We start from the raw sequence: 57,671 nt of genomic DNA, 5'->3' as shown, positions 1-57,671 counted from the left end.
TCTCGGCGGCGTGCGCCTTGAGGATGACGAACGCGCAGATGCCCTGGCCGGTCTGGTCGTCGCTGGCGCCGACGACGGCCGCCTCGGCCACCCCGGCGTGTCCGACCAGCGCGGACTCCACCTCGGCGGTGGAGATCCGGTGTCCGGACACGTTCATCACGTCGTCGATGCGGCCCAGCACCCAGGTTTCGCCGTCGTGGCCGTAGCGTGCGCCGTCACCGGCGAAGTACCAGCCCTGGTCGGCGAACCGGGACCAATAGGTGTCCTGATACCGCTGCGGGTCGCCCCAGATGCCGCGCAGCATCGCCGGCCACGGCTGGTCCAGCACCAGATAGCCGGTGGCTTGCTCGCCGTGATCGGGTGCGGGTTTGAGTTCGACGCCGTTGTCGTCGACCACCTTTGCGGAGATGCCGGGCAGCGCACGCATGGCCGAACCCGGTTTGGCGTCGGTCACGCCGGGCAGCGGCGAGACCATGATGGCGCCGGTCTCGGTCTGCCACCAGGTGTCCACGACGGGCGTTTTGTCGCCGCCGAACACCAGCCGGTACCACCGCCAGGCCTCCGGGTTGATCGGTTCGCCGACCGAGCCGAGCAGCCGCAGGCTGGACAGATCATGTTCGAAGGCCAGCTCGCGACCCCACTTCATGAACGTCCGGATCAAGGTCGGGGCGGTGTAGTAGATGGTCACGCCGTACTTCTCGATCACCTGGAAGTGTCGATGCTCATCCGGTGAGGCCGGGGTGCCCTCGTAGACCACCTGGGTGGCGCCGTTGGCCAGCGGGCCGTAGACGATGTAGGTGTGTCCGGTGACCCAGCCGATGTCGGCGGTGCACCAGTACACGTCGGTTTCGGGTTTGAGGTCGAACACGTAGTAGTGGGTGTAGGCCGCCTGGGTCAGGAAGCCGCCCGTGCTGTGGATGATGCCCTTGGGTTTGCCGGTGGTACCCGAGGTGTAGAGCAGGAACAGCGGCGTCTCGGCGTCGAACGCCTCGGGTGTGTGTTCGGTGGACGCCTGCGCGACGGTGTCGTGCCACCACACGTCGCGACCCTCGGTCCACGGCACGTCCTGCCCGGTGCGCCGCACCACCACGACGTGCTCGACCGGGCTGTTCTCTCCCAGGCCTTCGATCGCCTCATCGACGCCGGCCTTGAGCGACACCGCCTTGCCGCGTCGGTACTGGCCGTCGGTGGTGATCACCAACTTGGCGGCGGCGTCGTCGATGCGGGCGCGCAGCGCCGACGCGGAGAACCCGGCGAACACCACCGAATGCATCACGCCCAGCCGCGCACATGCCAGCATCGCGATGATGGCCTCGGGCACCATCGGCATGTAGATCGCCGCCCGGTCGCCGGCCTTCAGACCCAACTCGGTCAGCGCATTGGCGGCCCGGCACACCTCGTCCTGCAGTTCGGCGTAGGTGATGTCGCGGGCGTCCCCGACCGGCTCGCCTTCCCAGTGGATGGCCACCCGGTCGCCGTGGCCGGCCTCCACGTGCCGGTCCACACAGTTGTAGGCCACGTTGAGCTTGCCGCCGACAAACCACTTGGCGAACGGCGCCTGCGACCAGTCCAACACCTCGGTGAACGGGGTGTCCCAACTCAACCGCTCGGCCTGCTTGGCCCAGAACCCCAATCGGTCCGCCTCGGCCTGCTCATACAGCTCGGCCGTGGCGTTCGCATTCGCGGCGAACTCGGGGGCAGGCGGATACGAGGTGGGAACGTCGGCGTGCGTCTCGGTCATAGCTGTGAGCGTAGTCACCGGGCGCGGCGATGCGAAGAGCCGCTCACAACAGCGGGCCGGTCGGCGTCCGGTGCGCTGACACGCCCGAGAAAGGACCGAAACCGGGCGCGGCGGCTTATCTTGTCCCGATGACTCGAACGCGGGTGCCGGTCCTGGCCGTCCTGCTGTTGGTGCTGGCCGTGCTGTCGGGCTGCGGTACCGGCACCGACCCGGGCCGGTTGGTCACGGTCAACGGCGGGGAACCGCAGAACCTGCTGATCACCACCAACACCAACGAAACCAACGGCGGCCGGATCCTGGACCGGCTGTTCGCCGGGTTGATGTCCTACGACGCCGACGGTGTCCCGGCGCTCGAGGTCGCACAGTCCATCGAGACCACCGACAACCTGAACTACCGGATCACCTTGGAACCGGGCTGGCAGTTCACCGACGGGTCGCCGGTGACCGCGCACTCGTTCGTCGACGCCTGGAACTACGGGGCGTTGTCGACCAACGCGCAGTTGATGCAGAGCTTCTTCGCCCCGATCGAGGGCTACGACGCCGTCGCCGCGGAAAACCCCACCGCACAGACGATGTCGGGACTGCACGTGGTCAGCGACACCGAGTTCACGGTCAAACTCAAAGCACCGACCATCGACTTCGAGCAGCGCCTGGGCTTCACCCCGTTCTACCCGCTGCCGCAGGCCGCGTTCGACGACATGGCAGCCTTCGGGCGCCGGCCGTTCGGCAACGGACCCTACCGGTTGGCCGACGGTGCGGCCTGGCAGCACAACGTGCACCTCGATCTGGTGCCCAACCCCGACTACCGCGGCAACCGGACGCCGGCCAACGAAGGTCTGCGGTTCGTGTTCTACGCCAATCTGGACACCGCCTACGCCGATCTGCAGGCCGGCAATCTCGATGTGCTGGACACCATCCCGGCCGGCGCGCTGTCCACCTTCCGATCCGAGCTCGGGGACCGGGCACTGTCCGGGCCGACCGCGCAGAACCAGACCCTGGACACCCCGTTGCGGCTGGAACACTTCGACGGGGAAGAAGGCCGTTTGCGCCGGCAGGCCTTGTCGGCGGCCATCAACCGGCCCCAGATCTGCGACCAGATATTCCACGGAAGTCGCGCGCCGGCAAGGGATTTCACGGCCAGATCGCTGCCCGGTTTCGATCCCGACCTGGCCGGCAACCAGATGCTCGACTACGACCCGGAGCGGGCCCGCCAGCTGTGGGCGCGCGCCGATGAGATCGCACCGTTCAGCGGACAGTATGCGATCGCCTACAACGCCGACGGCGGCCACCAGGAGTGGGTCGATGCGGTGGCCAACAGCATCAAGAACACGCTGGGCATCGATGCGGTGGGCGCACCGCAGCCGACTTTCGCGCAGTTGCGCACCCAAATCACCGAGCGCAGCATCGATTCGGCGTTCCGGGCGGGCTGGCAGGGTGACTACCCGTCGATGCTGGAGTTCCTGGAACCGTTGTTCGTCACCGGAGCGGGTTCCAACGACGTGGACTACTCCAACCGCGAATTCGACGGTGCACTGGTGGCTGCGCAGGCCGCACCGACCCTCGAAGAATCCCACCAACTGACCAATCGCGCTCAGCAGATCCTGCTGCACGACATGCCGGTGATCCCGCTGTGGGATTACGTCAGCGCGGCCGGGCACTCGGAGCGGGTGTCCGACGTGCAGATCGGATGGAACGGTTTGCCGAACTACGAGCGGATCGTCAAAGCCTGACATGGGGTACTGGTCGCGTTTCGTCGCGCGGCGTGCCGCTGCGATGATCCCGGTGTTCCTCGGCGCGACGCTGCTGATCTACGCCATGGTGTTCGCGCTGCCCGGCGACCCGATCGCCGCGCTCGGTGGGGACCGCCCGCTGAGCCCGGGCGTGGCAGCGCAGTTGCGCGCCCAGTATCACCTCGACGACCCGTTCTGGTTGCAGTACCTGCACTACCTGGGCGGCATCGCCCGCGGCGACTTCGGCACCTCGTTCTCCGGGCTGCCGGTCAGTGAGGTACTGGCGCAGGCGTTTCCGGTGACGTTGCGGCTGGCGTTGGTGGCGTTTTTGGTGGAGGCGGTACTGGGCGTCGGATTCGGTGTGCTCGCCGGGCTGCGCAAGGGCGGCTGGTTCGACGGCACCGTGCTGCTGGTCAGCCTGACCGTCATCGCGGTGCCGATCTTTGTGCTCGGGTTCGTCGCGCAGTTCGTGTTCGGGGTGCGGCTGGGCTGGGCCCCGGTCACCGTGGGCGCCGACGCGTCGTTTCAGCGGCTGCTGTTGCCCGGCATCGTGTTGGCGTCGGTGTCGTTTGCCTACGTGGTGCGCTTGACCCGGTCGGCGGTGGCCAGCAACGCCGAGGCCGATTACGTGCGCACCGCCACCGCCAAGGGTTTGTCCCGCGGCCGCGTGGTGCGGGTGCACATCCTGCGCAATTCGTTGATCCCGGTGGTGACCTTTCTGGGCGCCGACTTCGGTGCCCTGATGGCCGGCGCGATCGTCACCGAGGGCATCTTCAACATCCACGGCGTCGGCGGCGCCCTGTATCAGGCCGTGACTCGCCAAGAGGCGCCGACCGTGGTGTCCATCGTCACCGTGCTGGTGCTGGTCTACCTGCTGGCCAATCTGCTGGTCGATCTGCTCTATGCCGCCCTGGATCCGAGGATCCGCCATGCTTGACGCGGTGCGGCAGCTGCTGCGTCGACCGCAGTTCGTGCTGGCACTGACCCTGCTGGTGATCATCGTTGCGGTGGCGGCCTTCCCGGGTTGGTTCACCCACGCCGACCCGCACTACGCCGACCCGGACCAGAGCATGCTGGGACCCTCGGCGCAGCACTGGTTCGGCACCGATCTGCAGGGCCACGACGTCTACGCCCGCACCGTCTACGGTGCCCGGGCCTCGGTGCTGGTCGGCCTGGGCGCGACCGCTGCGGTGCTGCTGGTCGGCGGCGTGCTCGGCGCGCTGGCCGGCTACTACGGCGGCTGGCTGGATGCCGTGGTGTCCAGGTTGGCCGACGTGTTCTTCGGCATCCCGCTGCTGCTGGCTGCGATCGTCTTGATGCAGGTGATGCAACACCGCACGGTGTGGACGGTGATCGCGATCCTGGCGGCGTTCGGCTGGCCGCAGATCGCGCGGATCGCGCGCGGGTCGGTCATCGAGGTGCGCGGCCAGGACTACGTGCTGGCCGCCAAGGCGTTGGGACGCAGCAGCTTCGGCATCCTGCTCCGTCATGTGGTGCCCAACGCCGTGGGCCCGGTGATCGCGGTCGCGACGCTGGCGTTGGGCACCTTCATCGTCACCGAGGCCACCATGTCCTACCTGGGCGTCGGGTTGCCGCCGTCGGTGATCTCCTGGGGCAGCGACATCTCCGCCGCGCAGAGTCGGTTGCGCGCCGGGTCGACCGTGTTGTTCTATCCGGCGGGTGCGCTGGCGTTGACGGTGTTGACGTTCATGCTGCTCGGCGACGTGCTGCGGGACGCACTCGATCCCGGACCGCGGGGCCGGGTGGGGTGGCGCTCATGACCGAACCGTTGTTGCGGATCCGTGGCCTCGACGTCGGCTTCGGTGCTGCCGAATCGGCTTTGCGCGGCGTGGATCTCGAGGTAGCGGCCGGGCAGACCGTGGCGCTGGTCGGCGAGTCCGGCTCGGGGAAGTCCACCACCGCGTCAGCGGTGCTGGGGCTGTTGCCCAGTGATGGCCGAATCCGGGCCGGCCGCATCGAATTCGACGGTGTCGACATCAGCGGGGCCGGCGAGCGCGCGCTGCGCAAGTTGCGCGGGGACCAGATCGGCTTCGTGCCGCAGGACCCGGCCGGCAACCTCAACCCGGTGTACCGGGTTGGCTTCCAGGTCGCAGAAGCGCTGCGGGTCAACGGCTTTGGCAACCGTCGTCGGGACCGGACGAAGGTGGCCGAGTTGCTCGCCGACGTCGGCATGCCGGAGCCGGTGCTGCAGGCCCGCCGTTACCCGCACCAACTCTCCGGCGGGATGCAGCAGCGAGCGCTGATCGCGATCGGGCTGGCGCGCCGACCCCGGCTGCTGATCGCCGACGAGCCGACCTCTGCGCTGGACGTCACGGTGCAGCGTCAGGTGCTCGATCACCTGCAGCAGTTGACCGCCGAACTGAGCACCGCGGTGTTGTTGATCACGCACGACCTGGCGTTGGCGGCCGAACGCGCCGATCGGGTGGTGGTGATGCGCGACGGCGAGGTGGTCGAGGCCGGCCCGGCCCGCACGTTGCTGCGAAAACCACAACACGAGTACAGCAAATTGCTGGTCGCCTCGGCGCCGGCGTTGACCGTGCGCACGGCCGGCACCCGGGCCCGGCCCGAACCGGTCCGGGACGCCGACGACATCGTGGTGGTCACCGACGTGACCAAACGGTTCGGCGCCCACACCGCCGTCGACGCCGCGTCGTTGCGGATACCGCGCGGTACCACGATGGGTCTGGTGGGTGAATCCGGTTCGGGCAAGACCACATTGGGCCGGATGGTGTTGGGTTTGACGCAACCCACCTCGGGCCGCATCGAATTCGATGGGATCGACCTGGCCGGTCTGGACCGTGGCGCCGAGCGGGTGTTCCGGCGTCGGGCCCAGGTGGTGTTCCAAAATCCCTACCGCAGTTTGGATCCGCGCTATTCGGTGTTCGACAGTGTGGTCGAGCCACTGCGAATCCACCGGGTCGGGGACCGCGCGCAGCGCCGACGCGCGGTCGTCGAGCTGTTGGATCAGGTGGCGCTGCCCCGGTCGGTGGCCGAGCGCAAACCGCGGGAACTGTCCGGCGGACAACGCCAGCGGGTGGCGATTGCGCGGGCGTTGGCGTTGCGGCCGGAGTTGGTCACCTGCGACGAGGCGGTCTCGGCGCTCGATGTGGTGGTGCAGGCGCAGATCCTGGATCTGCTGGCCGATCTGCAGGCTCGGCTGGGGCTGACGTATCTGTTCATCAGCCACGACCTGGCGGTCGTCAACGAGATCGCCGATCAGGTGGCGGTCATGCAGGCCGGCCGGATCGTGGAGTGCGCAGCAACCGCGTCGGTGTTCGACGACCCCCAGCATCCCTACACGCGATCGCTGCTCGATGCGATTCCCGGGGCCGGGAGTAGGGTTGGCCGCCGTGAGTGTTGACCCGTTGGCCCCGCTGTTGGAGCTACCCGGTGTCGCCGATGCGGTGGACCGGGCGCGGGAGGCCCTGGGCCGAGCTCACCGGCACCGGGCCAACCTGCGTGGCTGGCCGGTGACCGCGGCCGAGGCGGCGTTGCGGGCCGGGCGGGCGTCGTCGGTCCTCGACGGCGGTGTGCTCAAGCTCGACGAAGACTCGGCCAGCAACCCGATCTTCGCCGGTTCGCTGCGGGTGGCCCAAGCGCTGGAGGGCGGCGGTGGCCCGCTGATCGGGGTGTGGCAGCGCGCGCCGCTGCAGGCACTCGCGCGGCTGCATGCCCTGGCCGCCGCCGACCTGGTCGACCCGGCCCGGGCCGAAGAGCAGCTGGGCCGGCCGCGGGTGGATCCGGAGGTCTCGGCGCGGCTGGAGTTGATGACCCGGTTGGTGACCGGCGGTAGTGCGGTGCCCGCGCCCATCCTGGCGGCGGTCGCGCACGGCGAGCTGCTGGCGCTGGCCCCGTTCGGCAGCGCCGACGGCGTGGTGGCTCGTGGGGTCGCGCGCCTGGTCACGATCGCTTCCGGGCTGGATCCGCATGGCCTCGGGGTGCCGGAGGTGTTCTGGATGCGCCGGCCCGCCGAATACCGCAAGGCCGCGCAGGGATTTGCGTCCGGCACCGAGCAGGGGTTGACCGACTGGCTGCTGCAGAGCTGCCGTGCGCTGCAGGACGGTGCCCGCGAAGCCATGACGATCGCCGATGCCAAGGCCAGCGCCGGCCAGAAGCCCGCCGAACACTAGCGTCGAATCGCGCACTCGGACAAATGAAGCGGGCGGCGATCCGAAGAGTTCGGCTCGCCGCCCGCTAGCACGGACCACGGTTACCATGCGTGCAACTGTGGGTTGCGTGGGTTGACCTCGGCGTGCTTGCGATGCCTTGACGACTGCAGCCCAACCCAAGGGTCGCGACATCGTCCGCTCTTCGCAATCACGCAGGCCCGCAACACTTCTGCCATTATCGCGGCTGTGACTCCGCGTGGGTTCCGGGATCCGTGCTGGGTTGCCCGACTTGGGAAGTCGATCCTTCTCTTCCGAATCGACCTTGGCCGTATCGGACTTCCGTGCTTCCTTTGTACTACGTGATGCTGATCACAGCAAGGGTGAAACCTGAGAAGAGCGTAAGGCGATCTCGGATCGTTACGGGAGTGACGATTGTGCCTGCCAAGGACGCCGAAATCGGCCGAAATCTCCTTGGCGCGGGCAGGTTACGGGAAGAACCGACGCAGCAGCGAGTAGGTGAGCGCACCCGCTGCGACCGCACTGATGCCGACTGCGGCGGTGGTCGCCACCGTGGCACCGGACGGGGCTGGGATCCGGTCGCGCAGCGACACCGGTTTGGAGAAGGTCAGCACCGGCCAGTCCCGCGCGGTGGCCTCCTTGCGCAGGGTGCGGTCGGGGTTGACCACCGCCGGATGCCCGACCAACTCCAGCATCGGCAGGTCGGTGATCGAGTCGGAGTAGGCATAGCAGTGCTCGAGTGCGTAGCCCTCCTGCGCGGCCAACTCGCGGATCGCCTCGGCCTTGCCCTCGCCGTAGCAGTAGAACGCGATCTCCCCGGTGTACTTGCCGTCCTCGGCCACCATCCGGGTGGCCATGGCGTGCGTGGCGCCCAGGGCGCGCGCGATCGGCGCGACGATCTCCTCGCCGGACGCCGAGACCACCACCACGTCGCGTCCGCAGAGTTTGTGATCGGAGATCAGGTCGGCGGCTTCGGCGAACACCAGCGGGGTGACCACCTCGTCGAGGGTTTCCTCCACGATCGACTTGACCTGGTCGACGTTCCAGCCGGTGCACATGCTGGTCACATAGGAGCGCAGCCGGTCCATCTGGTCGTGGTCGGCGCCGGACATCAAGAACAGGAACTGCGCGTAACTCGACTTGAGCACCGAGCGCCGAGTCATCAGCCCCTGGGCGAAGAAGGGTTTGCTGAAAGCCAGCGTGCTGGACTTCGCGATGACGGTCTTGTCGAGGTCGAAGAAGGCCGCGGTGCGTTCCGCGCGGGGCTGGGCCGGCTCGGCGGGGCTGGGTTGGACCGCGGCGGCATCCGGATCGGGGATGGTCACGCCCTCAGGATAGGCGTCGCGTGACACGTCCCGGCGGTGCGAATAAAGTGACAGTTCAGGCCAGCTGTCGCAGACTGCAATTCTGCAGCGTGCGACGCAACATTTAGTCCGTTGAGGACTTGCGCTCAGCCCCACATTCGCGTGTATAGTGAGTATTACTCGGCTTATGCCGGGTGTGAATCAGTCCGACCCCCCGGGACTGAATCACGACGACCCTCGCCTCCTCCCCCCCTGGCGGGGGTCGTCCCATTTCTACGGCAAGGTCGCCAGCCGCCCCCGACTGTGTTCGCCGGAGCCACTTTCAGTACACAGTCTGGGATCCATCCACAATTCGCTGTGAGTGTGCTGGCGGTACCCCCGCCGGCCCGCCACGGTGGGTTCATGACGACGATTCCAGCGGTCCTGGCCACTCTCAACGATGCGCTCCTGCGCGACGAAGTCGACCGGGTGGCGGCCGCCGTCGGCGTCGACGTCGTGCACCTGTCGGCCCGCACCCCGGTGGCCCGCCGGGCCTGGACCGCGGCCGTCGCGGTGCTGCTCGACGAGGTCGCCGCCGAGTGCTGTGCGGCGGCGCAGCTGCCGCGGCGCCCGGCCGTGACGCTGCTGGCGCCCAGCCGTCCGGACCGCGCCGACCTGGCGCCGCGCACCTACCGGGCGGCTCTCGGGATCGGGGCGGCGCAGGTGCTCGAACTACCCGGGCAGGCGGCCGAGCTGGTGACGGCGCTGTCGGTGGCCGGCGAGTTGGCCCGGCCGGGGGCCGAACGCCCGGGTGCGGTGATCGCCGTCATCGGCGGACGCGGTGGCGCCGGGGCATCGCTGTTCGCCTGTGCGCTGGCCCAGCGCGCGGCCGAGGCGCTGCTGATCGACGTCGACCCGTGGGGCGGTGGGCTGGACCTGCTGCTGGGCAGTGAGGCCGCACCGGGGGTTCGGTGGCCGGACCTCGCGGTGCGGGGTGGCCGGCTGGAATGGAGTGCGGTGCAGTCCGGCCTGCCTCGGCACGGGCGGGTGGCCATACTCTCCGGCGCCCGACACGGATTCGAAATAGACGGTGGGGCAGTCGAATCGGTGATCGAGGCGGGCCGCAGGGGCGGCGCCACCGTGGTGTGCGATCTGCCGCGCAGCCGCACCGACGCTGCCGAAGCCGCGCTGGCGACAGCCGAGTTGGTGGTGCTGCTGGTCGTCGGCGAGGTGCGCTGCTGCGCCGCGGCAGCTGCGATGGTCCCGCATTTGACCTCGCTGAACCCCAATGTGGGCCTGGTGGTGCGCGGACCTGCGCCCGGCGGGTTGACCGCAGCCGACGTGGCAGCGGCCGCGGGGCTGCCGGTGCTGGCCACGATGCGGCCCGAACCGCTGATCGCCGAACGTCTGGAACGTACCGGACTTCGGCTGTCCGGACGCTCTCCGCTACGTCAGGCCGCCGACGAAGTGCTGCGACTCCTCGGTGCGAGACACCCGGGGCCGGTTCGGCGCGGACGGACCGCGGCGTGAACACCCCGCTGATCGATCGGGTGCGGGAACGGCTGGCGGCGCAACCCGGTCCGTTGGTTCCGGCCGTGGTGGCTCAAGCCATCCGCGCCGAGTCCGGCGGACTGCTCGGTGATACCGAGGTGCTGACCAATCTGCGGGTGCTGCAGACCGAACTGACCGGAGCCGGGTTGCTCGATCCGCTGCTGGGCGCAGACCACACCACCGACGTGCTGGTCACCGCCCCGGACGCGGTCTGGTTCGACGATGGAAACGGTCTGCACCGCAGTGCCATTCGATTTGCTGACGAAGCGGCTGTGCGTCGGCTGGCACAGCGGCTGGCGTTGGCTGCGGGCCGCCGACTGGACGATGCGCAGCCCTGGGTCGACGGCGTGCTGCCCGGCTTGGGCCCGGCCGGCGCCTGCGTACGACTGCACGCCGTGCTGCCCCCGGTGGCAGCCGCGGGCACCGCGATCTCGTTGCGGATCTTGCGCCCGGCCAGCCAGGATCTCGCGGCGCTGGTGGCCGCCGGTGGGATCGACGCCCGTGCCGAAGGACTACTGCGCGCGGTGATCGCCGCCCGGCTGGCGTTCCTGGTGTCCGGCAGCACCGGGGCCGGTAAGACCACCCTGCTGGCGGCCCTGCTGGGAGCGGTCGCGCCGAGTGAGCGGATCGTGTGCGTGGAGGATGCGGCCGAACTGGCGCCTGGGCATCCGCATCTGGTGCGGTTGGTGGCTCGCGGCGCCAACGTGGAAGGCGCCGGCGAGATCACCTTGCGCCAACTGGTCCGGCAGGCGCTGCGGATGCGGCCGGACCGCATCGTGGTCGGCGAGGTGCGCGGCGCCGAGGTGGTGGACCTGCTGGCGGCGTTGAACACCGGCCACGACGGCGGCGCGGGAACCGTGCACGCCAACTGCGCTGCCGATGTCCCGGCGCGTCTGGAGGCGCTCGGTGCGCTCGGCGGTTTGGCCGGCCCGGCATTACAGGCTCAGTTGGCGGCCGGTGTGCAGGTCTTGTTGCACGTCGACCGGCGTCGCAGCGGGCAGCGTGCATTGACTGAAATCGCGGTGCTGAACCGGGATTCGGCCGGACGGTGTGTTGCGCTGCCGGCCTGGCGTGCTGATCGCGACAACCTGGCCGGGACCGCCGAACTGGAACGGCTGCTACGGCGTCGGGACCGAACGTGATCAGCCTGGCCGCTTTGGCGCTGGCCGGTGCGGTGCTGGTGGCGCCGGCTCGCCCGCGGCGGCGGATGACGACGCCGGCCTCGGCCACCACCCGGGTGCGCCTACCGGCGTCGGTGTCGGTCGTGGGGTTGGCGCTGGTGATGTTGGTCGCCACCGGCGCATTGCCCGCTGCAGCGGTCGGCGTCCTGGGCGGCACACTCACCCTGCGCTCCCGTCGGCAACGGGCCAGGCGGCGTAGTGAGCGCGAGATCGCCGATCTCGCAGCCGGATTGGACGTGTTGGTCGGGGAGCTGCGGGTAGGTGCCAGCCCGGTGCGTGCCTTCGAGGCCGCCGGTTCCGAGCTCACCGAGGCGACAGCAGCGGCATTCACCGAGGTGGCCGCGCGAGCCCGACTCGGGGCCGACGTGGGCGCCGGGTTGGAGTGGGCCGGCTGCGGATCGTCGTGCCGCGCGGACTGGAACCGACTCGCCGGGTACTGGCGGCTGGCCGCCGAGCAGGGTGTGGCGGTGGCGCAGCTGATGCACGCGGCGCAGCGGGACTTGACTGCCCGCCAGCAGTATTCGGCCCAACTCGGGGCCAGCCTGGCCGGCGCCCGGGCCACCGCGACCATTCTGTCCGCGCTGCCGATCGTGGGTATCGGTCTGGGCCAGGCGATCGGGGCGGAGCCACTGCGGTTCCTGCTGGGCAGCACCGCCGGCGGGTGGTGCCTGCTGGTGGGCACCACCGCGGCCTGCTGCGGTTTGGTGTGGGCAGATCGGATCACCGCGCAGGTGACGCCGTGACTGGCGCCGCGCTGGCGCTGGCCGTGGCGCTGCTGTTGTTGCCTGTTCCGGCGCGCACCCGGACCCGGGCTGCCGCCGCCCGGCCGCATCGACCGGCCGCGCACTGGTCGGCACCGGACGACCCGTTCGCCGCGCCCGCGGCTTTCGACGTCTTCGCGGTGTGTTTGGAAGCCGGTCTGGCGATTCCGACGGCGGCGCGCGCGACGGCCGCCTCGGCGCCGCCCGGACTGGCCGCGCTGCTCATCCGGGCCGCGGATTTGCTTGCGCTGGGCGCAGATCCTCGAGTCGCCTGGTCGCCGCAGCACGGTGCTGAACTCGACGTGCACAGTCAATCGCTGTTGCGGTTGGCCCGCCGCTCGGCCGCCTCGGGTACGGCTCTGGCCGCGGGCCTGGCCGGGTTGGCGCAACAGTCACGTGCACAAACCGGACAGCGTGCGGAGGCCGCCGCGCAGCGGGCCTCGGTGTTGATCGCCGGACCACTGGGGCTGTGCTTTCTGCCGGCCTTCGTGTGCCTGGGTGTGCTGCCGGTCGTCGGTGGTTTGGCCGCCCAGGTGCTCGGAACCGGATCCTGGTAATCGAATGGAAGGGAATGCGATGTGGGACAAGATATTTCAGCGGATGAACGCTCGGTTGGGGCTGCTCTACGCCGACGAGTCCGGGATGTCCACGGTGGAGTACGCCACAATTGTCTATTACACCCCTTGCGCGTAGCATTCCTGCATGTCACCGCCGCGTGCCCTTATCGTCATTCGCCTCAGCCGTGTCACTGACGCGACGACCAGCCCTGAGCGACAGCTCGCCAAGTGTCGTGAGCTGATCGCGCAGCGCGGGTATCAAGAGGTAGGCATTGCCGAGGACCTCGACGTGTCAGCTGGGAAGACGACGCCGTTCGACAGGCCGCAGCTCGGGAAGTGGTTGACCACACGACGCGGCGAGTTCGACGTGATCGTCTTCTTCCGTGTGGATCGCATCGTGCGGCGACTGTTCGACTTGGCCGACCTCATTCGCTGGAGTCGCGAGCATGGCGTGACGCTGGTGTCCGCGACCGAAGCCCATTTCGACCTTTCCTCGGATTTCGGCGACATCATCGCTTTACTCGTCGCCAAGGTGGCCGAGATGGAGCTAGAAGCCATCAGCGAGCGCAACGCGTCGGCGTTCCGACACAACTTCTCCAAGGGCAAGTACAGAGGCGGCATTCCTCCGTGGGGGTACCTCCCCGAACGTGACGACGACGGCGAGTGGCGATTGGTGCAGGACCCCGATCAAGTCGCGGTGATCCACGAAGTAGCCGAGCGCGTCCTGTCAGGTGAACCGCTACGTGCCCTTGCCCACGAACTGACTAAGCGGAAAGTGCTGACGCCGAAGGATCGCTTCGCGCAAGCACGCGGGCGTGAGGTCGTCGGGTACGAATGGCATCCCGGCCCCCTGAAGCGCGCATTAACGTCCCACACGTTGCTCGGGCGTGTTGTGACACGAGAGCAACTGTTAGACGCTCAGGGGCGACCTCAGCGTGACGCAAAGGGCCACAAGGTATTCGGCGACAACGTATTGGTCGTTGGCGACGACGGTTCGCCCATCGTGCGCGCTGAACCCATCATCTCCCGCGACGTGTTCGACCGTCTCGCCGTCGAGCTCGCAGGACGTGAGAACCGCAAGGAACCGACAGTCAGATCCTCCGGCCTCTTGCTGCGCATCATCTACTGCGCGGTGTGTGGTCGTCCTGGCTATCGCCTAAAGGGAGGCGTCGGTCGTAAACCTCGGTACCGGTGCTCGTCTGCACAGAAAGCCGATGGGCCATGCGGGAACAAAACCATCCCACTTGAATACGCCGACGCTGAGGTCGAGCGTCAGATCCTCCAGAACATGGGGCCGCTCGAACGCAAGCGCCGGGTGTGGTTCGCCGGCAATGACCACACCGACGAGCTGGCCGAGGTCAACAGCACCCTTGAGGATCTGACTGACCAGCTCGGCGTTGGCGCGTTCAAGCGCGGCACACCGCAACGTGCGAAGCTCGATCAACGCATCGACGCACTGACGACGCGACAAGCCGAGCTGTCTTCTGTGCCAAGCGTTCCCGCCGGGTGGCGCTTCGAACCCACGGGCGAGCTGTTCTCCGATTGGTGGTCAGCGCAGGACGACGAGGCGAAGAACATTTGGCTCCGTCAATCCGGCTTTCGCTACGAGTGGTCATCGCACAGCGACGAACGCGGGCGCGTCGTCGTGGACAGCTTCACGCGGGTTGGCGACCTCGAGATGGACCTCGACGCCGACCAAGTGTTCGGCCCGCTCGTGGACATCGTGACCGCGTTGGCCGACGACGCCTGACCCGAAACATGTTGCAGCACAGCGCAAAGTCTTACCGCCGGTAAGGGTTAGTTCCACACGTCAGGTCTCTTAGCATAGCTATGTACACATGCTGACCTGCTCGAAAGGAGCGCCACATGGCCACACCCATGCGTTGGGCGATGACGTGGGGACGTACCCCACACGATGCCCTCGTCAAGGATGCCGAAGTCACCTTCGACTACGAAAACTGGATCGAGGACTTCATGGACGGCAACGACGCCGACGTGATCGACGGCCCGCCCGAACAAGCCGCACACATGCAGTGGCGTTTCACCCTGCCCGGCGTTCCCGACGCCGGTGTCATCATCGCAAAGGAGATTGAGGAATGAGCACCGACAACACCCTGACGACTAAGGAAGTTGCCGCCAAGGTAGGCACCGACCCGAAGACGTTGCGCGTGTTCCTGCGCGCCACTGAGCAGGGCGTCGGGTCGGGATCGCGCTACGCGTTCACCGCCAAGGACGTTGCACCGCTCAAGGCGAAGTTCACAAAGTGGGCGGCCGAACGTGAGGCCACGAAGAAGGCGAAGGCCGATGCGAAGGCGAAGCTCACCGTCGTCGAGTAACTGACTGACCACCCGCGAACAGGCCCTCAGCTCGCCGCTGGGGGTCTGTTCTGCAGTGTCGGTGCGTGTGATCGTCGGGACCCCACCCTAAGCTGCGCGTGTGGACAAGAATCAGCTCTACTACGGCGACAACCTCGACGTGCTGCGGGGGCGCGACAGGGACGGACGTCAGTACATTGCTGATCAATCTGTGGACCTGGTTTACCTCGACCCGCCGTTTAACTCGAACCGCAACTACTCGGTGATCTTCGACCGGAATGGCGGTTCAGAAGATGCGGGAGCTGCTCAGATCGAGGCATTCGAAGACACCTGGCACTGGACGCCAGCCACCGAAGTTCAGTTCGGCCACTTTATCGACAACGCCCCGAATGCAGCCGCAGATGCACTTACGGCTTTCCACACGCTTCTCGGTGAAAACGATGCGATGGCCTACCTAACCAACATGGCACCTCGACTGCTGGAACTGCACAGAGTCCTTAAGCCCACAGGCGTTATCTATCTTCATTGCGACCCGACGATGAGCCACTATCTAAAAGTTTTAATGGACTCTATATTTGGTCCTGAGAACTTCAGGAACGAAATCATCTGGAAACGGACTTCGGCTCACAACCGCGTCACGCGCTTCGGACCGGTGCACGATGTCATCCTGAATTACACGATGGGTCCGAATTGGACATGGAATCGCGTTTACGTCCCTTACGACGCGGAGAGTATCGAGAGGGACTACCCGCATGTAGAGGAGTCCACCGGACGTCGGTACAGCCACGAGAAGCTAACCGCACCTAATCCTGGGAGCCGCTACGAATGGAAGGGCGTTTGGCCATCGGGCAGTCAATACTGGGGTGTATCTGAAAGCACGATGAGAGAGCTGGACGAAGCTGGCCGGCTTTACTATTCCCGCAATGGATTGCCGCGTAAAATAAACTACCTCGACGAAATGCCCGGAATGCAGCCGCAAGATATATGGACTGATATCCGTCTGGGGTCAAACGCAGCTGAAAGGCTCGGGTATCAGACACAGAAGCCAATCGCGCTTCTTGAGCGCATCCTCCGCACTTCAACTAACGAGGGCGACGTTGTGCTCGATCCTTTTTGTGGGTGCGGCACCACTGTGGATGCGGCGCAGCGCCTCAACCGAAAATGGATCGGCATCGACATCGCGTACTTTGCGGTTGACCTGATCATTAAGCGCCTGCGGAAGACGTACGCGGAAGCTAGCCCCCCCATCGAGACCACATTCGAAGTGAGCGGTATCCCCAAGGATCTGGATGGGGCTCGAAAGCTATTTGAGAAGAACCACTTCGAGTTCGAACGTTGGGCTGTGACACGTATCGGGGCTCGACCGAAAGCCAAGCCTGGTGGCGACCGAGGCGTAGATGGGATCGCCCGATTCATCCTCCCGAGAAACCAGCGCGGCAAGATCATCGTGAGCGTGAAGGGCGGCGCCTATGGTCCGACCGACGTGCGGGACCTCGCAGGAACGCTCGATCATCAAAATGCAGACATGGGCATTCTAGTTACACTGCGCCCAAGTACTCGAGGTGTACGAGACGCAATAAACCATGGCGGAACGTACAAGCATCCTTCGATCGACCAACCGTTTCCTCGATTGCAGCACATCACCATTTCAGAGATATTCGAAGGCAAAAGGCTATTGTTGCCTCTGACGGATACTGAAACGCACATTCAGGCGGAGACGTTAAAAGCGCCGGGGGACGAGCAGGAAGCCTTGTTCTGAGTTACTGAATGCGACGATTGCGCGAGTGAAGTCGCACGCGTCCTGTTCTCACCCCAAGACCAATTACGCACGCCGGAAATGTCGTCAGGTCAACGACTTACCGCAACGGGGCGGAAAGGTTGACGGAGGCAAGAAATGCAACCTATGCCGACAAGTATTGCCACTCCAAGACTTTCGACACCGGACCACACAGGAGGGTGCTCGATACCCTCAAGCATGTTGCAAGGCGTGCGAAACATCGCACACACGCACCAGGCATCGCATTAGAGACGCCCTGGCGCGAGCGTGACATCTTCCGCGTACGCGCATGACGCATCACACGCGACGTAATTCGCAGAGCGCGCACAGGAGGGCTCAGGATCCATGCCACAGGGTGAATGACCACACGCTCCGAAAGCCGACGCCGAGAAAACCCCGAGGTCAGGCCGGTTTTCACCCCCGACATGGCCCTTGCGTCAAAACTTGGGAAAGGTGGCGACAGCCGCAGCGACAAAGCCCCTCCGACGCCGCGTGCCACCCACCCCCCTGATCCCCCCAGGTAGGAGCGCCGAGCCCTTTCCATGTCCGCGGGTCGATTGCGCGGTGTTGTCCAGCGCGGATCGTGCATCCCACTGAAGCAAGCGCGTTGATCGGTCCGTGAGTGGCCCATATTGGCGCATCATCGAGGGGTCCATTCCGTTCTGGTTGCGTGGAGTTTCCGGCATTTCCAGAATCGAACGAAGAAACAAAGTTCATATTTTCCAGTTTTTCAACACAAGCGACAATTGCAACGCGCAGCAAAAAGAGCGGAGCAACGCAAAGAATTTCATTCATCAATAGTTCAATACGATTGCAAATGGCACAAACAGATTCAGTCGTTCACCACACAACCAACACGTTCGCGCAACACACACGCAGCGTCAGGCATACGAGGCACACGCACCTCGTAGTACATCGCCTGCAGGACAAGACATCACGTGCATAAGTTCATGTGCAAGCGTGCCCACCCGTACAACAGGAACCGATGACTCGTGAGACGTTAGCGAACGCGCAACACCAAGCAGCTCAGGCGGTTTGCGGTAGCGCATCAGTAGATGGTGTGTCGCGAGATTGAGAAACTTCCGCATGGCACGACGACGTGCGACGCTTTAGTTTTTCCACCAAGAATGGGCGACGCGTGTTCGAGACCTAGACGAAACACGTCACCCATTCGAGGCCACGCGCAGAATGACCTGGGAGATGAGCAGATCACATGCAGCGCGGTGTGTGCAGCTATTCAGTTAGGGATATCTACTACTCGACCGTCAGGTACTGAGCCGCAGCCGCTTCGAGCAGGCCCGCGCCGAATCGGAAACTGATCCTCAACGCCACGGAAATGGAGTTGAAGTAGTAATCGTCCGAACGGGCAACGTCCACGTTGGTGTACGCCGACACGATGTAGTTCTTGTCGAGCGCCAGAACGCCATCAGCCGGCATCGCGGTCGTGGTGAGCACGGGCACACCCAACAGCGACTTCTCGCCCGGTTGTGTTCCTGCGCCCAACAGGGCCTCGTTGCTTCCCGTCGCCTTCTTGATCTGACGCAACGTTGCGTATGCCGAGGGGTGCGCGAGGATGTGCGTCACCACACCACCGGGCAATCCTTCGATTGCGGCGAATGCGTCGATCAGGGCATCGAGGTCCCCAGTGACGGGGCCTGCGTCAGTCGCGTATTCGAGCAAGCCACCAGGTGGGAACTCGGCGGGTGCGACGGGCGCGGGCTGTGACAGGAATGCCGTGTCCGCTTTGTGAATCAGCGAACGCTGCATCTCGTGCGAGATGAGTCCCGCGGCCGATTCCTGCGAAAGCTGGTCACGCGAGACCTTGATCAGTTCGGCCACGGTCCCGGTCTTGATCAGAAGCTCGCTCAGCTCAGGATCGCTTTCCGGGATATCCGATCCTTCGGGCACGAAGCCCGCATCGAGAATCTTGATCCGTGGTACCCGCACGACGGGGGCATCGCCTTGGACTTCCCCGCCCTTGGTCGTGCACTGCAGGACGAGTGCCTGCGGAATGACCTGCTGGGGTGCGATACCCAACACGTCCATCGCCCATGCCTTGGGCGACTCATTCGTGATGAATGCCATTTCTTCACTCTTTCAATGGGTTTGAGCACGAGCGCAAAGGCCCGAACTCAGTCAGTTAGTTTCAATGCCCACACCGAGCCTTAGTCACCAGTCATGTGGGGAGAGCGTCGAATCGTCAGACGCGCGGTTGATATTCAGTTGCCGTAAACCCGTCGGCTTCACCTGTTTTACGTCGAGTGAACGACCCCGGATTACCGCCCGGTCAGCGTGCCAGCGACATTACGCGCCGGAAATTCGAGGTTCAATGGTCGAGTCGCACCGTCGCTGTGCGCCCCGTACGCATCTGAACTATTGCCCTGCAACGATTGTCACGTCGAGCGCACGTAAGGCGCTCACACGCGAACTGAGGTCCTTCTACGCGTCCTCGTCGTCGTCATCGTGACGTGCGGTGCATTCCGGCGTGTGCTCGTCGCCTGGAGCATCACAACATGGCGCTGCAGGCCCGACGTGTCCTAACGGCCACCACCTGTTGCCGACGCGCTCGATTGTTATGTCCAAGAGTTCACCGTCTGGCGTGTCGATCGCATTCAGGAGCGTTTCCCATCCGGTGATGGAAGCCGCCTTGCCCACACCCGACTGTGCGTCACCGTGGTTGAGCTTGTGCATCAGCTCGCGGGCTTCTTCGAGATTCATTGTGTACCTTCCTTAGTTCATTCCATCGCTTATGCAGATTGCCCTCTGACATGGCGCGATCATGCTTTCTGTCCCACGTTGTCGTTTATGCACATGTACTCGGATCACTCGGATCACTCGGTACAGTCGGAGCACCGGTGAGGGCACTTTCTGACGCTCCGAGTGATCCGTCTGGACCGAGTGCTCCGAGTGCATGTGCATGTTCATTTGATTGGCAACCCGAGGCGCACCCATATCGGGTTCAGATCCCTTTTGCGGAATCCGCGGGGGCCGTTCCTGACGCCTCGAACGCTGTTCACCTTGGCGGCCTCGTGGATGAGCTTTCCCAAGCGTTGGGCGTTGAGGTCCCGCGTGTTGTCCCGATCTGCGTCGCGCGCCCAGTAGTCCGGATTGTGCGCCATCAAGCGATTAGCCAAGCGCTCGGACGACATGAAGCTCTTGTCCTCCGGCCAGACCGCATGGAGATCCATCATGAGCATGACGCCGATTGGCGGCCTGTTGATTCCGCTCTCTCGTTCCGCGTTGTACTCCGCGATGGCGTGCTTAATCAGGTTGTCCGCCTTCGCGGTCCATCGCTCACCGCCCAACACGGCAACACGCTTGAGTGCTTTCCACTTCTCCTTCAGGCGGTTCCTGCATTCGGCCGGCAATTCAACCCGCGACGTGTTCGGCACTTGGTCCCGCACGTTTTCGGCCCACTCGGCGATCCTGTCGTGGAGCTTTTGCGCGTCGTCCTCGATCTCATCCCAATCGGATTCCTCGACATCCTCACCGCCGGGCATCATCACGATATGGATGCTGCGACTGCGGGTGTCATCGGGCAACTGAGGACGATTGCCCGCCATTGCGACAGGAGCGAACGTCGGTAGCTTCATCGGGACGTAAGCACCGCCCTCGCCCTTCACCATGAGGATGCGAGCACCCCCAACGCGATAGCCCGAGTTCAGAATCGCAATGAGGTCGTTCACGCCCTCCTTATCGGGCTTGAGCGCTCGGTCAATTTCGTCGAGAAGCACTGTCGCCATACTGTGTTGCAAGATGCGAGGCAGTACCGCAGGCGTCATCGAAGCTGCCTGCACTGGGTTGTGGCATAGGCGGTTCATGTGGTCGAGCAACGTCGTCTTACCGGATTCAGGAGCGATGCTCCCGATCATCAATCGTGGTGTGGACTTGAGTTCGCTAACCAGATGGGTGTGCAAGATCCACAGTGTGATGATGTCGAGGTCGTCGGGATTCATCACACTGACGAAGCGCTCAATCCAACTGCGCACATCATCGAAAAGCTGTTCTGCGTCGATCCTTCGCCGCCACTTCTGAGGCGCCATCAGCCCTCACTCTCGCTCTCTTTCAGTAGTTGCTTCAGAACGGGATACGGCACGTTGCGCAGTGATGGGTGCTTGAAGTACGCCGCTTGGGTCCGTTGCCATTCGGGCTGTTGCTTGCACTCCCACAAGATGCGTCGAGCGCGTTTCATCCGGAACGCGGGCACCGGCCGGGTTGGGCGTCGAAGCTTTCCGTCGGTCGGTGTGGGCAATGCGTTGACGTAGACCCTGTATCCCCAATCGCCGCACTTACCGAAGTCGATGACTCGTGGTTCAGCCCTCCTTGCCATGTCGCCTCTCCCATTCCTCTGCCTTGCGCCGCTCCTTCTGCGCTGCCCATCGTTCGCGTGACCGAGCCATGTAATCGGGATCGCTGCGTCGTTTACGTCGTCGGGCGTTATACGCGTCTTTGTATGCCTGATAGTTCGGGTCATCCCTTGCAGGCCAAGCCATTTCGATCCTTTCGTCGTCGCTGCCGGTTCATCGTAAGATGGCAGAACTCCTCGCCAGTCGTGATGCGAGTTGACGTGGCGGAACGCGAAACATGCTGGGAAGGGAAGGGAGCAGAGAGGCTCGATCTCACATCGAGAGAGATTGCGTAGGACCGGGGCCTTCGTCATGGGGATCCTCCTCGCGCTGACCCCCACCGTAGCATGCAGCAAACTCCATGAACGGCCATAACCACAGGTAGCAACGTGTCATGTTGTAGTCGTAGCTAATTTTATCCTCGTTGGAGGCGGGCTGCGCCCGGCGACCCGGGCTACAGCTAATTCCTCAAGGGCCTTGCCAGCGCGCCAGGGGCAACCTACGAGAGGTTGGAGGACGGAATCGCGCCAAAAAAGACGACACCCTCCCGAAGGAGGATGCCGCCCTTTCCGCGATGTACGGGCTACGGCCCCGTCGCACCGCCCGCGTTGTCCCGAACATTCTCAGCCGCACGCTGAGCGTCGTACTTGCTGTAGAACGACTCGCCCGACGAGGCAACCTTGTTACCGCCGCGATTCGCCCGCCAGCGCCAGTTGCCGCCGGTGTCCGAGTAGATGTCGTACGCAGCCGTCTTTGCCCCGACCTTGAAGGCTTCGGCTGCACGGTTGGCGTTGTAGGTGGATGCGAAAGATTCGCCAGCCCACGCCACCATCTGATGGTTATTGCTGTAGAGCCACCACGTCGGATGGCCACCTGCGTCGTTCTTCACCCTGAAGTACATGGGTTTTGTTCACCTTTCGTACCAACCGGCCTGCCTTTCAGGCGCGGTCAATCAACGCGAACAAGGTGAGACTCGGATCACACAAAGCCCCGGATAATTACTCCGAAGCTTCGCTCTCCTGATACTTTTGAGTTCTACCGACCAAGTAGAAGCACAAGCCTCAGGTTCCCGAGCCCCCCAGGCATCGGCCTGAGGTTTGTTGCGTTGGGCACAGCGTACCGCCGGATGCGGACAGTTCACAGCTAAGGAATCACATTGGCGTCATTTTCAGAGGATTCTTAGCCAAACGGACGATCATGCGCTCTAAGGCGAGGCAAAGCCGCACGACACGCCGAGCCTACGGTCAGAAGTTGTCAGTGCGTTCTGATAACGGGGCTGCGAGCCCTCTTTTAAGAGGGCAACTTTCTAAGCCAGGGGTGTAATTCAGGATCACCGCATACGCCATCGGGACCATCGCCGCGGCGGCCTTCGGAGCGATCCTGTACTCGGTGGTCACCGGCGACTCGATCGTCTCGGCCCTGACCAACATCATCAACCGGGCACTGAACACCGGCGTCTGAGCGACGATGCTGGAGCCGCGACCGTGGAGGCCGCACTGGCGTTGGTCACCCTGGTGGGGGTGCTGGCGTTGTGCGTTGCCGGTCTGGTGGCGATCGGAGCCAAGGTGCGCTGCCTGGACGCAGCCCGGGAGGCGGCCCGGCTGGCCGCCCGCGGCGACGAGCGGGTGGCCGCGCAGGTGGTGGCGGCGGTGGCCCCCCGCGGGGCCCGGATGCAGGTGCGCCACGACGGCGACTTCGTCGTGGTCAGCGTCGCCGCGCGCTCGGCGCTGTTGCCCGGTGTGCGCATCGATGCCACCGCGGTCGCCGCCGTCGAGCCCGGCGACTGATTCCGAGCGGGGCAGCGTCACGGTCACGGCGGCCTACGCGGTGGCCGCCGTCCTGGTCATCGCGATCGGCGGGGCACAGCTGGGCAGCGTGATCGTGGCTCGCCACACCGCGCAGGCAGCCGCCGACCTGGCGGCCCTGGCGGTGGCGGCCACGCTGGCCGACGGGCCGGGGCCGGCGTGTGCGCGCGGCAACCGGTTGGCGCAGGCGATGGGTGCAGAACTCACCGAGTGCCGCATCGAGGGACTCGATGCCGTGGTGACCGCACAGGTCGGGGTCCGGCTGCGGATCGGGCCGGAGGCTGCCCGGGCCGCCGCGCGCGCCGGGCCGGCACGCGGAACACACTGAGCACCAGTCGGTTTGGTCAGGAGCGCCAGTTCATCGCCCGGGCCACGGTCTGCTCGGCGCCGTCGATCACCTCGATGTTGATCCGGGTCACGAAGCTGACCGTGATCTGCTCGCCCTGATGATCGGTGACCTGCCAACTGGCGCAGTAGCTGGTGCCGGGTTCGCCGAGTTGGGTTCGGGACAGCAGCCGGGCCTCTACCGGGTGCATCTCCCGGTCGGGCAGATCTTCGATGAACGCGCGGTTGGCCGCCGGACCGGTCTCGGGGTCCAGCCCGCTGTTGATCAGCGACTGCGGGGTATCGGTGGCCACGCCGGTGCTCAGGTTCCACAGCAGCGGACCCGGTAGCGGCCGATCGGGGGCGGTGTCGTCGGCGCGGCCGAGCCACAGGTGCACGCCGTGCACGGTGCCGTCGGTCATCTTCACCGGTTCGGTGCAGATCACCCGGTTGCCCTTCGGGGTGAGGCTGGTCAGGCTGGTGCCCGCGGCCACCGTGTCGGTGATCGCGGTCTGAATGGCCGCCAGATGCGGGCTGCGCCGCAGAAACTCCGAGACCGGAACCATCTCCTGCAGCGTCCGCCCGTTGGCGACCACGACAGGCTCGCTGCCCAGCGTCTCCACGAGCAACCAGTCGTGGGTCATGGGCACTGATCTTAGGCGAAGTCCGGACCGCCCGACCCCCGGTGGCGGACTGCCTAGGCAGTGGGAATCACCACATCAGCTGCCGGTTTTGGCAACGGTGGCGGGCGCCCGCGGAGGGGTTGCGACGTCGCACTGGAGGCGGTAATTTTTCCTAACAGCAAATTAACGTTTGCGACTGCACGGTCGCCGGATGAGCGCAGCCGAGCAGAGTTGTCTGGTGCGCCGCCTGGGGTGCGACCGTTCGAGGGGTCCGTCGTCAACCCAGTGCGGCAAGCACCGCCCGCAGCACAGTGATGGCGCCGGCCTTGTCCAGCGGATCGTTGCCGTTGCCGCATTTCGGGGACTGGACACAGGACGGGCAGCCCTGCGGGCATTCACATGCCGCGATCGCATCCGCGGTGGCACCCAACCAGGTGGCGACCTGCCGAAACCCGCGTTCGGCGAAGCCGGCCCCGCCGGGGTGCCCGTCGTAGACGAACACCGTCGGCAGCCCGTCCGGCCCGATCGCGGTGGACAACCCACCGATGTCGCCGCGGTCGCAGCTGGCCACCAGTGGCAGCAGCCCGATCGCGGCGTGTTCGGCGGCGTGCAGGGAGCCGGGTATCCGTGCCGAGTCGATACCGTTGTCGGCGAGCAGTTCCGGCGTGACGGTGTACATCACCGCGACGGTGGGCAGCGTGCGCGGCGGCATGTCCAGATCGATGAAGTCGATCACCTCGCCGGCCAGGGTGCGCCGCAGGTAACCCGTGACCTGGTTGGTCACCTGCACCGGCAGCAGACCCAGCCGGACCCCTCCGCGCTGCAACGATTCGCCCGCGCCGGTGACCTTGATGTCGGTCGTCTCGCGGGCGTGCGTGCTGTACCCGGGATCGTCGGCGTACACGAACGCCACACCGGCCTCGAAATCCAGGCTCTGCACCAGGTAGGTCTCGCCCTGATGCAGATACACCGCGCCGGGGTGCAGGGCGGCGGGCGCCTGCCCGGCTCCGGCGGCCCCCAGCATCCGGCCGGTGTCGGATTCCAGGATCGCGATTTCGGGACCGGACCCGCCGCGGATGTCCACGGCCGGGTGCGGGTCGACGTCCGGGGCCGGGAAGTACCGGCTGCCGCGCCGGCGCAGCAGGCCGTCGTCGACCAGTTCGTCGGCCACCGCCTCGGCGTCCCACAGCCGCACTTCCCGCTCGTCGATCGGCAGTTCGGTGGCCGCGCAAAGCAGTTGCGGCCCGAGCACGTACGGGTTGGTGGGGTCGATGACCACCTGTTCGATCGGCTTGTCCAGCAGCGCGGCCGGGTGGTGCACCAGGTAGGTGTCCAACGGGTCATCGCGGGCCACCAATACCACCAGCGCGCTCTGCCCGCGCCGCCCGGACCGGCCGGCCTGCTGCCAGAACGACGTCACGGTGCCGGGGAACCCGGCCAGCAGCACCGCGTCCAGGCCGGCGATGTCGACCCCGAGCTCGAGCGCGTTGGTGGTGGCCAAGCCGAGCAACTCGCCGTCGGCCAGCGCGCGTTCCAGGGCCCGGCGGTCCTCGGCCAGGTAACCCGCCCGGTACGACGCCACCCGCGCGGCCAACTCCGGTGCGGTCTCGTCGAGCCGGGCCCGGGCACCCAGCGCGGTCAGTTCGGCGCCGCGGCGGGACCGCACGAAGGTCAGGGTGCGCGCTCCCTCGGCCACCAAATCGGCCATCAGCCGGGCGGATTCGGCACCCGCCGAGCGCCGTACCGGAGCGCCGTTCTCGCCGGTGACGTCGGTCCGTAACGGCGGCTCCCACAGCGCCACCGTGCGCGCGCCGTGCGGTGAACCGTCCTCGGTGACCTCGGCGACGCTCTGCCCGATCAACCGGGCCGCGGTCGCCCCCGGGGCCGCCGTCGTCGCGCTGGCGAAGATCACCGTCGGCTCGCCGCCGTCGGCGGCGTAGCGGGCGGCCAGCCGCAGCAACCGCCGCAACACCATCGCCACGTTCGAGCCGAAGATGCCGCGGTAGTAGTGGCATTCGTCGATCACGATGAAACGCAGACCGCGCAGGAACACCGCCCAGCGGGCATGGTTGCGCAACAAGGACAGGTGGATCATGTCCGGGTTGGAGAACAGCCAGCGGGACCGTTCCCGGGCAAAGCGGCGCACCTCGGTGGGGCTGTCGCCGTCGTAGGCGCTGGGAGCGACGTCGTGCAGCGCCGGGATCGAGGCGCACAGCTGGTGCGCGGTTGCGAGCTGATCGTGGCCCAGGGCCTTGGTCGGGGACAGGTAGAGCACCCGGGCGCGGGGGTCCTCGGCCAACGCCGTCAACACCGGCAACTGGTAGGCCAGCGACTTGCCCGAGGCCGTCCCGGTGCTGACGATGACGTGCCGGCCGGCGTGCGCCAACTCGGCCGCCTGGACCTGGTGTGACCAGGGCGTGCCGATCCCGCGGTCGGCGAACACCGCGACCAGGTCCGGATGCACCCACTCCGGCCAGGATGACCGGCTGCCGGTGCGGGCTGGCAGGTTCGCGACATGACGGACCGGGCTGCCCCCGGCGACCGGATCGGTGTCGGCTGCCGAGCCGGCCAGGGCAGCTGCCAGCAACTCGGCTCCGAAGGAACCGGGGGGCGGGGCAACGCCGCGGCCGGCGCCGGAATCCGGCCCGCCGGCACCGCGCGCGGCGGCGTGCTCGTCGGCGGTCGGTGTGGTCACGGAGTCAATTGTTCACGAGTTGGTGATCTTGAGACTGTCGCGGCGGCGCCGATCATGATTGGATGTGGGAGGTCGCAGCTTCTGTGTGGTGTCAATCTCGCAGGATCGACGTTGCGATCGCGGTTTCCTGCGAAGGATGTGCGGTCACAACGGGCCCGGTGCATTGCAACGGTGGTGTACCGCACCCGGTAGTAAACAGTAAGGAAAGTACGAGAATGCCACAGGGAACTGTGAAGTGGTTCAACGCGGAGAAGGGCTTCGGCTTCATCGCTCCTGAGGATGGATCCGCCGACGTGTTCGTCCACTACACGGAGATCCAGGGGTCGGGCTTCCGCACCCTCGAGGAGAATCAGCGCGTGGAGTTCGAGGTTGGCCAGAGCCCCAAGGGCCCGCAGGCCACCGGCGTTCGCGCCATCTGAGCAAACCACTCTTGAGAACACACCCCCGGACGGTCGAACCGCCCGGGGGTGTTTCTTCTCCGGCTGGGGGGTCGGTCTGGCTTACTGTCGTGACGTGAGCCAGCTGTCCTTCTTCTCCGCCGAATCGGTGCCGCCTGCGGTGTCCGACCTGGCCGGGATGCTGGCCGCGCCGGGACAGATCGTCTCGGCCCGCGGTGGTGCGCGGCTGTCGGTGGTGGTGGATGCGTCGTGGCGGGCGGTCGGGCTGGCCGAGATGATCGACGAGGTCGAACTGCACTCGGAGATCACCCGCACCGACGAGGACACCCCGCTGGTCCGGACCAGCCTCGACCCGCGATTGCTGACCATGGCCGCGGCCTGGACCCGCGGCGCGGTCAAGACGGTGCCGCCGCAGTGGTTGCCCGGCCCGCGCGAACTGCGGGCCTGGGTGCTGGCCGCCGGCTACCCGGACGCCGACCGCTACCTGCTCGGCCTGGACCCGCACGCACCCGAGACGCATTCCCCGCTAGCCTCAGCGCTGATGAGGGTGGGAATCGCGCCGACGCTGATCGGCACCAGGGGGGCGCGTCCGGCGCTGCGGATCAGTGGTCGCCGACGGCTGTCGCGGCTGGTGGAGAATGTCGGGGAAGCGCCCGACGACGTCGACGCGATCGCGGGGTGGCCGCGGGTCTGACGTCGTCGGAAGTGGGAGCCAGTTTGCGTCGGGGGGTCCACAATGCAACATTGGCAGTTGCCCGCGGGGGATACAGAGCCCGTCGGGTGCCGAGGAAGTAGGAGCGTAAGCGCAGGTGGCTGACGGAAATGGAAGCGTCCGGCGGCTCGTCATCGTCGAGTCGCCGACCAAGGCGCGCAAGATTGCCAGCTACCTGGGGCCCAATTACATAGTGGAATCCTCCCGCGGCCACATCCGGGATCTACCCCGGGCCGCGGCCGACGTGCCGGCCAAGTACAAGTCCGAACCGTGGGCCCGGCTGGGTGTCAACGTGGATGCCGACTTCGAGCCGCTCTACATCGTCAGCCCGGACAAGAAGGCCACGGTCACCGAGCTCAAAGGCCTGCTCAAGGACGTCGACGAGCTCTATCTGGCAACGGACGGTGACCGCGAGGGTGAAGCGATCGCCTGGCATCTGCTGGAGACGCTCAAGCCGCGCATCCCGGTCAAGCGGATGGTGTTCCACGAGATCACCGAACCGGCCATCCGGGCGGCCGCCGAGAACCCTCGCGAACTGGACATCGACCTGGTTGACGCCCAGGAGACCCGTCGCATCCTGGACCGGCTGTACGGCTACGAAGTGTCACCGGTGCTGTGGAAGAAGGTCGCGCCCAAGCTGAGCGCAGGCCGGGTGCAGTCGGTGGCGACCAGGATCATCGTGCAGCGCGAGCGCGAGCGGATGGCGTTCCGCAGCGCCGAGTACTGGGACATCGTCGCCGAGTTGGACGCCAGCGTCTCCGACCCGGCCGCCACCCCGCCGGTGTTCACCGCCCGGCTGGTCAACGTCGCGGGCCAGCGGGTGGCCACCGGGCGCGATTTCGACTCCCTCGGTGTGCTCAAGAAGCCCGACGAGGTCGTGGTGCTGGACCAGGCCGGTGCGGGCGCTCTGGTCGACGGGCTGCGCGGCAGCTCGCTCGAGGTGGCCTCGGTGGAGGAGAAGCCGTACACCCGGCGGCCCTACGCCCCGTTCATGACCTCCACGCTGCAGCAGGAGGCCGGCCGCAAGCTGCGGTTCAGCTCCGAGCGCACCATGAGTGTGGCGCAGAAGCTGTACGAGAACGGCTACATCACCTACATGCGTACCGACTCGACCACGCTGTCGGAGTCGGCGATCAACGCCGCGCGCACGCAAGCCCGTCAGCTCTACGGCGAGGAGTACGTGCACCCGTCGCCGCGGCAGTACACCCGCAAGGTCAAGAACGCCCAGGAGGCGCACGAGGCGATCCGTCCCGCCGGGGACACCTTCGCTACCCCCGATGCGGTGCGCCGCGAACTCGACGCCGACGGGTTCCGGCTCTACGAGCTGATCTGGCAGCGCACGGTGGCCTCCCAGATGGCCGACGCGCGCGGCACCACCTTGAGTCTGCGGATCGCGGGTCAGGCTGCCGTCGACGGCGGAAACCGGGCGGTCACGTTCGCCGCCAGCGGTCGCACCATCACCTTCGCCGGTTTCCTGAAGGCCTACGTCGAAACTGTCGACGAGTTGGCCGGCGGTGAGGCCGACGACGCCGAACGCCGGTTGCCGCAGCTGCGCCAGGGCCAGCAGGTCCGGGCCGCCGAGCTGACCCCGGACGGGCACTCCACGAATCCGCCGGCGCGGTACACCGAAGCCTCTCTGATCAAGGCACTCGAGGAGCTGGGCATCGGCCGGCCCTCGACCTACAGCTCGATCATCAAGACCATCCAGGATCGCGGCTACGTGTACAAGAAGGGCAGCGCGTTGGTGCCGTCCTGGGTGGCGTTCGCCGTGATCGGGCTGCTGGAACAGCATTTCGCGCGGTTGGTGGACTACGACTTCACCGCCGCGATGGAAGACGAACTCGACGAGATCGCCTCGGGTCTCGAACAGCGCAGCAACTGGCTGTCGAACTTCTACTTCGGCGGCGAGCACGGCGTCGAGGGTTCGATCGCGCGTTCGGGCGGGCTCAAGCAGCTGGTCGGTGGCAATTTGGAGGGCATCGACGCGCGAGAGATCAACTCGATCAAGCTCTTCGACGACGAGGAAGGCCGCGCGGTGTACGTCCGGGTCGGCCGCAACGGTCCGTACCTGGAGCGGATGGTGCTCGGTGAGGACGGCGAACCGACCCCGCAGCGCGCCAACCTCAGCGACGACGTGACGCCCGACGAGTTGACCCTGGAGCTGGCCGAGAAGCGGTTCGCCACCCCGCAGGGCGGCCGCAGTCTGGGTATCGACCCGGTCACCGGTCACGAAATCGTGGCCAAGGACGGCAGATTCGGTCCCTACGTGACCGAGGTGCTGCCCGAGCCGCCGGACGACGGCGAGGCCGGCACCCCGGCCAAGAAAGGCAAGAAACCCACCGGACCCAAACCGCGCACCGGTTCGCTGCTGCGCACCATGGACCTGGAAACCGTGACGCTCGAGGACGCACTGAAGCTGCTGTCGCTGCCGCGGGTGGTGGGCGTGGACCCGAACAACGGTGAGGAGATCACCGCGCAGAACGGCCGCTACGGCCCATATCTCAAGCGCGGCACCGACTCTCGCTCGCTGGCCACCGAGGAGCAGATGTTCACCGTCACCTTGGAGGAGGCGTTGAAGATCTACGCCGAGCCCAAGCGGCGTGGCCGACAGGCCGCCGCGGCTCCGCCGCTGCGGGAGTTGGGCACCGACCCGGCGTCGGGTAAGCCGATGGTGATCAAGGACGGTCGCTTCGGTCCGTACGTCACCGACGGCGAGACCAACGCCAGCCTGCGCAAGGGCGACGACGTGCTGTCGATCACCGACGAACGCGCCTCGGAACTGCTGGCCGATCGGCGTGCCCGCGGCCCGGTGAAGAAGAAGGCGACCAAGAAGGCCGCCGCCAAGAAGACCACCGCCAAGAAGGCGACAAAGAAGGCTGCCGCGAAGAAGGCCTGAACCGGGCTGGTTTAGCCGTCCACCGGTTGTTCGTCAGAAACTTGCTGTACCGCAGCTGTTTTCGGACGTGCCAACTGCGTCGGTGCGCGTCGGCCGCGAAGTTCCACCGTCTCGCCGACGTCCCAGGCCAGTGCTTCGGAGTCGATGGCCTCGCTGACCGCCCGGGCCGAGGCCAACACCAACCCGGGTTCCAGCTTGGCCAACTCGGTGAGCCGGGCGGCTTCGTTGACCGGGTCTCCGATCACGGTGTACTCGAACCGGGCTTGGGCGCCGATGTGACCGGCGATCGCGCGACCGGCCGACACCCCGATGCCGAACTCGGAGAACCCGATCACCGGCAGCAGTGCGTCGTGCAGATCCCGGGCGGCAGCCAACGCTGCGCTGGAGGCGGCCGGGTGCTCGATCGGCGCACCGAAGATCGCCAGGGCCGCGTCTCCCTGGAACTTGTTGACGAAACCGCCGTGTTTGGCGATCGTTTCGACCACCACCCGGAAGAACTCGTTGAGCAGGTTCACCACTTCGCCGGGTGGGCGGGTGGACGCCAATTCGGTGGAGCCGACCAGGTCGACGAACAGCACCGCGACGTCGCGTTCCTGGCCGCCGAGTTCGGTGCCGCGCTCCAAGGCGCGTCGGGCCACGTCCTCGCCGACGTACCGGCCGAACAGGTCGCGTAGCCGTTGCCGTTCGGACAGATCCCGCACCATGTCGTTGAATCCGGCTTGCAGCAAACCCAATTCGCTGGCGTCGTAGATCTGCATGTGCGCGTTGTAGTTGCCGCGCTGCACCTCGCCGAGTGCCCAGCGCAGCTGACGCAGCGGGTCGGCGATCGACATGGCCGCCAACACGGTGCCGGCCAACCCGATACCCAGAGCGGCCAACGCCATCAACAGGATCGGGGTGAACAGCTGATCGCTGGAGGCACTCAGGATGGAGAACTTGCCGGCCACCACGGCCAGCACGATCGCCAACAGCGGCACGCCGGTGCTCAGCACCCAGGTCAGCACCAGCCGCAGGATCACACCGGGGGCCCGGAAGTTCTCCGGTACCCCGCCGCGCAGCGCCGCGACCGCGACCGGGCGCAGCACCCGCTCGGATTGCAGGTAGCCGATGATCGACGTCGCGGTGGCACCCAGGCCGGTGGCCACCGCCAGCACCAGGGCCGAATGTCCGGCCACCGTGTGGCTGGCGGCGATGAACACGATGGCACCCAGGCACCAGTTGGTCAGGCTGATCGCGGTGCGGTAGATGGGCATCCGCAGGGCACGGGTGCGGGCCAGTTCGGTGGCTTCTGGATCGGAGTCACTGAGCAGCGCTTCGCGGCGCTGCCAGCGGAACACCGGGACCAGTAGCCGTAGGCTGACGATCGCGCCGATGGTGAACGAGATCAGCAGATAACCCAAGAAGATGGCCAGGTTCAGCGCGGGCAGGTCCTGCAACTGCACCCGGTCCTGCGCCGGCAGGCCGAAGCGGAGGAAGCCGAGCACGAACAGCGCGCCGATGATGTCGGCCTGCACCATGCCGAGGGTGAACACCGGCCACGGGGTACGCACGACCCACCGGACGAACCCGCTGATTCGCCCCTGCGGTCGCTCCGCCGTGCTCACCCCATCACCGTATCGGTCGGCTGGCCGGTATCCGAACCCCGACAGACCCCGGCGGCGGTGCCAAATGTCCCCGGTGAGCACTACTGTTGCGGCCGTGCACCGGGTTTTCGCGCGATTGGTGGGCCAACAGGCCGTGGAAGCAGAGCTGACCGCAGCCGCCGTCGCCGCGCGCAGTGATGCGACTCACAGCGGGTTCACGGCCGGGACCATGACACACGCCTGGCTGATCACCGGCCCGCCCGGATCCGGCCGGTCGGTGGCCGCACTGTGCTTTGCGGCCGCGCTGCAGTGCACGTCTGAGGACCGCCCGGGTTGCGGCGCCTGCCGGGCCTGTCAGACCACCATGGCCGGCACGCATGCCGACGTCCGGCGCATCATTCCCGAGGGGCTGTCGATCGGGGTCGACGAGATGCGGGCCATCGTGCAGATCGCGGCCCGTCGGCCGAGCACCGGCCGCTGGCAGATCGTGGTGATCGAGGACGCCGACCGGCTCACCGAGGGCGCCGCGAACGCGCTGCTGAAGGTGGTCGAGGAACCGCCGCCGTCGACGGTGTTCCTGCTGTGTGCACCGTCGGTGGACCCCGAGGACATCGCCATCACCCTGCGCTCACGGTGCCGGCACGTCGCGTTGGTCACCCCCACCGCCGAGTCGATCGCGCAGGTGCTCGTCGACACCGACGGGCTGTCCGCCGAGGACGCGCGCTGGGCCGCGTCGGTGTGCGGCGGACACGTCGGCCGGGCGCGCCGGCTGGCGGTCGACCCGGACGCCCGGCAGCGGCGCAACCGCGCGCTCGGGCTGGCCCGCGACGCTGCCACCCCATCGCGGGCGTACGCCGCCGTCGAAGAGTTGGTCGCGGCCGCCGAGGCCGAAGCCAAGGCGCTGACCGTGGAGCGTGACGAGGTCGAGACCGAGGAACTGCGCACCGCGCTCGGTGCGGGCGGCACCGGCAAGGGCACCGCGGGAACCCTGCGCGGGGCCGCCGGGGCGATCAAGGATCTGGAGAAGCGGCAGAAGTCCCGGCACACCCGGGCCGCCCGCGACGCGCTGGATCGCGCGTTGATCGACCTGGCCAGCTATTTTCGCGACGCACTGCTGGTGGCCACCGGAAGCTCCGAGGTCACCGCCAACCACCCGGACATGGCCGACAAGGCCGCCGCGATGGCCGCGCATGCCTCGGCAGATCGCTTGTTGCGCTGCATCGAGGCCGTGCTGGACTGCCGTACGGCGCTGGCGACCAACGTCAAACCCAAATTCGCCGTCGATGCCATGGTGGCCACCGTGGGGCAAGCACTGCGTAGCGACCTGTAGACTCTGCTGGGCCCGGATGACGGGCACGCCGCCTTAGCTCAGTCGGCAGAGCGATTCACTCGTAATGAATAGGTCGGGGGTTCGATTCCCCCAGGCGGCTCCACCTGCTCCGGCCACACCCGCTCTACCGTTTCCGTTCCGCTCACCCGGCCCGGTGAGCGGAAAGGAAACGGTAGAGCGGCAACGGCAACGGTCAGATGTCGCGTTCTGGTTGCATCGCTTTGAGCGCGGCGGTCTTGGCGGTGTTGGCCGCCGGGAAGCCGGCATAGCCGCTGGAGTGATAGATCACCTCGGACAGTTCGTCTTCGGTCAAGCCGTTGCGCAATGCGATCTTGAAGTGTGATTCCATCTCGTCTTCGGCGCCGAGTGCGATCAGCAGGCCCAGCGTGACCAGGCTGCGGTCCCGCCGGGACAGTCCCTCGCGCGACCACAGCCGCCCGAAGATGCCCTCGACGCCGATCTCCATCAGCTCACTGGCGAATCCTCGGCCGAAGGTCACCTGCTCGTTGGGCACGGTTTCCGGCAGCACACCGGGCAGCATCTCCCGGAACACGTTCAACCCCTGATCACGCCAGTCAGTCATGTAAATCACTTTGGCACAGTCAGCGTGGCGCCAGATAACCGAGTGGCCCCGAGGCGATGCACACCGACAGCGACGCGGTGACGGCCTGCGCGGTGATCGCCGAGCCGGCGCCGGGGAGCCGCACATACACCCGGTTGAGCCCGGGATGCACCGGAACCTTGACCTCGGTGCCCTGATCCAGCGACAGCGTCATCGAACCTTCGGCGTTGGCCAGGTAGTTGATCTCGGTGGTCCACTCCGACGGCAGCAGCGGACCGTCCAACGGCATCTGCACCGGCGGCAATTCCGGCTGCGTCAGGTAGCCGCACTGCGGTGTCGGTCCGGCCACGATGGTGCGCACCCAGGTCACCTGCGCGTCGAGGAGTCGCCCGGTCGCGTCGAACATCCGCAGATCGGTGGTGGCAGAAGCGAATTCGGGCCGGTTGGGCAGCAGCGCGAACATGTGGCTGAACAGGTTCTCCGGGGCCGCCATCCGCTGCAGGATCAACGGGTCCACTTCCTGGTCGAGCAGCGGCGCGGAAGAGTCGGCGGCCGCGGCCGCCAAGCTGGCTTGCACGGTGTGCAGGTAGTCCTTCGTCGGGTTGTCGCGCCAACTGGTCAAGAAGGTTGCGGTGGAATACAGGCTGCTGACCACGAACGCCGTCAGCGCCACCAGCACGGCGCCGGTGCGTACCCGCGACGGCGTCGCCGGCGTCGACCCCCGGTCAGGCGCGAGCAGCCCTACCGCGGCGCACAGCGCCAGCACCACCACCAGGTCCGGCAGATAGCGCAGGGTCTGGGCCAGTTCCAGCGCGGTGAACTGCGATGAGCGCATCAGGTAGATCGGGATCTGGCAGGCCACTGCGTAACCCAGGGCGATCAACCAGACCAGGGCGATCCGGCGTTTGCGCCGCACCGACAGCGCCAGCAGCGCCGCCAGGCTGATCCAGCCGACAGCCATCACGGCCGGCGGCGGCACCCCCCACGGGGATGCCGGCGCCCAGCGTTGCCACTCCCACGGGCCGCCGACCAAACCGGGCACGATGCCGTGAGTGAACGAGCGCGCCAACAGATCCCAGGTCATCGCCAGATCCCAGCTCCAGCGCTGCTGATCCACCACCACCAGGTACACCACGATCCACAGCGCCAGCACGCCCAGCGCCGGCAGCCACAGCGGCAGACCGCGCCGCCAGGTTTGACGCAGCCAATCGGGTTGCTCGCCAACGTAACCGAGCAGCGCGACGACGGCGAACGCGACGAATGGGATCACCGCGGCCTTCTCGAAGAACAGCAGCCCGCCGAAGAACACCGCGGTGCCGGTGATCGCGTAGCGGCGATTCCCGGTGCGGACCAACAGGACTGCGTCGCCGACCACCCAGGCCAGCGCGGCCAGCATCGGTAGCGAGTTCAATCCGGCTGCCCACCAAGCGAATCCGGGTACCGCCAACGGCGTGAACAAGGCGAAGGTGAGCACGACCAGCAGCGCCGGTCGCCAGCCCAGCAGGACGTGCAGGGTGCGCAGCAACGCCAGCGAGACCAACAATTGCAGCAGCACCAGCGACAGCGCCGGACCGGACCAGACCAGTGGGGCCGCGCGGGTGATCAACCCGCCGAGCAAGAAGCCGGCCGGCATCACGTGGCCGTCGTGGTCGTCGAACAGGTAGCCCACCGACAGCAGCTCCTGGGTGCCGGCCCGGCCCACCAGCACCAGATCGTCCCAATAGAAGTAGCCGCCGAATGCCAGCCCGGCGCGGACCGCGAGTTGCACCGCGATCAGCGCGGTGGCGAGCGTCACGACGGAGCGGGCAGACATTCCACCTTCTTACCTGGGTAGGGTGGGGGCGATGCGCGCACTGGTCACCGGAGCTGCCGGTTTCATCGGATCTACGCTGGTCGATCGGCTGATCGCCGACGGCCACTCGGTGGTCGGGCTGGATGATTTCAGCACCGGCCGGGCCACCAACATCGAGCACCTGGCCGAGCAGCCGCAGTTCTTCTTCCGCGAAGCCGACATCGTCGAGGCCGACCTGGACACCATCTTCGAGGAGTACACCCCGGAGGTGGTGTTCCACCTGGCCGCGCAGATCGACGTGCGCCACTCGGTGGCCGATCCGCGGTTCGACGCCTCGGTCAACGTGATCGGCACCGTGCGGCTGGCGGAGGCGGCCCGCCGGACCGGCGTGCGCAAGATCGTGCACACCAGCTCGGGCGGCTCGATCTACGGTGTGCCCTCGACATTCCCGACCAGCGAGGAAGTGCCCACCGATCCGCATTCGCCGTATGCCGCGGGCAAGGTTGCCGGTGAGATCTATCTGAACACCTTCCGGCATCTGTATGACCTGGACTGCTCGCACATCGCGCCGGCCAATGTCTACGGCCCGCGTCAGGACCCGCACGGCGAGGCGGGGGTGGTGGCCATCTTCGCCCAGGCCCTGCTGGAGGGTCGGACGACGAAGGTGTTCGGTGACGGCTCCAACACCCGTGACTACGTGTTCGTCGACGACGTGGTGGACGCCTTCGTCAAGGCGTCCGGAGATGCCGGCGGCGGTCAGCGGTTCAACATCGGCACCGGCCTGGAGACCTCCGACCGGGAACTGCACACCGCCGTCGCCAAAGCCGTTGGCGCCCCGGATGACCCGGAGTTCCACCCGCCGCGCCTCGGTGACCTGAAACGGTCCTGCCTGGACATCAGCCGCGCCGAGCAGGTGCTGGGTTGGCGGCCGCAGGTCGGCCTGGACGAGGGCGTGCGTCGCACCGTGGAGTACTTCCGCACGCACTGACCGGCCGAGCTGCGCAGAACCGGCTTTTTGGGCGCAGACGGGGTCAGTGCTCCGGGGTCTGCGGATTGGTCAGCGCCACCGCCCGCGCCAGCCGGGCGTACTTGAGCTCGAGGTCCTTGAACCGGATGTAGGTGCTCATCGTGGTGAAGATGAACGCGATGATCAGCACGTAGCCGATCAGATCCGCGCCCCGGTCCACGCCCAGTTGGTTGGCCAGCACCGTGGTGTCGTCGGGCCGCAGGATGGCGTACACCGCGGCCACCACGAACACCAGATAGCCGACCTTGACCCAGGCCCTGGTCTTGGCGCTGCGCCGCGATTTCACCAAGTACAGCAGCAGCGCCAGCACCGCCGCGATCAGCAGGCCCTGGATCCAGTTCATCGTGGCAACCTCTTCCGCAGGAAACCGTCGAAGATGATGTTCACACCGTTGAGCAGCGGTTGGCCCTTCGACATCGAATAGTCGGTGTAGAGGATCTGGACCGGCACCTCGGCCACCCGCCAGTCGTTCTCCACGATCAGCGCGATGAACTCGCTGGCGTGGCTCATGCCGTTCATGGTCAGATTCAACCCGTCGGCCACGGTCTTGGTGAACACCCGAAGCCCGTTGTGCGCATCGGTCAGGTGCAGTTTGCGGCTACTCGGGCTCACCGCGGCGGCGGTCTTGAGCACCAGCCGCTTGAGCCACGGCATCCGCGGCGGCGGCCCGTCGGCGAATCGGGTCCCCACCACGATGTCGACGTCGCCGACGGCCAACCGCTCGATCATGGCGACGACGTCGGCGACCCGGTGCTGGCCGTCGGCGTCGAAGGTGGCGAACACGCGTGCACCGGCCTGGTTGCGGGCGTACTCCACGCCGGTCTGGATGGCCGCGCCCTGCCCGAGGTTGACCGGATGGGTGACGACGTGAGCGCCGGCGGCCAGCGCAGCGGCCGCGGTGCCGTCGTGGCTGCCGTCGTCGACGACCACCACGCGCCCGAAGACCGCGCGAAGACCGGTGACGACGTCGGCGATGACGCTCACCTCGTTGAATGCTGGGACGACGATCCAGGTGTCGTGATACGGCGCTTCGATGAGGTCAGGGTACGCGGTCTAGCTGGGCCCACCGGGCAGGCGCAGGCCCGCGTCCCGACCGACGGCCGGACCCGAGCGGGCCAGCGCGAGCAGATGCACCACGATTCCCACGATCGGCCCGCACAGCAGGGCGATCACGGTGCGGGTCTCCAGACCCAGCGGGAGCATGAGCAGCGCGGCCGCGGCCACGGTGGCCCCGACCCAGCCCAGCGAGTACGCCCGATGCAGCGCGGCCGCGACGGTCGCCGCACCGGTCACGGTCAGCACCGCGATCGCCACCGCACCGGCGGTCAGCCAGGCCAGCAGCGCACCGCCGGCCTGGTAACCCGGGCCGAAACCGACCCGCAGCAGCCACGGCCCGGCCCAGCCGGCGGCCACCACCCCCAACACACCGATGCCGAGCACCAGCAGCACCGGCCCGGTCAGGGCCCGCAACCGGTGCCGGCGCTGATCGACGAAATGCGCAATCAGGTTGCCCTGCATCGCGGTCAGTGGCACCAGCAGCGGCGCACGGGTCAGCGTCACCGCCAGGATCACCACGCCGCCGACGGCGCCCAACTCACCCGAGGTGGCCTGCAGCAGCACCGGGAAGCCCATCACCAGGATTGCGCTGGCGCCGGCGGCGGCCACCGCATGCCCCGCCCCGCGCAGGAACGAGCGGGGATCATCGTGGGCGACCAGCGTGGCAGTGTGCCGCGCGGTCGGCGAGGCGATCAGCAGTGCCAGCCAGGCCAGCGCGCCGCCGACGGTGGCCCACAGGAAACCCACCAGACCCCACCCGATCAGCACGGTGGCGGCGGCGAGGATCACCCGGGTGACGGCGTCGGTGACCATCAGCGCGCCGTACTGCGACCAGCGGTCGGCGCCGGCCAGCATGCCCAACAAGGTGGCGTGCAGACAGAACCCGGCCAGCCCGGTGGACAGCAACAGCACTGAAAGCCAACGGAATTCGACGAACACATGGGTGGACCACAGCACCGCGCTGACCGCGATCAGCACCCCGGCCAGCAGACCCACCAGCGCGGCCAACCGCATCGGATGGGTGACCGCACCCGGCGGCTGCGCGGGTCCGGCTGCGGCGGCCAGCCGGATCTCCCGGGTGCTCTGCTGCAGCAGTCCGTTGGCTGCGCCGGACACCAAACCGAACGCACCCCAGAACACCGCGAACACCGAGAACCCGGCCGGGTCCAGATCTCGGGCGGCCAGATACAACACCGCGTAACCGCACACCGCGGTGACGGCGGTCGCCACACCCACCCGGGTGACGCTGCCGCGCGTCACCGGGCCTGTGGGCGCGCCGGCGTCGGTCACAGTCGGGGCACCGGTTTGGCGTACAGCCAGTCGTCAAACAGCCCTCGCAGCGGCACCTCGGAATGGCGGGCGGCCAATCCGATGAAGTCGTCGGTGACCACCGTGCCGTGCCGGTGCCGGGTCGTCCAATCCAGCAGCAGGGCAAAGAAATTCTCATCCCCGATCGCCGAACGCAAGGCATGCAGGGTCAACGCGCCGCGCTTGTACACCCGATCGTCGAACATGTCCTTGGGTCCCGGGTCGGCCAGCAGCAGGTCCTGCGGGGACTGGCACAGCTTGCCGTGGTACTGGCGGGCCAGTTCGTCGGTGCTGGGCCCGCCGGCTTCCTGCGACCACAGCCACTCGGCGTAGCAGGCGAAACCCTCGTGCAGCCAGATGTCGCGCCAATGCCGGGCGGTCACGCTGTTGCCGAACCACTGGTGCGCCAACTCATGGGCCACCAGTCGCTCCGACCGGCGGGTGCCGTCGCAGTGGTTGGCGCCGAAGATCGAAATGCCTTGCGCCTCCAGCGGAATCTCCAACCGGTCCGCGGTGACCACCACCGTGTAGCCGTTGGACAGCGGGTACGGGCCGAACCATTTCAGGAACGCCTTCATCATCTGCGGTTGCCGGGCGAAGGTCTGATCGAACGCGCCGACCAGTCGGGCCGGTAGCGCGGCCTGCATCGGCACCGGTGACTTGGCCAGTTGGTGGGTGACATAGTCCCCGATCTGCAAGGTGGCCAGATAGGTCGAGGTGGGCTCGGCCAGCTCGTAGGTCCAGGTGGTCTGCCCCGCCCGCACTCGACGAGACAGCAACTCGCCGTTGGCGATTGCCCGGTACGGACTGTCGGTGCTGATTTGGAAGCGGTAGCTGGCCTTGGCGCCGGGATGGTCGTCGCACGGGAACCAGGACGCCGCCCCGTTGGGTTGGCCGGCCACCAGCACACCGTTGTCCAACTCCTCGAAACCGACCTCGCCCCACATGGTTTTGATCGGCCGCGGATTACCGCCGTAGCGCACGTCGATCAGCAACGCGGACCCGGCCGGCGCCGCCGCGGCCAAGGTGATGTGCAGCTTGCCGCCCGAGGTGGAGAAGTGCTGCGGCCGGCGGCCGTTCACCGTGACCTTGGACACACTCAGGTTCTGTGCCAGATCCAGGGTGAATGTCTTCAGCGCCGCCAGCGTGACCGCGGTGATCGACGCCGATCCGGCCAGCCGGTTGCTGGCGACCTTGTACTCGATCGCGAGTTCGTAGCGCGACACCCGGTAGCCGAAGTTGCCGTTCTGCGGCAGATACGGGTCGATGACCGGCGGACGGAACTTACCCGGCGCGCGTTTCTTGCTCACGAGCGCCGCTTCTTACGTGAGTTCGTCCACGGCGCAATGGGATTGCCCAACCAGCGGGTCGACGCCGGGACCTCGTCACCGCGCATCACCAGCGAGGCCGGCCCGACCGTGGCACCGGCGCCGATCCGGGCCGCGGGCAGCGCGACGCAGTGCGGGCCCAACGTGGCGCCGTCGTCGAGCACCACGGTGTCCATCGCCATGATGCGGTCGTGGAACAGATGCGTCTGCACCACACACCCGCGGTTGACCGTGCTGCCGCGACCCAGGCGCACCAGATCGGCCTCCGGCAGCCAGTAGGTCTCGCACCACACCCCGCGCTCGATGTCGGCACCGAGTCCACGCAGCCAGATGTTCATCACCGGGGTGCCGCTCGCGGCCCGCGCGAACCACGGTGCGGCCACCGTCTCGACGAACGTGTCCGACACCTCGTTGCGCCACACGAACGACGACCACAGCGGATGTTCGACCGCCCGGATCCTGCCCACCACAACCCATTTCGCCAGCACCGCGATGGCGCCGGCGAACGCCCCGGCGATCAGCAGCACCAGACCGCCGGCCAGTGCGGTGTACCCCCAGCCGTAGTGCACGGCCAGCACCTGCAGCGCGCCCAGCACCGCGGCGCCGATCGCGAAGGTGACGATCACCGGCACCAGCCGGCCGGTTTCCACCAGGGCTCGCATGATCTTCAGGCGCACTGGCGGGTGGAAGGTGCGCAGCGTGTCGGCGGCGGTCGGCTGCCGGCGCAACCGCATCGGCGGACTGCCCAGCCAGGACGAGCCCTTCTTGGCCTTGTGCGGCGCGGCCGACAAGACGGCCACCAAGCCGTCCGGCGGCACCCGCCGGCCGGGTTGGGTGATACCCGAGTTGCCCAGGAATGCGCGCCGGCCGATGGTGGCCGGAGCGGCGTGGATCCAGCCGCCGCCGAGCTCGTAAGACGCCACCATGGTGTCGTCGGCCAGGAATGCGCCGTCCTCGATCACGGTGAACTTCGGCGTCAGCAGCGCAGTCGAGATCTCGGTACCGGCGCCCACCTTGGCGCCGAGCAGGCGCAACCACCACGGCGTCAGCAGACTGGCATAGATCGGGAACAGGTAATTGCGGGCGGCGTCCATCAGCCGCTCGGTGGCCCACAGTTGCCAGCCCGACCGGCTGCGCACCGGGTGATATCCGGCTTGCAAACCGATCGACAACAGTCGCACCCCGACCACCGTGACCGCGGCGTAGACCAGCACCGCTGTCAGTGCCGCGGCCGGGGTCCACAGCAGCGCGGGCAGCGCGGCGTCGGCCGGCGTGGCGGTATCGCGCACCGCCCACACCAGCACCGCGAACCCGGCTGCCAGGGCCAGCAGCGGCAGCCCGCTCAGCAGCAGCGAGGTCAGGCCGTAGATCACCACCCACAGCACGGCGCGGGGCGGCCGGTGCTCCGGCCACGGGTGCCGGGCTTTGCCGGACTTCACCGCCGGCGAGCCGGTCCAGTACTGACCGTTCTTGACCTTGCCGAGCACCCCCGAGCCGGGGGCGACGTCGGCGTCCTTGCCGACCACCGCACCGGGCAGCAGCGTGGTCCGGGCACCGATGGTGGCGTCATTGCCGATCGTGATCGGCCCGACGTGGAAGAGGTCGCCGTCGATCCAATGCCCGGACAGGTCCACCTCCGGTTCGATCGAGCTGCGATGCCCCAGACTCAACATTCCGGTCACCGGGGGCGCCGAATGCAGGTCGACGCCCTTGCCCACCTTGTTGCCCAAGGCGCGGGCGTAGTACACCAGCCACGGCGCACCGGCCAGGTTCTCCGCGCCCGAGGCCGCCGACAGGCGTTCGGCCAGCCACACCCGCAGGTGCTCGGACCCGCCGCGGCGGTAGCTGCCCGGCTCCAGTCCCGACAACAGCGTCCGCGCGCTGACCGCGGCGATCCCCATCCGGCCCAGCGGCGTGATGAACAGCACGAACGCCACCGCCACCAGCCACCAGTTCAGCGGTGCCAGCCAGGGCAGCGGATAGACCTCGGCCAGCACATTGTTGGCCAGTGCCAGCCAGGTCACCCACTGCAGGGCGGTCAACGTGGCCAACGGCACTGACAGCAGCACCTGCGCGGCCTGGCTGCGCAACGGGGTGGGCCGGACCTGGCGCGGCGCGATCACCGGCGGCGGGTCGAGCTCGTCCAGGAACCCGGCCAGGGAGCCCAACCGCGGATGGTCGTACAAATCGGCGACGGTCAGCTGCGGGTAGCGGACGCGCAGCGCGGCGACCAGCTGCGCCGCCGACAGCGAACCGCCGCCGAGTGCGAAGAAATCGGCTTCCGGGCCGTCCACCTGCGCGCCCAACACGTCGCGCCACTGCGCGGCCAGCCAGCCCAACGTGCCGCCCAGGTCGGGTTCGTCGTCGTCGCTGCCGACCGGCCAGGGCAGCGCGTTGCGGTCCACCTTGCCCGAGGTGCGGGTGGGCAGCTCGTCGACCAGGACCAGCCGGGGCACCAGGGCCGCCGGCAGTGCCTCGGCCAGCGCTGCGCGCGCCGCGGCCAAATCGAAGTTCGGGTCCGCACTGGCGATGTAGCCGACCAGCAGCGGGGTGCCGCTGGCGGTGCGCCGGACCGCGGCCGCGCCGCCGGATACCCCGGGCAGGTTGACCAGCGCGGCGTCCACCTCGCCGAGTTCGATGCGGCGCCCGCCGACCTTGACCTGATCGTCGGCGCGACCCTGGAAGTACAAGCCGTCGGGTTCCAGCCGGACCAGGTCTCCGCTGCGGTAGGCCCGGCTCCAACCCAAAGTCGGCATGGCGGCGTACTTTTCGGCGTCCTTCTCCGGATCCAGGTAGCGGGCCAGGCCGACCCCGCCGATCACCAGCTCACCGGTCTGGCCATAACCCACCGGGTGGCCTTCGGAATCCACCACCGCCAGATCCCAGCCGGGCAGCGGCAACCCGATGCTGACCGGCCCGCTGCCGTCCAGTTCGGCCAGACAGGCCACCACGGTTGCCTCGGTGGGGCCGTAGGTGTTCCACACCTCGCGGCCGTCGACCGCGAGTCGTTCCACCAACTCCGGTGGGCAGGCTTCACCGCCGAAGATCAGCAGCCGCACCTGTTCGAGCGCCTCGGCCGGCCACAGCGCCGCCAGTGTCGGCACTGTCGACACCACGGTGATGTCCCGGGAGATCAACCACGGTCCCAGGTCCATCCCGCTGCGCACCAGCGAACGCGGTGCCGGCACCAGGCAGGCGCCGTGCCGCCAGGCCAGCCACATTTCCTCACAGGACGCGTCAAAGGCCACCGACAACCCGGCCAGCACCCGGTCCTCAGGCCCGATTGGATTGTCCGGCAGGAAGATCCGTGCTTCGGCGTCGACGAAGGCGGCCGCGTTGCGGTGCGTGACGGCGACCCCCTTGGGGGTGCCGGTGGACCCCGAGGTGAAGATGATCCAGGCGTCGTCGCGGCCCAGCGGTTTGCCGGCCCGCCAGCCGCGCGACGATCCCGGGCCGCGGGTGAGGCCGGCTTCGGTGATCACACCGACCACACCGGCCTCGGTGAACACCAGCTGGGCGCGCTCGTCGGGGTCGTCGGCGTCCACCGGCACGTAGGCCGCGCCGGCGGCCAGGGTGGCCAAGATCGCGACGTAGAGCGCGTAGCTGCCCGACGGCATCCGGATCCCGATCCGGTCGCCGCGCCCGATCCCGCGGGCCGCCAGCCAGGTCACGCTGTCCTCGACGTCGGTGATCAACTCCGAGTAGCTCAGCCGCACGGTGCCGTCGTCGATGGCAGCGGCATCGGGGTAGCGCGTGGCAGTCTCGTAGAGAATGTCGATCAGGGTGCGCGGTTCCGGAGCGTGCTCCCCGAGCAGGTACTGAGCAGGAATCTCCGCAGGAGCAGGCATTGCCACAAGGCGAACATACTAAGTCCGTCGCGCAACGGCGTCCTTGGCGTTGCCGGTCGCACGCGGCTGATTTCCGCCCGGCTGCAGAACCTGCCAGACTGCCCGCAGAGGGGAGTACTCCTTACGCCACGGGGTCGTCATCACGTCGACCGTCCCAGGACGACCGGCGCCGTGGATCGTCGTGTCAGCGACGGTGGAAGAGACCTCTGGCGTGAGTGACGACCGGAGGAATTCTGCATGAACGTTTCCGCCGCCGAATGGGCTATCACCCTGGGCGTGACGATCGCGATCCTGCTCTTCGACGTGTTGGTGATCGCGCGTCGTCCGCACGAGCCGACCATGCGGGAATGCGGGATCGCGTTGTCGTTCTACGTCGGGCTGGCGATCGCATTCGGGGTGTTCCTGTGGTTATTCCACGGCCGCCAGTTCGGTCTGGAGTTCTTCGCGGGCTGGCTCACCGAATACAGCCTGTCGGTGGACAACCTGTTCATCTTCATCATCATCATGGCCAGCTTCAAGGTGCCGCGGCGCTTCCAGCAGCAGGCCCTGATGGTCGGCATCATCCTGGCGCTGGTCTTCCGTGGCATCTTCATCGCGGCCGGCGCGGTGGCGATCGAGAAGTTCTCCTGGGTGTTCTACGCATTCGGACTGTTCCTGGTCTACACCGCCATCAAACTGGTCCGCGAGACCGATCACAGTGACGACGGCGACAACAAGGTGGTCCAGGTCGCCCGCAAGCACCTGAAGTTCACCGACGAGTGGGACGGGCTGCGGCTGTGGGTCCGCCGCAACGGCCAGCGTCTGATGACGCCGATGTTCCTGGTGATCGTTGCGCTGGGCACCACCGACCTGATGTTCGCGCTGGATTCGATTCCGGCCATCTACGGGCTGACCCGCGAGCCCTACATCGTGTTCACCGCCAACGTGTTCGCGCTGATGGGCCTGCGCCAGCTGTACTTCCTGCTCGGCGACATGCTCAACCGGCTGGTGTTCCTGTCCCAGGGGCTGGCGTTCATCCTGCTGTTCATCGGCGTCAAGCTGTTCCTGCACGCCCTGCACGAGAACGAACTGCCGTTCATCAACGGCGGCGAGAACGTGCACGTCCCCGAGATCCCGACGCTGTGGAGCCTGGGCGTGATCGTGCTGACCTTGTTCATCACGATGATCGCCAGCCTGATCCGCAGCCGCGCCCTGGCCAAGGAAGAAGAGGGCTGACCGCGCGCGCTAAGGTCGGCGCGAGCTTCCAGGAGGTCTTGATGTCGCGTCGCGCCAGCTTTGCCCGGATCGGCGTATTGGCGCTGACCGCATTCATCGCGGTGTCATGTTCGTCGTCGCCGGACTCCGGCTCCGACACCGCGGACACCGCGGACACCGCGGACGTTGCCGCGCCCGACTACACGGTGACCGCAGGCCGCCAACCCAACCTGCTGATGGTGACCGTCGACGAGGTCCTCGACGACCAGCAGTACCGCCAGATCGTCGAGGCGGTGGCCGACCAGCACTCGGATCAGACCGGTGAATTCTTCGTGGCCTTCCAGTGCGGTATCGCGACTCCGGACATCGAATCACGGCTCGCCTACGGCACTTTCACCACCGGAGCAGATCCCACCGAGCCCCAGGTGCAGTCGCTGAACACCGTGCTCTGCCCGGCCAGTCCCGCGGTGAACCCGCCGGTCGGTCCGGTCGACGTGACGGCCGCGCAGGTCCTCGATGCATTGATCATCGCCGGTGGCCTACCGGCCGATTCCCCGATGGACGCCACCGAAGGAGGCATGTGTTCGCAGATTCACTGCGTGCAGATGTTCACCAACGGTGGTGTCGACGTGGTCCAGTTCCCGTCCCCCGACGAACTGGCCAACGCGGCCCGGTTGTGGGGTCCCGACGAAAGCCACAGCAAGGGCAATATCCTGCTGACGTTCAGTCTCGGCGGCAGCGCCGGCATCACGCCCGAACAGGCCGACGAGTACCGGTCGGTGCTCGACAGCCTGGCTTAGCCGCAGCAAGCTCACCAGTAGTTCTGGTAACCGCCCTCGGGGCCGAGCAGACGTTCCAGTCGGCTGCGGTAGATCCGGGCCAACTCGTTGCGCACCACCTTGAGCTCGGTCTGCTCGTCGTGGTGCAACCGGTCGGTGATCGCGGTCAATACGCCGTCGGCGCCGAACCCGTTGACGTACATCACGAACTCGAAGCCGAACCGCTCGCGGTAGCGCTGCGCGGAGGCCTCGAGTTCGGCCATCACCGCCGCGTCGTCGTCCCACACCGAACACTGCTCGGCGGCCGAACGCACGCTGCGGGGCCGGCACCCGACATGCGAGCAGGTACTCAACAGCCGATCGAGGCCGGCGTCGGGCAAATCGAACAACAGCGCGTCGGCGGCCCGGAACAGCGATTCGTGGTCGGCATACGGGCGGCCGGCAGCCAGGTCGGCAGCCAATGTCACACAGTTGCAGCACTCGTACAGTGCGTGTACGGCGCGGCGCTGCGGCAACGCGTTGAACGCCGCCAAACCGATCCCCTGATGCAGCAGCACGCCGTCATCATCGACCGCTCATGCCACGACCGGGTTACCGCGTGTTACCGCGGTGCAAATTCAGTGCCCGGCTTGTTTGAACCGCTCCAGCGAGCGGGTGACTTCGGCCTCGGCCTCGGCGCGGCCCACCCAGTCGGCGGTCTTGACGAACTTGCCCGGCTCCAGGTCCTTGTAGTGCACGAAGAAGTGCTTGATCGCGTCCAGTTCGAACTGTGACACGTCGCCGATGTCCTGGACGTGATCCCAACGCGGGTCATCGGCCGGGACGCACAGCACCTTGGCGTCGCCGCCGGCCTCGTCGGTCATGTTGAACATGCCGACCGGGCGGGCTTCGACGATCACACCGGGAAACACCGACTCCGGCAGCAGCACCATGGCGTCCAGCGGGTCGCCGTCCTCACCGAGGCTGTCCTCGATGAATCCGTAGTCGGCCGGATAGCCCATCGGCGTGAACAGGTAGCGGTCCAGCTTGACCCGACCGGTTTCGTGGTCGACCTCGTACTTGTTGCGCTGCCCCTTGGGGATCTCGATGGTCACGTCGAATTCCATCGGCTTGAGCTCCTTTGCCGGAAATCTGTCAGTCGTTCGTCGGGTGCAAACACTAAATGCCGCGCCGATCCGGCACCTGCTCGGGGTTTGCGGGTCGCGGCTGGCTGCCAGTCGGGACGATACCCTGCATGCATGCATCCCAGCCGTTGGCGACCGTCGAAGCACCTGGCCGTCGGCTTCGGCGTGCTCGTCACGGTGATCGCGGTGGTGGCCGCGGTCCTGATGTGGGTGGGCGGGCACCAGAGGAGCCAAGCGGCCCTGCCGGCCCCGGCTCCGGCGGTGGCCAACCCGGGTGTTCGACCGGTGTCCGACAGCGCGCCGAAGCCGACTCCGGCCGGGCTGGCGGCAACCCTGCGGACGCCGTTGGCCGATCCCAACCTGGGGGTTCTGACCGGTCTGGTCACCGATGCGCTGACCGGCGCCGAGCTGTGGAGCCAGGGTGACGACGTGCCCATGCAGCCGGCGTCGACCAACAAGGTGTTGACCGCGGCGGCCGCGCTGCTGACCATGCCCCGCGACACCCGGCTGACCACCAAGGTCGTCGCGGCCGAGGCCGGAACCAAATCCGGCCTGGTGGTGCTGGTCGGTGGCGGTGACCCGACGCTGTCGGCGGCGGCCCCGGGCCAGGACACCTGGTACCGCGAGGCCGCCCGGATCAGCGACCTGGCCAAGCAGGTCAAGGACAGCGGGTTCAAGGTCACTGCCGTCGCAGTGGACACCTCGCGCTACAGCGGACCCAAGCTGGCCCAGGGTTGGGATCCGGCCGACATCGAGGGCGGCGACATTGCCCCGATCGAATCCGTCATGCTCGACGCGGGCCGCACCCAGCCCACCACCGTCGAGTCTCGGCGCTCGCTGACCCCGGCGTTGGACGCCGGCCGCGCGCTCGCGGACGCCCTGGGGGTCGATCCGGCCAAGGTCACGGCGCTGCCCGGGCCGGCCACCGGCGACGAGCTCGCCGCGGTGCAGTCCGCGCCGTTGATCGAGCGGCTGCGCCAGATGATGTATGCCTCGGACAACGTGATGGCCGAGAGCATCGGCCGCGAGGTGGCCGCCGAACTCAATCGCCCGCAGAGCTTCACCGGTGCCGCCGACGCGGTGCTCACCCAGCTGGCCGCCGCCGACATCGACACCTCCCGCGCGGTGCTGTTCGATTCCAGCGGTCTGTCGGTCGATGACCGGCTCACCGCCCGCACCCTGGACACCGTGGTGGGCGCTGCCAGCGGGACCGACCAGCCCAAGCTGCGTCCGCTGCTGGACCTGTTGCCGATTGCCGGCGGCAGCGGAACCCTCTCCGAGCGGTTCCTGGGCGCGGACGCCGTCGGCGCGGCAGCCGGCTGGCTGCGCGCCAAGACCGGATCGCTGACCGGCACCAACGCGCTGTCCGGGGTGGTCACCGACCAGAGCGGCCGGGTCCTGACGTTCTCGTTCATCTCCAACAACGCCGGGCCCACCGGCCGCACCGCGATCGACGCCCTGGCCGCCACGCTGCGGTCCTGCGGGTGCACCCGATGAGCGCCGAACCGGCCGCCCGGATCGCCGTCGGCGATGCGGTGGACTGGGACTTCGCCGCGACCGTCGGGGCCCGGTTGGCCCGGCCCGCACCGCCGATCAGCGACTACACCCGCAGCCAGGTGATCGAACAGCTGACCAGCGCGGCCCGGGCCGCCGAACCACCGGTGCGGGAGGTGACCCGATTGGGCACCGACCACCCGGTGCCGGAGGCGCGCATCGTGGACCGGCCGCAGTGGATCCGCGCCGCCACCGAATCGATGCGCGCCATGACCAACGCCGAGCAGGCCTCCCGGCGGGGTCTGGTCGGTGCCCTGGCCGGCCGGCTCACCGGCGTGCAGTCCGGCGCGGTGCTGGCGTTCGTGTCGGCCGGCATCCTGGGCCAGTACGACCCGTTCGGCGTGGACGGCGGCCAACTGCTGTTGGTCTACCCCAACGTGATTGCGGTGGAACGTCAACTGCGGGTGCAGCCTGACGATTTCCGGCTCTGGGTCTGTCTGCACGAGGTGACCCACCGAGTGCAGTTCACCGCCCACCCGTGGCTGGCCGGCTACATGATCGACTCGCTGGCGGTGCTCACCCAGGACGGCACCGAGGACCTCAAGGTGGTGATCGGTCGGCTCGCCGAGTTCGCCCGCGACCGCAAGGACGGCATGGTCGGGTTCATGCGGGCCATCCAAACCGAGGCTCAGCGTGCGGCTTTGGATCGGCTGCTGGTGCTCGCCACGCTGCTCGAAGGGCACGCCGATCACGTGATGGACGCGGTGGGCCCGGCCGTGGTGCCGTCGGTGGCCACCATCCGCAGCCGGTTCGACGATCGACGCAATCGCAAACAGTCTCCGCTGCAACGACTCCTGCGCGCACTGATCGGTGTGGACGCCAAGCTGGCGCAGTACACCCGGGGTAAGGCGTTCGTCGACCACGTGGTGGGACGAGTCGGCATGGACCGGTTCAACGTGATCTGGACGGGTGCGGAGACACTGCCCCGGCCGGCTGAGATCGATGATCCGCAGCGATGGATCGACCGCGTTCTGTAGCCGAATTACGGTCCACGGTAACCGAATTCGCCCGCATCCAGCTGCCCGGCTGTGAGCGCTGGTGCGTCGCGCTGTCCGGTGGCGCGGATTCGCTGGCGCTGACCGCGGTGGCCGCCGAACTGTTGCCCACCGTCGCGCTGATCGTCGACCACGGTCTGCAGGCCGACTCCGCCGCGGTTGCCGAGACTGCCCGCCGCCAGGCCATGGACCTGGGATGCGTTGCAGCCCATGTCCTTCCGGTGTGTGTCGGAACCGAAGGTGGCCTGGAGGCGGCCGCCCGCAGCGCGCGCTACGCGGCCCTGGATGCGGCCCGCGCCGGTGCGCCGGTGTTGATCGGACACACCCTCGACGATCAGGCCGAGACCGTGCTGCTGGGGTTGGGCCGCGGCTCCGGCCCCCGCTCGATCGCCGGCATGCGCAGTTATCAGCCCCCGTGGGGCCGGCCGCTGCTGGGCGTGCGGCGCGCTGCCACCGAGACGGTGTGCGCCGAACTGGGGCTGGTGCCGTGGCGGGATCCGCACAACAGCGACCTCGCGTTCACCCGGGCCCGGTTGCGCCACGAAGTGCTGCCGCTGCTCGAGCAGGTGCTCGGCGGCGGGGTCGCCGAGGCGTTGGCCCGTACCGCCGATCTGCTGCAGCTGGACGGCGAGCTGCTCGACGCGTTGGCCACCTACGCGTTGCGCAGCGCCCGCGTCGCCGATGGCGGATCGACCGGGCTCGACGTCGCTGCGCTGCAACCCTTGGCGCCCGCGGTGCGGCTGCGGGTGTTGCGGTTGTGGCTGCTGGCCGCCGGTGCGCGTGGACTGACCTACCAGCAGCTGCGGGCGGTCGACGCCCTGGTCACCCGCTGGCGCGGCCAGGGCGGGGTGGCGGTCGGGACCGCGCGCACCGCGACGCCCACCGGGCACCGGCGGTTCGCCGAACGACGAGCCGGGCAACTCCGGCTGCGCGACGAACCAATCTGAGGTATGGCACGCTGTGCACGTGTCAGCGCAAACTGCCGAGTTGTACCCGGGTGACATCAAGTCGGTGCTGCTGTCCGAGCAGCAGATCCGGCAGCGCACCGCAGAACTCGCCGCGGACATCGCCGCCGATTACGCGGCCGATCCGGGTGATCAGGATCTGCTGCTGATCACGGTGCTCAAGGGCGCGGTGATGTTCGTGACCGATCTGGCCCGCGCGCTGCCGGTGCCCACCCAGCTGGAATTCATGGCGGTCAGCTCCTACGGTTCGTCGACGTCGTCGTCGGGGGTGGTGCGCATCCTCAAGGACCTCGACCGCGACATCCACGACCGCGACGTCCTGATCGTCGAGGACATCGTGGACTCCGGGCTGACGCTGTCCTGGCTGCTGCGCAACCTGGCCACCCGCCAGCCGCGCTCGCTGAAGGTGTGCACGTTGCTGCGCAAACCCGAAGCCCTGCGCGCGGCCGTCGACATCGCCCACGTGGGCTTCGACATCCCCAACGAGTTCGTGGTCGGTTACGGACTCGATTACGCCGAGCGCTACCGCGATCTGCCCTACATCGGCACACTGGAACCGAAGGTCTACAGCCACTAGAGGACTTGGGGGCGGAGATGACGAGCACCGCCGACAGCAGCACCCGCCACGCATTACGGATCTGCCCGATCTGCGAAGCCACCTGCGGACTGCGTCTGACCCTGGACGGCCCCCGGGTGATCGCCGCGCGTGGCGACGACGACGACGTGTTCAGCGCGGGCTTCATCTGCCCCAAGGGCGCCAGTTTCGGCGAACTCGATTCCGACCCGGCCCGGCTGACCCAGCCGCTGGTCCGGCGCGACGGCGTGCTGACCGAGGTGAGCTGGGACGAGGCGTTCGCGGTCGTGGCGCAGCGCCTCGGCGCGGTGCTGGCCGAGCACGGCGGACCCTCGGTTGCGGTGTACCTGGGCAACCCGAACGCGCACACCGTCGCCGGTGCGCTGTATGCGCCGATGGTGACCAAGGCGCTGGGCACCCGCAACGTGTTCTCGGCCAGCACGCTGGATCAGATGCCCAAACAGGTCGCGCTCGGGCACCTGTTCGGCAACCCGTTCACCTTCCCGGTGCCCGACCTGGACCGCACCGACCACCTGGTGATCATCGGCGCCAACCCGCTGGTGTCCAACGGCAGCGTCACCACGGCCCCCGACTTCGTCGGCAAGCTCAGGGCGCTGCGCCGGCGCGGCGGCCGGCTGACCGTCATCGACCCGGCCCGCACCCGCACCGCGGCGCAAGCCGACCGGCATCTGGCGCCGCGCCCGGGCACCGACGCCGCGCTGCTGTTCGCCGTGGTGCACGTGCTGTTCGACGAGGACCTGGTCGATCCCGACTTGGGCGGCCAGGCGCACCTGGTGGACGGCGTCGACCAGGTGCGCGCGCTGGCGCGTGACTTCATCCCGGAGACCGTCGCGCAGTACTGCGGGGTGGCCGCCGAGGACATCCGCACGCTGGCCCGCGAGATCGCTGCGGCGCCCAGCGCCGCGGTGTACGGCCGGCTCGGCACCTCGACCGTCGAGTTCGGCACACTGGGCAGCTGGCTGGTCGAGGTGATCAACGTGCTGACCGGCAACCTGGACCGGCCCGGCGGTGTGCTCTTCCCGTTGTCGGCCACCGCCACGAAGCCGCGCCCGCCGCACACCGGCCGCGGGTTCGCCGTCGGCCGGTGGCACAGCCGGGTGTCCGGCCATCCCGAGGTGGCCTCGGAATTCCCCGCGGTGGCGTTGGCCGAGGAGCTCGACACCCCGGGTGCGGGGCAGGTGCGGGCGCTGATCACGATCGCCGGCAACCCGGTGCTCTCGGTGCCCGACGGTGAGCGGCTGGCCCGCGCATTGGACGGCGTGGACTTCATGCTCAGCATCGACCCGTATCTCAACGAGACCACCCAGCACGCCGACGTCATCTTGCCGCCACCACCGCCGTCGCAGAGCCCGCATTTCGACTTCGTGCTCAACAACCTGGCGGTGCGCAACAACGCGCGCTACTCACCGCCGGTGCTGCCGCAGGATGACGACCGGCCCGACGAGTGCGAGATCCTGGCCCGGATCGCGCTGCTGGTGTTCGGGTTGGGTATCGACGCCGACCCCACCCTGGCCGATGACCAGGTGATCGCCGCGACCCTGGCCAAAGAGGTCGCCGATCCGCATTCGCCGGTCGCCGGTCGCGACGTCGCCGAGCTGACCGCGATGCTGGCCGACGGCCCCGGCTACGAACGACGGTTGGACATGATGTTGCGGTTGGGTCCCTACGGCGACGGTTTCGGTGCCGACCCGGACGGGCTGACCTTGGCGCGGTTGGCGGCCGCCCCGCACGGCATCGACCTGGGGCCGCTGCAGCCGCGGCTGGCCGAAATCCTGCGCACCCCATCCGGAAAGGTGGAGTTGGCGCCGCCCGCCGTCGTCACCGATGTGGCCCGGTTACGGACCGCGCTGGACCGCCGCGACGACGGCCTGGTGCTGATCGGGCGCCGTCACCTGCGCTCCAACAACAGTTGGATGCACCTGCGCGGCGGCAGCAACCGGGCCACGCTGCGGATCCATCCCGACGACGCCGAACAGCTCGGCCTGGGTGACACCGCCGTGGTCAAGGGCCCCGGCGGCGAACTGCTGGTGCCGGTCGAGGTCACCGACGACATCCGGGCCGGCGTGGTGTCGCTGCCGCACGGCTGGGCCGAGGCCAACGTCAACCAACTCAACGACGGCGGCACGCTGGATCCGCTGTCGGGCACCGCGGTGCTCAACGGGGTGCCGGTGGACGTCTCGGCGCACACGCCGCTGGACTGACCACCCGCGGCCCGGGTCAGCTCGCGGTCAGCGCAGCTCCCAGATCACCGTCACGGTGAACTCCACGCTCTGCTGTCCCGGGGACAGCGGCACGTCGGTCATCGCGGCGCGCGGCATCGGGGTCGGCGGGGTGGTCGAATCGGTGCTCTCCGAGATCGAAATGACCTCGCCGAGTTGTAGGCCGGACAACTCGGCGTACTGCTGCGCCCGGTTCTTGGCGTCCTCGAACGCGCGGGTACGGGCGTCGGTGAGCAGCTTGGAATCGTCGTCGATGGTGAAGTTCACCGAGTTGATCCGGGTGGCGTCACCGCCGGTGCTGACGATCATCGCCAGCACCCGCGACGCCAGGCCGATGTCGCGGATCGTGACGTCGATGGTGTTGCTGGCCTGGTAGCCGACGATGGCCGGGACGTCGCCACCGGAGTATTGCGGTTGCAGGCTGACCCCGGTGGTCGCGATGTCGTTGCGGTCCACCCCGGCGCCCACCAGGGTGTCGATCACGGCTTGCTGACGTTCGTTGGTCTGGTTCATCGCCGCGGTGACGTCGGGCGCGGTGAAGCTGATCGCCACATTCGTGGTCAGGGTGTCCGGCGTGCCCTGCACACTGCCGGTCCCCAGCACCGTCACCTGCCGGACCGCGCCATCGGCCAGCGGGGCAGCCGGCGACGGTGTATCGCAGCCGGTCAGCGCGGCGGCCATCGCTGCGACCAGCAGGACCAGGGAAAACCGAAGCAGCCGAGAGCTATTGGCGACGAAGTGCATGCTCGCACCCTAATGGTCGGCGGGCGGGTCCAGCACGGTGTGCACGACGGCGCCGCCGTCGGAATCGGTGGCGGCGGCGGTGTCGAGCCCCGCAAGGAACTCCAGTAGCAGCTGGTTCACCCGTTCGGCACTGTCCTGCTGCAGCCAGTGACCGGCGCCTGGGATCCATTCCTCGCGATAGGGCCCGCGGGCCAGTTCCCGGGCCCGCTCGGGGCGCATGGTGGCCTGCACGGGATCGTCGGTGCCGGCCACGAACATCGCCGGGATCGTGAACGACGCATCGGCCAGCTGCGGGGTCGAGGCCCAGTTGCGGTCGTAGTTGCGGTACCAGTTCAGCGCTCCGGTGAATCCGGTGCGCTCGAACTCGGTGACGTAGTGCTCGAACTCGGCCTGGGACAGCCAGTCCGGCAGCGCCGCCTGCGGGTCGAAGCTGCCGGTGAACATCTGGCGCATGGTGGCCGCCGGGTCGGCGCCCAACTCGGCGTCGGCCAGCCCGGGCGTCTGGAACCGCAGCATGTAGAAATCCGGACCGAACTTGCTCAGCCAGGCCTCGGTGGGCCGGGTGCGGGCCCGCGGGATCGGCGGCACCGAGAGCCCGACGGCCGCGCGCACCCGGTCCGGGTGCAGCAGCACGGTCTGCCAGACCACTAGTGCGCCCCAATCGTGGCCGACGAACACCGCCTGGCTGGCGGGGCCGACCAGCACGTCGAGCAGAGCGACCAGATCCCCGGACAAGGCGTGGATGTCGTAGTCCTCGACCGGCTCCGGGCGGCTGGACCCGCCGTAACCCCGCTGGTCGGGCGCGATCACGTGGTAGCCGGCGGTGGCCAGCACCGGAATCTGGTGCCGCCAGGAAAACGCCAGTTCGGGGAAGCCATGTGCCAGGATCACCGCCGGGGCGTCGCGCTCCCCGGCCTGATGGACGCGCAACCGGACACCGTCGAGTTGGACCTGACGTACGTGGGACAGCTCCATCGACTCAGCCAAGCACACCGGCGGGAACTTCCGTTCGTTGGTCTAGCGGTAGCCTGAAGTACTCGTTCGCACGTATCGGAAGGACCTGACCGGCGCTGGGCACGGCCGGTCGAAGCAAGCGATGAACCGAAAGACCGTGATCCGGACCCTGGTGGTGATCGCCGCCGTCCTCTTCCTGGGGTGGTCCTTCTTCTATTTCGGCGACGACACCCGCGCGTACAAAGAGGTCGACACCACCGTCGCGCTGGCGCAGATCGAAGCCGGCAACGTCGAGCACGCGCGGATCGACGACCGCGAACAACAGCTGCGGCTGGATCTGACGAACGGCACCGACCAGACCTCGGACGCCAAGCAGATCATCACCAAGTTCCCCACCGGGTACGGCACTCCGCTGCTGGACCAGCTGCGGGCCAAGAACGTCGACACCAACACGACGGTCAACCCGGGCAACTGGCTGGGTACCGCGCTGATCACCATGCTGCCGCTGTTGCTGCTGGTCGCGCTGTTCGTGATGTTCTCCCGGATGCAGGGCGGCGGCCGGATGGGCTTCGGCTTCGGCAAGTCGCGGGCCAAACAGCTCACCAAGGACATGCCCAAGACCACCTTCGCCGACGTGGCCGGTGCCGACGAGGCGGTCGAGGAGCTCTACGAGATCAAGGACTTCCTGCAGAACCCGACCCGGTATCAGGCGCTGGGCGCCAAGATCCCCAAGGGCGTGCTGCTCTACGGCCCGCCCGGCACCGGTAAGACGCTGCTGGCGCGCGCCGTGGCCGGTGAGGCCGGGGTGCCGTTCTTCACGATCTCGGGTTCGGACTTCGTCGAGATGTTCGTCGGTGTCGGCGCCTCTCGGGTGCGTGACCTGTTCGAGCAGGCCAAGGCCAACAGCCCGTGCATCATCTTCGTCGACGAGATCGACGCCGTCGGCCGGCAGCGTGGCGCCGGACTCGGCGGTGGCCACGACGAGCGCGAGCAGACGCTCAATCAGCTGCTGGTCGAGATGGACGGTTTCGGTGACCGGCAGGGTGTCATCCTGATCGCGGCCACCAACCGCCCCGACATCCTGGACCCCGCGCTGTTGCGCCCCGGCCGCTTCGACCGCCAGATCCCGGTCTCGGCTCCGGACCTGGCCGGCCGCAAGGCGGTGCTGCGGGTGCATGCACAGGGCAAGCCGATCGCGCCGGACGCCGACCTGGACGGTCTGGCCAAGCGCACGGTCGGGATGTCCGGCGCCGATCTGGCCAACGTGATCAACGAGGCCGCGCTGCTGACCGCGCGCGAGAACGGCTCGGTGATCACCGGGCCCGCGCTCGAGGAAGCCGTCGACCGCGTGGTCGGCGGTCCGCGGCGCAAGAGTCGGATCATCAGCGAGCACGAGAAGAAGATCACCGCTTACCACGAGGGCGGGCACGCGCTGGCCGGCTGGGCGATGCCGGACATCGAACCGATCTACAAGGTGACCATCCTGGCCCGCGGCCGCACCGGCGGGCACGCCATGGCGGTGCCCGAGGACGACAAGGGTCTGATGACCCGCTCGGAGATGATCGCCCGACTGGTGTTCGCGATGGGCGGTCGCGCCGCCGAGGAGCTGGTGTTCCGCGAGCCCACCACCGGGGCGTCCTCCGACATCGAGCAGGCCACCAAGATTGCCCGCGCGATGGTCACCGAATACGGCATGAGCGCGAAGCTGGGCGCGGTCAAATACGGCACCGAACACGGTGACCCGTTCCTGGGCCGCACCATGGGCACCCAACCGGACTACAGCCATGAGGTGGCCCGGGAGATCGACGAAGAGGTGCGCAAGCTGATCGAGGCCGCGCACACCGAAGCCTGGGAGATCCTCACCGAGAACC

At 67.5% G+C, this 57,671-nt stretch carries 49 protein-coding genes and 1 tRNA gene (2 of these 50 only partly in view); 30 read left to right on the top strand and 20 right to left on the bottom strand.

The features are described from left to right. Positions 1-1,741, bottom strand: partial view of an acetate--CoA ligase gene (gene acs, locus AC5Y3P_RS06905; protein WP_500045149.1) — the 5' portion only. It extends 224 nt beyond the left edge of the window; 1,741 of the gene's 1,965 nt are visible here — the first part of the coding sequence; it begins with the start codon at positions 1,739-1,741; the stop codon falls past the left edge of the window. A 128-nt stretch (positions 1,742-1,869) separates the two neighbouring features. Here acs and AC5Y3P_RS06900 point away from each other — a divergent pair, with 128 nt between their 5' ends. The 5 genes from AC5Y3P_RS06900 to AC5Y3P_RS06880 are packed head-to-tail and all read left to right on the top strand — an operon-like array spanning position 1,870 to position 7,622. Next, positions 1,870-3,471, top strand: a complete 1,602-nt coding sequence (locus tag AC5Y3P_RS06900) for a peptide ABC transporter substrate-binding protein (RefSeq protein ID WP_500045148.1) — start codon at positions 1,870-1,872, stop codon at positions 3,469-3,471. Between the two features lies 1 nt (position 3,472). Beyond that, complete coding sequence (locus tag AC5Y3P_RS06895; protein ID WP_500045147.1) at positions 3,473-4,408, top strand: ABC transporter permease; 936 nt, start codon at positions 3,473-3,475, stop codon at positions 4,406-4,408. Beyond that, positions 4,401-5,252, top strand: coding sequence for an ABC transporter permease (locus AC5Y3P_RS06890; RefSeq protein ID WP_500045146.1), 852 nt, complete (start codon positions 4,401-4,403; stop codon positions 5,250-5,252). The genes AC5Y3P_RS06895 and AC5Y3P_RS06890 overlap by 8 nt, the downstream gene beginning before the upstream one ends. Beyond that, positions 5,249-6,853, top strand: a complete 1,605-nt coding sequence (locus AC5Y3P_RS06885) for a dipeptide ABC transporter ATP-binding protein (protein WP_500045145.1) — start codon at positions 5,249-5,251, stop codon at positions 6,851-6,853. Before AC5Y3P_RS06890 ends, AC5Y3P_RS06885 begins: the two co-directional genes overlap by 4 nt. Then, positions 6,843-7,622, top strand: a complete 780-nt coding sequence (locus AC5Y3P_RS06880; RefSeq protein WP_500045144.1) for a Fic family protein — start codon at positions 6,843-6,845, stop codon at positions 7,620-7,622. Before AC5Y3P_RS06885 ends, AC5Y3P_RS06880 begins: the two co-directional genes overlap by 11 nt. 464 nt (positions 7,623-8,086) lie before the next feature. Here the strand turns inward: AC5Y3P_RS06880 and AC5Y3P_RS06875 are convergent, their stop codons facing one another. After that, on the bottom strand, positions 8,087-8,944 hold the full coding sequence (locus AC5Y3P_RS06875; protein WP_500045143.1) for an HAD-IB family hydrolase: 858 nt from the start codon (positions 8,942-8,944) through the stop codon (positions 8,087-8,089). A 381-nt stretch (positions 8,945-9,325) separates the two neighbouring features. Between AC5Y3P_RS06875 and ssd the strand changes: the two genes are divergently transcribed. From ssd to AC5Y3P_RS06835, 8 genes are all read left to right on the top strand, one after another. Beyond that, positions 9,326-10,432 carry a septum site-determining protein Ssd gene (ssd, locus tag AC5Y3P_RS06870; RefSeq protein WP_500045142.1) on the top strand — a complete coding sequence of 369 codons (1,107 nt, stop codon included), beginning with the start codon at positions 9,326-9,328 and terminating at the stop codon, positions 10,430-10,432. After that, on the top strand, positions 10,429-11,595 hold the full coding sequence (locus AC5Y3P_RS06865) for a TadA family conjugal transfer-associated ATPase (protein WP_500045141.1): 1,167 nt from the start codon (positions 10,429-10,431) through the stop codon (positions 11,593-11,595). Before ssd ends, AC5Y3P_RS06865 begins: the two co-directional genes overlap by 4 nt. Continuing rightward, entirely contained in the window at positions 11,592-12,377 is a 786-nt protein-coding gene (locus tag AC5Y3P_RS06860; protein ID WP_500045140.1) for a type II secretion system F family protein, read from the top strand. The genes AC5Y3P_RS06865 and AC5Y3P_RS06860 overlap by 4 nt, the downstream gene beginning before the upstream one ends. After that, entirely contained in the window at positions 12,374-12,952 is a 579-nt protein-coding gene (locus tag AC5Y3P_RS06855; protein WP_500045139.1) for a type II secretion system F family protein, read from the top strand. The genes AC5Y3P_RS06860 and AC5Y3P_RS06855 overlap by 4 nt, the downstream gene beginning before the upstream one ends. 145 nt (positions 12,953-13,097) lie before the next feature. Beyond that, positions 13,098-14,702: a recombinase family protein gene (locus AC5Y3P_RS06850; protein ID WP_500045138.1), complete on the top strand. Its 1,605-nt coding sequence runs from the start codon at positions 13,098-13,100 to the stop codon at positions 14,700-14,702. Between the two features lie 116 nt (positions 14,703-14,818). Then, positions 14,819-15,052, top strand: a complete 234-nt coding sequence (locus AC5Y3P_RS06845; RefSeq protein ID WP_500045137.1) for a hypothetical protein — start codon at positions 14,819-14,821, stop codon at positions 15,050-15,052. Further along, a complete protein-coding gene (locus AC5Y3P_RS06840; protein WP_500045136.1) occupies positions 15,049-15,288 on the top strand; it encodes a hypothetical protein in 240 nt (79 codons plus the stop codon). Before AC5Y3P_RS06845 ends, AC5Y3P_RS06840 begins: the two co-directional genes overlap by 4 nt. A 100-nt stretch (positions 15,289-15,388) precedes the next feature. Continuing rightward, positions 15,389-17,026 (top strand): site-specific DNA-methyltransferase, encoded by a 1,638-nt coding sequence (locus tag AC5Y3P_RS06835; protein WP_500045135.1) that lies wholly within the window; start codon positions 15,389-15,391, stop codon positions 17,024-17,026. Positions 17,027-18,298: 1,272 nt separating this feature from the next. Here AC5Y3P_RS06835 and AC5Y3P_RS06830 read toward each other — a convergent pair. From AC5Y3P_RS06830 to AC5Y3P_RS06815, 4 genes are all read right to left on the bottom strand, one after another. Then, positions 18,299-19,129 carry a phage major capsid protein gene (locus AC5Y3P_RS06830; protein WP_500045134.1) on the bottom strand — a complete coding sequence of 277 codons (831 nt, stop codon included), beginning with the start codon at positions 19,127-19,129 and terminating at the stop codon, positions 18,299-18,301. A gap of 354 nt (positions 19,130-19,483) precedes the next feature. Continuing rightward, the gene (locus AC5Y3P_RS06825) at positions 19,484-19,762 is read right to left on the bottom strand and encodes a hypothetical protein (RefSeq protein ID WP_500045133.1); all 279 of its coding nucleotides are present in this window, start codon (positions 19,760-19,762) and stop codon (positions 19,484-19,486) included. 203 nt (positions 19,763-19,965) lie between these two features. After that, the gene (locus tag AC5Y3P_RS06820; protein ID WP_500045132.1) at positions 19,966-21,087 is read right to left on the bottom strand and encodes a DUF3631 domain-containing protein; all 1,122 of its coding nucleotides are present in this window, start codon (positions 21,085-21,087) and stop codon (positions 19,966-19,968) included. A gap of 886 nt (positions 21,088-21,973) precedes the next feature. Then, entirely contained in the window at positions 21,974-22,291 is a 318-nt protein-coding gene (locus AC5Y3P_RS06815; RefSeq protein WP_500045131.1) for a YegP family protein, read from the bottom strand. Between the two features lie 428 nt (positions 22,292-22,719). Between AC5Y3P_RS06815 and AC5Y3P_RS06810 the strand changes: the two genes are divergently transcribed. From AC5Y3P_RS06810 to AC5Y3P_RS06800, 3 genes are read left to right on the top strand one after another with little or no spacing between them, the layout of a single operon-like run. After that, positions 22,720-22,851, top strand: coding sequence for a DUF4244 domain-containing protein (locus AC5Y3P_RS06810; protein WP_500045192.1), 132 nt, complete (start codon positions 22,720-22,722; stop codon positions 22,849-22,851). 23 nt (positions 22,852-22,874) lie between these two features. Beyond that, entirely contained in the window at positions 22,875-23,177 is a 303-nt protein-coding gene (locus AC5Y3P_RS06805) for a TadE family type IV pilus minor pilin (RefSeq protein ID WP_500045130.1), read from the top strand. After that, positions 23,140-23,523 (top strand): Rv3654c family TadE-like protein, encoded by a 384-nt coding sequence (locus AC5Y3P_RS06800; RefSeq protein ID WP_500045129.1) that lies wholly within the window; start codon positions 23,140-23,142, stop codon positions 23,521-23,523. The genes AC5Y3P_RS06805 and AC5Y3P_RS06800 overlap by 38 nt, the downstream gene beginning before the upstream one ends. A gap of 16 nt (positions 23,524-23,539) precedes the next feature. On the opposite strand, the gene AC5Y3P_RS06795 is transcribed toward AC5Y3P_RS06800, so the two are convergent. Beyond that, positions 23,540-24,163, bottom strand: coding sequence for a PAS domain-containing protein (locus tag AC5Y3P_RS06795; RefSeq protein WP_500045128.1), 624 nt, complete (start codon positions 24,161-24,163; stop codon positions 23,540-23,542). Between the two features lie 256 nt (positions 24,164-24,419). Then, positions 24,420-26,729 carry a DEAD/DEAH box helicase gene (locus AC5Y3P_RS06790; RefSeq protein ID WP_500045191.1) on the bottom strand — a complete coding sequence of 770 codons (2,310 nt, stop codon included), beginning with the start codon at positions 26,727-26,729 and terminating at the stop codon, positions 24,420-24,422. A 323-nt stretch (positions 26,730-27,052) separates the two neighbouring features. On the opposite strand from AC5Y3P_RS06790, the gene AC5Y3P_RS06785 reads away from it, so the two are divergent. The 3 genes from AC5Y3P_RS06785 (at position 27,053) to topA (ending at position 30,843) form a co-directional block, all read left to right on the top strand. Then, positions 27,053-27,256, top strand: a complete 204-nt coding sequence (locus AC5Y3P_RS06785; protein ID WP_500045127.1) for a cold-shock protein — start codon at positions 27,053-27,055, stop codon at positions 27,254-27,256. A gap of 94 nt (positions 27,257-27,350) precedes the next feature. Further along, the gene (locus AC5Y3P_RS06780) at positions 27,351-27,929 is read left to right on the top strand and encodes a hypothetical protein (protein ID WP_500045126.1); all 579 of its coding nucleotides are present in this window, start codon (positions 27,351-27,353) and stop codon (positions 27,927-27,929) included. A 115-nt stretch (positions 27,930-28,044) separates the two neighbouring features. Next, complete coding sequence (gene topA, locus AC5Y3P_RS06775) at positions 28,045-30,843, top strand: type I DNA topoisomerase (RefSeq protein WP_500045125.1); 2,799 nt, start codon at positions 28,045-28,047, stop codon at positions 30,841-30,843. 11 nt (positions 30,844-30,854) lie between these two features. Here the strand turns inward: topA and AC5Y3P_RS06770 are convergent, their stop codons facing one another. Beyond that, complete coding sequence (locus AC5Y3P_RS06770) at positions 30,855-32,492, bottom strand: adenylate/guanylate cyclase domain-containing protein (protein ID WP_500045190.1); 1,638 nt, start codon at positions 32,490-32,492, stop codon at positions 30,855-30,857. Positions 32,493-32,541: 49 nt separating this feature from the next. On the opposite strand from AC5Y3P_RS06770, the gene AC5Y3P_RS06765 reads away from it, so the two are divergent. Then, a complete protein-coding gene (locus AC5Y3P_RS06765) occupies positions 32,542-33,756 on the top strand; it encodes a DNA polymerase III subunit delta' (RefSeq protein ID WP_500045189.1) in 1,215 nt (404 codons plus the stop codon). A gap of 27 nt (positions 33,757-33,783) precedes the next feature. Next, a tRNA-Thr gene (locus AC5Y3P_RS06760) sits at positions 33,784-33,859 on the top strand. A 90-nt stretch (positions 33,860-33,949) separates the two neighbouring features. On the opposite strand, the gene AC5Y3P_RS06755 is transcribed toward AC5Y3P_RS06760, so the two are convergent. Then, positions 33,950-34,339 carry a carboxymuconolactone decarboxylase family protein gene (locus tag AC5Y3P_RS06755; protein WP_500045124.1) on the bottom strand — a complete coding sequence of 130 codons (390 nt, stop codon included), beginning with the start codon at positions 34,337-34,339 and terminating at the stop codon, positions 33,950-33,952. A 19-nt stretch (positions 34,340-34,358) separates the two neighbouring features. Then, positions 34,359-36,131 carry a hypothetical protein gene (locus AC5Y3P_RS06750; RefSeq protein ID WP_500045123.1) on the bottom strand — a complete coding sequence of 591 codons (1,773 nt, stop codon included), beginning with the start codon at positions 36,129-36,131 and terminating at the stop codon, positions 34,359-34,361. Positions 36,132-36,162: 31 nt separating this feature from the next. Between AC5Y3P_RS06750 and AC5Y3P_RS06745 the strand changes: the two genes are divergently transcribed. Next, a complete protein-coding gene (locus tag AC5Y3P_RS06745) occupies positions 36,163-37,098 on the top strand; it encodes a GDP-mannose 4,6-dehydratase (RefSeq protein WP_500045122.1) in 936 nt (311 codons plus the stop codon). A gap of 43 nt (positions 37,099-37,141) precedes the next feature. Here the strand turns inward: AC5Y3P_RS06745 and AC5Y3P_RS06740 are convergent, their stop codons facing one another. The 5 genes from AC5Y3P_RS06740 to AC5Y3P_RS06720 are packed head-to-tail and all read right to left on the bottom strand — an operon-like array spanning position 37,142 to position 44,677. After that, a complete protein-coding gene (locus AC5Y3P_RS06740; RefSeq protein ID WP_500045121.1) occupies positions 37,142-37,480 on the bottom strand; it encodes a DUF2304 domain-containing protein in 339 nt (112 codons plus the stop codon). Beyond that, positions 37,477-38,172, bottom strand: a complete 696-nt coding sequence (ppgS, locus tag AC5Y3P_RS06735; protein WP_500045188.1) for a polyprenyl-phospho-N-acetylgalactosaminyl synthase PpgS — start codon at positions 38,170-38,172, stop codon at positions 37,477-37,479. Before ppgS ends, AC5Y3P_RS06740 begins: the two co-directional genes overlap by 4 nt. An 18-nt stretch (positions 38,173-38,190) precedes the next feature. Then, a complete protein-coding gene (locus AC5Y3P_RS06730) occupies positions 38,191-39,483 on the bottom strand; it encodes a polysaccharide biosynthesis protein (RefSeq protein WP_500045120.1) in 1,293 nt (430 codons plus the stop codon). Beyond that, positions 39,480-40,811, bottom strand: coding sequence for a M1 family metallopeptidase (locus AC5Y3P_RS06725; RefSeq protein WP_500045119.1), 1,332 nt, complete (start codon positions 40,809-40,811; stop codon positions 39,480-39,482). Before AC5Y3P_RS06725 ends, AC5Y3P_RS06730 begins: the two co-directional genes overlap by 4 nt. Further along, positions 40,808-44,677: a Pls/PosA family non-ribosomal peptide synthetase gene (locus tag AC5Y3P_RS06720; protein WP_500045118.1), complete on the bottom strand. Its 3,870-nt coding sequence runs from the start codon at positions 44,675-44,677 to the stop codon at positions 40,808-40,810. The genes AC5Y3P_RS06725 and AC5Y3P_RS06720 overlap by 4 nt, the downstream gene beginning before the upstream one ends. A 237-nt stretch (positions 44,678-44,914) precedes the next feature. Between AC5Y3P_RS06720 and AC5Y3P_RS06715 the strand changes: the two genes are divergently transcribed. After that, positions 44,915-45,892, top strand: a complete 978-nt coding sequence (locus AC5Y3P_RS06715) for a TerC family protein (RefSeq protein ID WP_500045117.1) — start codon at positions 44,915-44,917, stop codon at positions 45,890-45,892. A 41-nt stretch (positions 45,893-45,933) separates the two neighbouring features. Further along, positions 45,934-46,671 carry a hypothetical protein gene (locus AC5Y3P_RS06710; RefSeq protein ID WP_500045116.1) on the top strand — a complete coding sequence of 246 codons (738 nt, stop codon included), beginning with the start codon at positions 45,934-45,936 and terminating at the stop codon, positions 46,669-46,671. Between the two features lie 11 nt (positions 46,672-46,682). Here AC5Y3P_RS06710 and AC5Y3P_RS06705 read toward each other — a convergent pair whose 3' ends face one another. Both AC5Y3P_RS06705 and AC5Y3P_RS06700 read right to left on the bottom strand, forming a co-directional pair. Continuing rightward, positions 46,683-47,207 (bottom strand): 2-oxo-4-hydroxy-4-carboxy-5-ureidoimidazoline decarboxylase, encoded by a 525-nt coding sequence (locus tag AC5Y3P_RS06705; protein WP_500045115.1) that lies wholly within the window; start codon positions 47,205-47,207, stop codon positions 46,683-46,685. Between the two features lie 60 nt (positions 47,208-47,267). Further along, positions 47,268-47,756: an inorganic diphosphatase gene (locus AC5Y3P_RS06700; RefSeq protein ID WP_500045114.1), complete on the bottom strand. Its 489-nt coding sequence runs from the start codon at positions 47,754-47,756 to the stop codon at positions 47,268-47,270. Positions 47,757-47,888: 132 nt separating this feature from the next. Here AC5Y3P_RS06700 and dacB point away from each other — a divergent pair, with 132 nt between their 5' ends. From dacB to AC5Y3P_RS06675, 5 genes are read left to right on the top strand one after another with little or no spacing between them, the layout of a single operon-like run. Next, positions 47,889-49,271, top strand: a complete 1,383-nt coding sequence (dacB, locus tag AC5Y3P_RS06695; protein ID WP_500045113.1) for a D-alanyl-D-alanine carboxypeptidase/D-alanyl-D-alanine endopeptidase — start codon at positions 47,889-47,891, stop codon at positions 49,269-49,271. Next, positions 49,268-50,305: a zinc-dependent metalloprotease gene (locus AC5Y3P_RS06690; protein WP_500045112.1), complete on the top strand. Its 1,038-nt coding sequence runs from the start codon at positions 49,268-49,270 to the stop codon at positions 50,303-50,305. Before dacB ends, AC5Y3P_RS06690 begins: the two co-directional genes overlap by 4 nt. Continuing rightward, positions 50,284-51,270, top strand: a complete 987-nt coding sequence (tilS, locus tag AC5Y3P_RS06685) for a tRNA lysidine(34) synthetase TilS (RefSeq protein WP_500045111.1) — start codon at positions 50,284-50,286, stop codon at positions 51,268-51,270. Before AC5Y3P_RS06690 ends, tilS begins: the two co-directional genes overlap by 22 nt. Before the next feature lie 13 nt (positions 51,271-51,283). Further along, positions 51,284-51,865 (top strand): hypoxanthine phosphoribosyltransferase, encoded by a 582-nt coding sequence (hpt, locus tag AC5Y3P_RS06680; RefSeq protein WP_500045110.1) that lies wholly within the window; start codon positions 51,284-51,286, stop codon positions 51,863-51,865. Positions 51,866-51,882: 17 nt separating this feature from the next. Then, complete coding sequence (locus AC5Y3P_RS06675; protein ID WP_500045109.1) at positions 51,883-54,084, top strand: molybdopterin-dependent oxidoreductase; 2,202 nt, start codon at positions 51,883-51,885, stop codon at positions 54,082-54,084. Between the two features lie 27 nt (positions 54,085-54,111). On the opposite strand, the gene AC5Y3P_RS06670 is transcribed toward AC5Y3P_RS06675, so the two are convergent. Beyond that, positions 54,112-54,846 (bottom strand): SIMPL domain-containing protein, encoded by a 735-nt coding sequence (locus AC5Y3P_RS06670; RefSeq protein WP_500045108.1) that lies wholly within the window; start codon positions 54,844-54,846, stop codon positions 54,112-54,114. A 9-nt stretch (positions 54,847-54,855) separates the two neighbouring features. Next, entirely contained in the window at positions 54,856-55,821 is a 966-nt protein-coding gene (locus AC5Y3P_RS06665; RefSeq protein WP_500045107.1) for an alpha/beta fold hydrolase, read from the bottom strand. 121 nt (positions 55,822-55,942) lie between these two features. Between AC5Y3P_RS06665 and ftsH the strand changes: the two genes are divergently transcribed. Next, a protein-coding gene (gene ftsH, locus AC5Y3P_RS06660; RefSeq protein WP_500045106.1) for an ATP-dependent zinc metalloprotease FtsH crosses the window boundary here: on the top strand, positions 55,943-57,671 show its 5' portion. It continues 599 nt past the right edge of the window; the window shows 1,729 of its 2,328 coding nt (coding positions 1-1,729); it begins with the start codon at positions 55,943-55,945; the stop codon falls past the right edge of the window.

The sequence above is a fragment of the Mycobacterium sp. NGS45 genome (genome assembly GCF_059812645.1).
Note: the sequence above shows the minus strand (reverse complement) of the source record. Positions and strands in the feature narration are given on the sequence as shown.

What these genes read in the sequence shown, in the direction of transcription:
- AC5Y3P_RS06895 (WP_500045147.1), top strand. Translation starts at nt 3,473, where the DNA reads ATGGGGTACTGGTCGCGTTTCGTCGCGCGGCGTGCCGCTGCGATGATC.
- AC5Y3P_RS06885 (WP_500045145.1), top strand. Translation starts at nt 5,249, where the DNA reads ATGACCGAACCGTTGTTGCGGATCCGTGGCCTCGACGTCGGCTTCGGT.
- AC5Y3P_RS06840 (WP_500045136.1), top strand. Translation starts at nt 15,049, where the DNA reads ATGAGCACCGACAACACCCTGACGACTAAGGAAGTTGCCGCCAAGGTA.
- AC5Y3P_RS06820 (WP_500045132.1), bottom strand. Translation starts at nt 21,087, where the DNA reads ATGGCGCCTCAGAAGTGGCGGCGAAGGATCGACGCAGAACAGCTTTTC.
- AC5Y3P_RS06795 (WP_500045128.1), bottom strand. Translation starts at nt 24,163, where the DNA reads ATGACCCACGACTGGTTGCTCGTGGAGACGCTGGGCAGCGAGCCTGTC.
- AC5Y3P_RS06845 (WP_500045137.1), top strand. Translation starts at nt 14,819, where the DNA reads ATGGCCACACCCATGCGTTGGGCGATGACGTGGGGACGTACCCCACAC.
- AC5Y3P_RS06715 (WP_500045117.1), top strand. Translation starts at nt 44,915, where the DNA reads ATGAACGTTTCCGCCGCCGAATGGGCTATCACCCTGGGCGTGACGATC.
- AC5Y3P_RS06710 (WP_500045116.1), top strand. Translation starts at nt 45,934, where the DNA reads ATGTCGCGTCGCGCCAGCTTTGCCCGGATCGGCGTATTGGCGCTGACC.
- ssd (WP_500045142.1), top strand. Translation starts at nt 9,326, where the DNA reads ATGACGACGATTCCAGCGGTCCTGGCCACTCTCAACGATGCGCTCCTG.
- AC5Y3P_RS06675 (WP_500045109.1), top strand. Translation starts at nt 51,883, where the DNA reads ATGACGAGCACCGCCGACAGCAGCACCCGCCACGCATTACGGATCTGC.
- AC5Y3P_RS06670 (WP_500045108.1), bottom strand. Translation starts at nt 54,846, where the DNA reads ATGCACTTCGTCGCCAATAGCTCTCGGCTGCTTCGGTTTTCCCTGGTC.
- AC5Y3P_RS06745 (WP_500045122.1), top strand. Translation starts at nt 36,163, where the DNA reads ATGCGCGCACTGGTCACCGGAGCTGCCGGTTTCATCGGATCTACGCTG.
- AC5Y3P_RS06830 (WP_500045134.1), bottom strand. Translation starts at nt 19,129, where the DNA reads ATGGCATTCATCACGAATGAGTCGCCCAAGGCATGGGCGATGGACGTG.
- dacB (WP_500045113.1), top strand. Translation starts at nt 47,889, where the DNA reads ATGCATCCCAGCCGTTGGCGACCGTCGAAGCACCTGGCCGTCGGCTTC.
- AC5Y3P_RS06900 (WP_500045148.1), top strand. Translation starts at nt 1,870, where the DNA reads ATGACTCGAACGCGGGTGCCGGTCCTGGCCGTCCTGCTGTTGGTGCTG.
- AC5Y3P_RS06690 (WP_500045112.1), top strand. Translation starts at nt 49,268, where the DNA reads ATGAGCGCCGAACCGGCCGCCCGGATCGCCGTCGGCGATGCGGTGGAC.
- AC5Y3P_RS06800 (WP_500045129.1), top strand. Translation starts at nt 23,140, where the DNA reads ATGCCACCGCGGTCGCCGCCGTCGAGCCCGGCGACTGATTCCGAGCGG.
- AC5Y3P_RS06750 (WP_500045123.1), bottom strand. Translation starts at nt 36,131, where the DNA reads ATGTCTGCCCGCTCCGTCGTGACGCTCGCCACCGCGCTGATCGCGGTG.
- AC5Y3P_RS06785 (WP_500045127.1), top strand. Translation starts at nt 27,053, where the DNA reads ATGCCACAGGGAACTGTGAAGTGGTTCAACGCGGAGAAGGGCTTCGGC.
- AC5Y3P_RS06700 (WP_500045114.1), bottom strand. Translation starts at nt 47,756, where the DNA reads ATGGAATTCGACGTGACCATCGAGATCCCCAAGGGGCAGCGCAACAAG.
- AC5Y3P_RS06720 (WP_500045118.1), bottom strand. Translation starts at nt 44,677, where the DNA reads ATGCCTGCTCCTGCGGAGATTCCTGCTCAGTACCTGCTCGGGGAGCAC.
- AC5Y3P_RS06665 (WP_500045107.1), bottom strand. Translation starts at nt 55,821, where the DNA reads ATGGAGCTGTCCCACGTACGTCAGGTCCAACTCGACGGTGTCCGGTTG.
- AC5Y3P_RS06815 (WP_500045131.1), bottom strand. Translation starts at nt 22,291, where the DNA reads ATGTACTTCAGGGTGAAGAACGACGCAGGTGGCCATCCGACGTGGTGG.
- AC5Y3P_RS06850 (WP_500045138.1), top strand. Translation starts at nt 13,098, where the DNA reads ATGTCACCGCCGCGTGCCCTTATCGTCATTCGCCTCAGCCGTGTCACT.
- AC5Y3P_RS06740 (WP_500045121.1), bottom strand. Translation starts at nt 37,480, where the DNA reads ATGAACTGGATCCAGGGCCTGCTGATCGCGGCGGTGCTGGCGCTGCTG.
- AC5Y3P_RS06755 (WP_500045124.1), bottom strand. Translation starts at nt 34,339, where the DNA reads ATGACTGACTGGCGTGATCAGGGGTTGAACGTGTTCCGGGAGATGCTG.
- AC5Y3P_RS06890 (WP_500045146.1), top strand. Translation starts at nt 4,401, where the DNA reads ATGCTTGACGCGGTGCGGCAGCTGCTGCGTCGACCGCAGTTCGTGCTG.
- tilS (WP_500045111.1), top strand. Translation starts at nt 50,284, where the DNA reads ATGGATCGACCGCGTTCTGTAGCCGAATTACGGTCCACGGTAACCGAA.
- AC5Y3P_RS06825 (WP_500045133.1), bottom strand. Translation starts at nt 19,762, where the DNA reads ATGAATCTCGAAGAAGCCCGCGAGCTGATGCACAAGCTCAACCACGGT.